55 protein-coding genes (2 of these 55 running past the window's edge) are annotated in these 54,680 nt (G+C 72.7%); 32 read left to right on the top strand and 23 right to left on the bottom strand.

Annotated elements, in window-relative coordinates; translation table 11 throughout:
- The 5 genes from kdpA to ACZ6ZI_RS29090 all read left to right on the top strand — a co-directional run.
- Positions 1–1,519, top strand: the 3' portion of a protein-coding gene (gene kdpA, locus ACZ6ZI_RS29110; protein WP_469525638.1) for a potassium-transporting ATPase subunit KdpA. The gene continues 146 nt to the left of window position 1, outside the view; 1,519 of the gene's 1,665 nt are visible here — the last part of the coding sequence; the start codon falls outside the window, past its left edge; its stop codon occupies positions 1,517–1,519.
- The gene (gene kdpB / locus ACZ6ZI_RS29105) at positions 1,516–3,618 is read left to right on the top strand and encodes a potassium-transporting ATPase subunit KdpB (protein WP_469525635.1); all 2,103 of its coding nucleotides are present in this window, start codon (positions 1,516–1,518) and stop codon (positions 3,616–3,618) included. Before kdpA ends, kdpB begins: the two co-directional genes overlap by 4 nt.
- Before the next feature lie 6 nt (positions 3,619–3,624).
- Positions 3,625–4,341 carry a potassium-transporting ATPase subunit C gene (locus ACZ6ZI_RS29100; protein ID WP_469525633.1) on the top strand — a complete coding sequence of 239 codons (717 nt, stop codon included), beginning with the start codon at positions 3,625–3,627 and terminating at the stop codon, positions 4,339–4,341.
- A 124-nt stretch (positions 4,342–4,465) separates the two neighbouring features.
- A complete protein-coding gene (locus ACZ6ZI_RS29095) occupies positions 4,466–5,155 on the top strand; it encodes a response regulator (protein ID WP_469525630.1) in 690 nt (229 codons plus the stop codon).
- 50 nt (positions 5,156–5,205) lie between these two features.
- Positions 5,206–7,752: a DUF4118 domain-containing protein gene (locus ACZ6ZI_RS29090; protein ID WP_469525627.1), complete on the top strand. Its 2,547-nt coding sequence runs from the start codon at positions 5,206–5,208 to the stop codon at positions 7,750–7,752.
- Positions 7,753–7,835: 83 nt separating this feature from the next.
- On the opposite strand, the gene ACZ6ZI_RS29085 is transcribed toward ACZ6ZI_RS29090, so the two are convergent.
- Both ACZ6ZI_RS29085 and ACZ6ZI_RS29080 read right to left on the bottom strand, forming a co-directional pair.
- A complete protein-coding gene (locus ACZ6ZI_RS29085; RefSeq protein WP_469525624.1) occupies positions 7,836–9,410 on the bottom strand; it encodes an ABC transporter permease in 1,575 nt (524 codons plus the stop codon).
- Positions 9,407–10,306, bottom strand: a complete 900-nt coding sequence (locus ACZ6ZI_RS29080; protein WP_469525622.1) for an ABC transporter ATP-binding protein — start codon at positions 10,304–10,306, stop codon at positions 9,407–9,409. Before ACZ6ZI_RS29080 ends, ACZ6ZI_RS29085 begins: the two co-directional genes overlap by 4 nt.
- A 75-nt stretch (positions 10,307–10,381) precedes the next feature.
- On the opposite strand from ACZ6ZI_RS29080, the gene ACZ6ZI_RS29075 reads away from it, so the two are divergent.
- Positions 10,382–10,879: a GbsR/MarR family transcriptional regulator gene (locus ACZ6ZI_RS29075; RefSeq protein WP_469525620.1), complete on the top strand. Its 498-nt coding sequence runs from the start codon at positions 10,382–10,384 to the stop codon at positions 10,877–10,879.
- A gap of 137 nt (positions 10,880–11,016) precedes the next feature.
- Here the strand turns inward: ACZ6ZI_RS29075 and ACZ6ZI_RS29070 are convergent, their stop codons facing one another.
- On the bottom strand, positions 11,017–11,658 hold the full coding sequence (locus ACZ6ZI_RS29070) for an NADPH-dependent F420 reductase (RefSeq protein ID WP_469525617.1): 642 nt from the start codon (positions 11,656–11,658) through the stop codon (positions 11,017–11,019).
- Positions 11,659–11,779: 121 nt separating this feature from the next.
- On the opposite strand from ACZ6ZI_RS29070, the gene ACZ6ZI_RS29065 reads away from it, so the two are divergent.
- A complete protein-coding gene (locus tag ACZ6ZI_RS29065; RefSeq protein WP_469525614.1) occupies positions 11,780–12,166 on the top strand; it encodes a winged helix-turn-helix transcriptional regulator in 387 nt (128 codons plus the stop codon).
- Positions 12,167–12,218: 52 nt separating this feature from the next.
- Here ACZ6ZI_RS29065 and ACZ6ZI_RS29060 read toward each other — a convergent pair whose 3' ends face one another.
- Entirely contained in the window at positions 12,219–12,758 is a 540-nt protein-coding gene (locus ACZ6ZI_RS29060; RefSeq protein WP_469525612.1) for a hypothetical protein, read from the bottom strand.
- The gene (locus ACZ6ZI_RS29055; protein WP_469525609.1) at positions 12,755–14,149 is read right to left on the bottom strand and encodes a molybdopterin-dependent oxidoreductase; all 1,395 of its coding nucleotides are present in this window, start codon (positions 14,147–14,149) and stop codon (positions 12,755–12,757) included. The genes ACZ6ZI_RS29060 and ACZ6ZI_RS29055 overlap by 4 nt, the downstream gene beginning before the upstream one ends.
- A 225-nt stretch (positions 14,150–14,374) precedes the next feature.
- Here ACZ6ZI_RS29055 and ACZ6ZI_RS29050 point away from each other — a divergent pair, with 225 nt between their 5' ends.
- Positions 14,375–15,439, top strand: a complete 1,065-nt coding sequence (locus ACZ6ZI_RS29050) for an NAD-dependent epimerase/dehydratase family protein (protein ID WP_469525606.1) — start codon at positions 14,375–14,377, stop codon at positions 15,437–15,439.
- A gap of 157 nt (positions 15,440–15,596) precedes the next feature.
- Here ACZ6ZI_RS29050 and ACZ6ZI_RS29045 read toward each other — a convergent pair whose 3' ends face one another.
- Complete coding sequence (locus ACZ6ZI_RS29045) at positions 15,597–16,706, bottom strand: sensor histidine kinase (RefSeq protein ID WP_469525603.1); 1,110 nt, start codon at positions 16,704–16,706, stop codon at positions 15,597–15,599.
- Positions 16,699–17,562, bottom strand: coding sequence for a response regulator transcription factor (locus ACZ6ZI_RS29040; protein ID WP_469525601.1), 864 nt, complete (start codon positions 17,560–17,562; stop codon positions 16,699–16,701). Before ACZ6ZI_RS29040 ends, ACZ6ZI_RS29045 begins: the two co-directional genes overlap by 8 nt.
- A gap of 123 nt (positions 17,563–17,685) precedes the next feature.
- Here ACZ6ZI_RS29040 and ACZ6ZI_RS29035 point away from each other — a divergent pair, with 123 nt between their 5' ends.
- The 3 genes from ACZ6ZI_RS29035 to ACZ6ZI_RS29025 are packed head-to-tail and all read left to right on the top strand — an operon-like array spanning position 17,686 to position 19,672.
- Positions 17,686–18,399 (top strand): glycosyltransferase family 2 protein, encoded by a 714-nt coding sequence (locus ACZ6ZI_RS29035; protein ID WP_469525598.1) that lies wholly within the window; start codon positions 17,686–17,688, stop codon positions 18,397–18,399.
- Positions 18,396–19,016: a TIGR04282 family arsenosugar biosynthesis glycosyltransferase gene (locus ACZ6ZI_RS29030; RefSeq protein ID WP_469525596.1), complete on the top strand. Its 621-nt coding sequence runs from the start codon at positions 18,396–18,398 to the stop codon at positions 19,014–19,016. The genes ACZ6ZI_RS29035 and ACZ6ZI_RS29030 overlap by 4 nt, the downstream gene beginning before the upstream one ends.
- Complete coding sequence (locus ACZ6ZI_RS29025) at positions 19,013–19,672, top strand: class I SAM-dependent methyltransferase (RefSeq protein ID WP_469525594.1); 660 nt, start codon at positions 19,013–19,015, stop codon at positions 19,670–19,672. The genes ACZ6ZI_RS29030 and ACZ6ZI_RS29025 overlap by 4 nt, the downstream gene beginning before the upstream one ends.
- Positions 19,673–19,754: 82 nt before the next feature.
- Here ACZ6ZI_RS29025 and ACZ6ZI_RS29020 read toward each other — a convergent pair whose 3' ends face one another.
- Both ACZ6ZI_RS29020 and ACZ6ZI_RS29015 read right to left on the bottom strand, forming a co-directional pair.
- Positions 19,755–20,162, bottom strand: coding sequence for a hypothetical protein (locus ACZ6ZI_RS29020; RefSeq protein WP_469525593.1), 408 nt, complete (start codon positions 20,160–20,162; stop codon positions 19,755–19,757).
- On the bottom strand, positions 20,159–21,301 hold the full coding sequence (locus ACZ6ZI_RS29015; RefSeq protein WP_469525592.1) for a molybdopterin-dependent oxidoreductase: 1,143 nt from the start codon (positions 21,299–21,301) through the stop codon (positions 20,159–20,161). The genes ACZ6ZI_RS29020 and ACZ6ZI_RS29015 overlap by 4 nt, the downstream gene beginning before the upstream one ends.
- A 113-nt stretch (positions 21,302–21,414) precedes the next feature.
- On the opposite strand from ACZ6ZI_RS29015, the gene ACZ6ZI_RS29010 reads away from it, so the two are divergent.
- From ACZ6ZI_RS29010 to ACZ6ZI_RS28990, 5 genes are all read left to right on the top strand, one after another.
- Positions 21,415–22,854 (top strand): glycosyltransferase 87 family protein, encoded by a 1,440-nt coding sequence (locus ACZ6ZI_RS29010; RefSeq protein WP_469525589.1) that lies wholly within the window; start codon positions 21,415–21,417, stop codon positions 22,852–22,854.
- A 24-nt stretch (positions 22,855–22,878) separates the two neighbouring features.
- Entirely contained in the window at positions 22,879–23,091 is a 213-nt protein-coding gene (locus ACZ6ZI_RS29005) for a hypothetical protein (RefSeq protein ID WP_469525587.1), read from the top strand.
- Positions 23,092–23,184: 93 nt separating this feature from the next.
- Positions 23,185–23,808 (top strand): adenosylcobinamide amidohydrolase, encoded by a 624-nt coding sequence (locus ACZ6ZI_RS29000; RefSeq protein WP_469525585.1) that lies wholly within the window; start codon positions 23,185–23,187, stop codon positions 23,806–23,808.
- Between the two features lie 334 nt (positions 23,809–24,142).
- On the top strand, positions 24,143–24,274 hold the full coding sequence (locus tag ACZ6ZI_RS28995) for a hypothetical protein (protein ID WP_469525582.1): 132 nt from the start codon (positions 24,143–24,145) through the stop codon (positions 24,272–24,274).
- A gap of 153 nt (positions 24,275–24,427) precedes the next feature.
- Positions 24,428–25,933, top strand: coding sequence for an aKG-HExxH-type peptide beta-hydroxylase (locus ACZ6ZI_RS28990; RefSeq protein WP_469525580.1), 1,506 nt, complete (start codon positions 24,428–24,430; stop codon positions 25,931–25,933).
- Between the two features lie 80 nt (positions 25,934–26,013).
- Here the strand turns inward: ACZ6ZI_RS28990 and ACZ6ZI_RS28985 are convergent, their stop codons facing one another.
- From ACZ6ZI_RS28985 to ACZ6ZI_RS28965, 5 genes are all read right to left on the bottom strand, one after another.
- Positions 26,014–26,475, bottom strand: coding sequence for a hypothetical protein (locus ACZ6ZI_RS28985; RefSeq protein ID WP_469525578.1), 462 nt, complete (start codon positions 26,473–26,475; stop codon positions 26,014–26,016).
- Positions 26,476–26,608: 133 nt separating this feature from the next.
- Complete coding sequence (locus tag ACZ6ZI_RS28980; protein WP_469525574.1) at positions 26,609–27,883, bottom strand: chloride channel protein; 1,275 nt, start codon at positions 27,881–27,883, stop codon at positions 26,609–26,611.
- A gap of 419 nt (positions 27,884–28,302) precedes the next feature.
- The gene (locus ACZ6ZI_RS28975) at positions 28,303–29,652 is read right to left on the bottom strand and encodes a hypothetical protein (protein ID WP_469525572.1); all 1,350 of its coding nucleotides are present in this window, start codon (positions 29,650–29,652) and stop codon (positions 28,303–28,305) included.
- Positions 29,653–29,680: 28 nt separating this feature from the next.
- Positions 29,681–30,613, bottom strand: a complete 933-nt coding sequence (locus ACZ6ZI_RS28970; RefSeq protein WP_469525569.1) for a hypothetical protein — start codon at positions 30,611–30,613, stop codon at positions 29,681–29,683.
- Positions 30,610–31,143 (bottom strand): hypothetical protein, encoded by a 534-nt coding sequence (locus ACZ6ZI_RS28965; RefSeq protein WP_469525568.1) that lies wholly within the window; start codon positions 31,141–31,143, stop codon positions 30,610–30,612. Before ACZ6ZI_RS28965 ends, ACZ6ZI_RS28970 begins: the two co-directional genes overlap by 4 nt.
- Positions 31,144–31,610: 467 nt before the next feature.
- On the opposite strand from ACZ6ZI_RS28965, the gene ACZ6ZI_RS28960 reads away from it, so the two are divergent.
- A complete protein-coding gene (locus ACZ6ZI_RS28960; RefSeq protein ID WP_469525566.1) occupies positions 31,611–32,672 on the top strand; it encodes a hypothetical protein in 1,062 nt (353 codons plus the stop codon).
- Positions 32,673–32,810: 138 nt separating this feature from the next.
- Here the strand turns inward: ACZ6ZI_RS28960 and ACZ6ZI_RS28955 are convergent, their stop codons facing one another.
- Together ACZ6ZI_RS28955 and ACZ6ZI_RS28950 are read right to left on the bottom strand one after the other, a co-directional pair.
- The gene (locus ACZ6ZI_RS28955) at positions 32,811–34,241 is read right to left on the bottom strand and encodes a lamin tail domain-containing protein (protein WP_469525565.1); all 1,431 of its coding nucleotides are present in this window, start codon (positions 34,239–34,241) and stop codon (positions 32,811–32,813) included.
- A gap of 232 nt (positions 34,242–34,473) precedes the next feature.
- Positions 34,474–34,965 carry a VOC family protein gene (locus ACZ6ZI_RS28950; RefSeq protein WP_469525564.1) on the bottom strand — a complete coding sequence of 164 codons (492 nt, stop codon included), beginning with the start codon at positions 34,963–34,965 and terminating at the stop codon, positions 34,474–34,476.
- A gap of 264 nt (positions 34,966–35,229) precedes the next feature.
- On the opposite strand from ACZ6ZI_RS28950, the gene ACZ6ZI_RS28945 reads away from it, so the two are divergent.
- Both ACZ6ZI_RS28945 and ACZ6ZI_RS28940 read left to right on the top strand, forming a co-directional pair.
- On the top strand, positions 35,230–36,489 hold the full coding sequence (locus ACZ6ZI_RS28945) for an NAD(P)/FAD-dependent oxidoreductase (RefSeq protein WP_469525561.1): 1,260 nt from the start codon (positions 35,230–35,232) through the stop codon (positions 36,487–36,489).
- A gap of 104 nt (positions 36,490–36,593) precedes the next feature.
- Positions 36,594–37,016 carry a cupin domain-containing protein gene (locus ACZ6ZI_RS28940; protein WP_469525559.1) on the top strand — a complete coding sequence of 141 codons (423 nt, stop codon included), beginning with the start codon at positions 36,594–36,596 and terminating at the stop codon, positions 37,014–37,016.
- Between the two features lie 152 nt (positions 37,017–37,168).
- Here the strand turns inward: ACZ6ZI_RS28940 and ACZ6ZI_RS28935 are convergent, their stop codons facing one another.
- Entirely contained in the window at positions 37,169–38,719 is a 1,551-nt protein-coding gene (locus ACZ6ZI_RS28935) for a multicopper oxidase family protein (RefSeq protein ID WP_469525557.1), read from the bottom strand.
- A 265-nt stretch (positions 38,720–38,984) separates the two neighbouring features.
- Between ACZ6ZI_RS28935 and ACZ6ZI_RS28930 the strand changes: the two genes are divergently transcribed.
- The 3 genes from ACZ6ZI_RS28930 (at position 38,985) to ACZ6ZI_RS28920 (ending at position 41,611) form a co-directional block, all read left to right on the top strand.
- The gene (locus tag ACZ6ZI_RS28930) at positions 38,985–40,223 is read left to right on the top strand and encodes a VWA domain-containing protein (RefSeq protein WP_469525555.1); all 1,239 of its coding nucleotides are present in this window, start codon (positions 38,985–38,987) and stop codon (positions 40,221–40,223) included.
- 162 nt (positions 40,224–40,385) lie between these two features.
- On the top strand, positions 40,386–41,030 hold the full coding sequence (locus ACZ6ZI_RS28925; protein WP_469525553.1) for a LysE family translocator: 645 nt from the start codon (positions 40,386–40,388) through the stop codon (positions 41,028–41,030).
- Between the two features lie 179 nt (positions 41,031–41,209).
- A complete protein-coding gene (locus ACZ6ZI_RS28920) occupies positions 41,210–41,611 on the top strand; it encodes a TIGR03618 family F420-dependent PPOX class oxidoreductase (protein ID WP_469525551.1) in 402 nt (133 codons plus the stop codon).
- Between the two features lie 68 nt (positions 41,612–41,679).
- On the opposite strand, the gene ACZ6ZI_RS28915 is transcribed toward ACZ6ZI_RS28920, so the two are convergent.
- Complete coding sequence (locus ACZ6ZI_RS28915) at positions 41,680–41,826, bottom strand: hypothetical protein (protein ID WP_469525550.1); 147 nt, start codon at positions 41,824–41,826, stop codon at positions 41,680–41,682.
- 206 nt (positions 41,827–42,032) lie between these two features.
- Between ACZ6ZI_RS28915 and ACZ6ZI_RS28910 the strand changes: the two genes are divergently transcribed.
- The 3 genes from ACZ6ZI_RS28910 to ACZ6ZI_RS28900 all read left to right on the top strand — a co-directional run bounded on the left by ACZ6ZI_RS28910 (position 42,033) and on the right by ACZ6ZI_RS28900 (position 43,960).
- Positions 42,033–42,482, top strand: coding sequence for a spore-associated protein (locus tag ACZ6ZI_RS28910; RefSeq protein ID WP_363059197.1), 450 nt, complete (start codon positions 42,033–42,035; stop codon positions 42,480–42,482).
- Positions 42,483–42,734: 252 nt separating this feature from the next.
- Complete coding sequence (locus tag ACZ6ZI_RS28905; protein ID WP_469525549.1) at positions 42,735–43,142, top strand: hypothetical protein; 408 nt, start codon at positions 42,735–42,737, stop codon at positions 43,140–43,142.
- A gap of 119 nt (positions 43,143–43,261) precedes the next feature.
- A complete protein-coding gene (locus tag ACZ6ZI_RS28900) occupies positions 43,262–43,960 on the top strand; it encodes a hypothetical protein (RefSeq protein ID WP_469525546.1) in 699 nt (232 codons plus the stop codon).
- Between the two features lie 103 nt (positions 43,961–44,063).
- On the opposite strand, the gene ACZ6ZI_RS28895 is transcribed toward ACZ6ZI_RS28900, so the two are convergent.
- On the bottom strand, positions 44,064–44,252 hold the full coding sequence (locus tag ACZ6ZI_RS28895; RefSeq protein ID WP_469525544.1) for a hypothetical protein: 189 nt from the start codon (positions 44,250–44,252) through the stop codon (positions 44,064–44,066).
- A gap of 177 nt (positions 44,253–44,429) precedes the next feature.
- Here ACZ6ZI_RS28895 and ACZ6ZI_RS28890 point away from each other — a divergent pair, with 177 nt between their 5' ends.
- Entirely contained in the window at positions 44,430–45,173 is a 744-nt protein-coding gene (locus tag ACZ6ZI_RS28890) for a phosphate/phosphite/phosphonate ABC transporter substrate-binding protein (RefSeq protein ID WP_469525543.1), read from the top strand.
- Between the two features lie 32 nt (positions 45,174–45,205).
- Here ACZ6ZI_RS28890 and ACZ6ZI_RS28885 read toward each other — a convergent pair whose 3' ends face one another.
- From ACZ6ZI_RS28885 to ACZ6ZI_RS28875, 3 genes are all read right to left on the bottom strand, one after another.
- Positions 45,206–46,732 carry a serine/threonine-protein kinase gene (locus tag ACZ6ZI_RS28885; RefSeq protein ID WP_469525541.1) on the bottom strand — a complete coding sequence of 509 codons (1,527 nt, stop codon included), beginning with the start codon at positions 46,730–46,732 and terminating at the stop codon, positions 45,206–45,208.
- A gap of 136 nt (positions 46,733–46,868) precedes the next feature.
- Positions 46,869–47,261, bottom strand: coding sequence for a nuclear transport factor 2 family protein (locus ACZ6ZI_RS28880; RefSeq protein WP_469525538.1), 393 nt, complete (start codon positions 47,259–47,261; stop codon positions 46,869–46,871).
- Positions 47,262–47,313: 52 nt separating this feature from the next.
- Complete coding sequence (locus ACZ6ZI_RS28875; RefSeq protein WP_469525536.1) at positions 47,314–48,546, bottom strand: alpha/beta hydrolase family protein; 1,233 nt, start codon at positions 48,544–48,546, stop codon at positions 47,314–47,316.
- 104 nt (positions 48,547–48,650) lie between these two features.
- On the opposite strand from ACZ6ZI_RS28875, the gene ACZ6ZI_RS28870 reads away from it, so the two are divergent.
- From ACZ6ZI_RS28870 to ACZ6ZI_RS28845, 6 genes are all read left to right on the top strand, one after another.
- Positions 48,651–49,244 (top strand): TetR/AcrR family transcriptional regulator, encoded by a 594-nt coding sequence (locus ACZ6ZI_RS28870; protein ID WP_469525535.1) that lies wholly within the window; start codon positions 48,651–48,653, stop codon positions 49,242–49,244.
- Between the two features lie 147 nt (positions 49,245–49,391).
- On the top strand, positions 49,392–49,916 hold the full coding sequence (locus ACZ6ZI_RS28865) for a hypothetical protein (RefSeq protein ID WP_469525533.1): 525 nt from the start codon (positions 49,392–49,394) through the stop codon (positions 49,914–49,916).
- A gap of 164 nt (positions 49,917–50,080) precedes the next feature.
- Positions 50,081–51,136: a sensor histidine kinase gene (locus tag ACZ6ZI_RS28860; protein ID WP_469525780.1), complete on the top strand. Its 1,056-nt coding sequence runs from the start codon at positions 50,081–50,083 to the stop codon at positions 51,134–51,136.
- Positions 51,133–51,798 carry a response regulator transcription factor gene (locus ACZ6ZI_RS28855; protein ID WP_469525531.1) on the top strand — a complete coding sequence of 222 codons (666 nt, stop codon included), beginning with the start codon at positions 51,133–51,135 and terminating at the stop codon, positions 51,796–51,798. The genes ACZ6ZI_RS28860 and ACZ6ZI_RS28855 overlap by 4 nt, the downstream gene beginning before the upstream one ends.
- Before the next feature lie 147 nt (positions 51,799–51,945).
- Positions 51,946–52,503 carry a DUF4232 domain-containing protein gene (locus tag ACZ6ZI_RS28850; RefSeq protein WP_469525528.1) on the top strand — a complete coding sequence of 186 codons (558 nt, stop codon included), beginning with the start codon at positions 51,946–51,948 and terminating at the stop codon, positions 52,501–52,503.
- Between the two features lie 310 nt (positions 52,504–52,813).
- Complete coding sequence (locus tag ACZ6ZI_RS28845) at positions 52,814–54,034, top strand: alpha/beta hydrolase (protein WP_469525527.1); 1,221 nt, start codon at positions 52,814–52,816, stop codon at positions 54,032–54,034.
- Between the two features lie 61 nt (positions 54,035–54,095).
- Here the strand turns inward: ACZ6ZI_RS28845 and ACZ6ZI_RS28840 are convergent, their stop codons facing one another.
- Positions 54,096–54,680 carry the 3' portion of an AraC family transcriptional regulator gene (locus tag ACZ6ZI_RS28840; RefSeq protein ID WP_469525525.1) on the bottom strand. It continues 285 nt past the right edge of the window, so 585 of the gene's 870 nt are visible here — the last part of the coding sequence; the start codon falls outside the window, past its right edge; its stop codon occupies positions 54,096–54,098.

Below are 54,680 nucleotides of genomic sequence, written 5' to 3'. Positions count from 1 at the left end.
CGGCGCCGACCCGTCGGCCGAGATGCGCTGGCCCGCCTACCTGCGCGGCGTCCTCGCCTTCTCCGCCGTGGGTGTCCTGTTCCTCTACGCGCTCCAGCGCCTCCAGGGCGTCCTGCCCGGCTCGCTCGGCTTCGCTTCGATCAAGCCGGACCAGGCGTTCAACACCGCCGCGTCGTTCGTCGCGAACACCAACTGGCAGTCGTACTACGGCGAGCAGGCCATGGGCCACGTCGTGCAGACCGGCGGCCTGGCGGTGCAGAACTTCGTCTCCGCCGCCGTCGGCATGGCCGTCGCCGTGGCGCTCGTCCGCGGCTTCGCCCGCTCGCGCACCGGTGAGCTCGGCAACTTCTGGGCGGACCTGGTCCGCGGCACCGTCCGCATCCTGCTGCCCATCGCCGTCATCGGCGCCCTCGTCCTGGTCGCCTGTGGCGCGATCCAGAACTTCGCCGGCATCCACGAGGTCGGCCAGTTCATGGGCGGCACGCAGCAGTGGAACGGCGGGGCGGTGGCCTCGCAGGAGGTCATCAAGGAGCTGGGCACGAACGGCGGCGGCTACTTCAACGCCAACTCCGCCCACCCCTTCGAGAACCCGGGCCCGTTCTCCAACCTCTTCGAGATCTTCCTGATCCTGGTGATCCCGTTCGCGATGACCCGCACCTTCGGCCGCATGGTCGGAAGCCTGCGCCAGGGCTACACGATCCTCGCCACCATGGCCACCATCTGGATCGGCTTCACCGCCCTGATGATGTGGACCGAGTTCGCCCACCACGGCCCGGCGCTCCAGGCGGCCGGCGGTGCGATGGAGGGCAAGGAGACCCGCTTCGGGATCGCCGGCTCCGCGATCTTCTCGGTCGCCACCACGCTCACCTCGACCGGTGCCGTCAACTCCTTCCACTCCTCCTACACGGGACTGGGCGGCGGCATCCAGCTGCTGGGCATGCAGCTCGGCGAGATCGCGCCCGGCGGTGTCGGCTCCGGCCTCTACGGCATGCTGATCATGGCCATCATCGCCGTGTTCATCGCCGGCCTGATGGTCGGCCGCACCCCCGAGTACCTGGGCAAGAAGATCGGCACCCGCGAGATCAAGCTCGCCGCCTGCTACATCCTGATCACCCCCGCCCTGGTCCTCGGCTTCACCGCCGCGGCGATGGCCCTGCCGACCCCGCCGAACTCGATGCTGAACTCCGGCGCGCACGGCTTCTCCGAGGTCCTCTACGCCTACACCTCGGGCGCCAACAACAACGGCTCGGCCTTCGCGGGCCTGAACGCCGACACGCAGTGGTTCAACAGCACCATCGGCATCGCGATGCTGCTGGGCCGCTTCCTGCCGATGGTGTTCGTCCTCGCGCTGGCGGGCTCGCTCGCCGAGCAGAAGCCCGTCCCCGAGACGGCGGGCACCCTGCGTACCGACAAGCCGCTCTACACGGGCCTGCTCGTCGGCACGATCCTCATCGTCACCGGTCTGACCTACTTCCCCGCCCTCGCGCTGGGACCGCTCGCCGAAGGGCTCGCATCATGAGCACCGCCACTCCGACCCGTGCCCCGCACGAGGACCTGCCCACCGGGCACAAGCCGACTGCCGGCCGCGTCGGCGGGGGCCTGTTCGACCCCAAGCAACTGCTCAGGTCCTTCCCCGACGCGGTGCGCAAGCTCGACCCCCGTGTCATGATCAAGTCACCGGTCATGTTCGTGGTCCTGATCGGTTCGGTGGTCACCACCGTGCTGGCCCTCACGGACCCCACCGACTGGTTCGGCTGGGCCATCACCGCCTGGCTGTGGCTGACCACCATCTTCGCCAACCTCGCCGAGGCCGTGGCAGAGGGCCGGGGCAAGGCCCAGGCCGACACCCTGCGCAAGGCCAAGACCGACTCCGTCGCCCGCCGCCTGACCAAGGACGGCGGCGAGGAGTCCGTACCGGGCACCGAGCTGAGGATCGGCGACCTCGTGGTGTGCGAGGCGGGCGACACGATCCCCGGCGACGGTGACGTCGTCGAGGGTGTCGCCTCGGTCGACGAGTCCGCCATCACCGGCGAGTCCGCCCCGGTCATCCGCGAGTCCGGCGGCGACCGCAGCGCGGTCACCGGTGGAACGAAGGTCCTCTCCGACCGGATCGTCATCAAGATCACCACCAAGCCCGGCGAGACCTTCATCGACCGGATGATCAACCTGGTCGAGGGCGCGTCCCGGCAGAAGACGCCCAACGAGATCGCGCTCAACATCCTGCTCGCCTCGCTGACCATCGTCTTCCTGTTGGCCGTCGTCACTCTCCAACCCTTCGCGATCTACGCGGGCGCCGAGCAGTCGATGATCGTCCTCGCCGCGCTGCTGGTCTGCCTCATCCCGACCACCATCGGCGCCCTGCTGTCCGCGATCGGCATCGCCGGCATGGACCGCCTGGTCCAGCGCAACGTCCTCGCCATGTCCGGGCGGGCCGTCGAAGCCGCCGGCGACGTCTCGACGCTGCTCCTCGACAAGACCGGCACCATCACCCTCGGCAACCGCCAGGCGTCGGAGTTCGTACCCGTCAAGGGCGTCACCGCCGCCGAGCTGGCCGACGCGGCCCAGCTGTCCTCCCTGGCCGACGAGACCCCCGAGGGCCGCTCGATCGTCGTCCTGGCGAAGGAGAAGTACGGGCTGCGCGAGCGCCACCAGGGCGAGCTCTCGCACGCCGAGTGGATCGCCTTCACCGCCCAGACCCGCATGTCCGGTGTCGACGTCGACGGCAGGCAGACCCGCAAGGGCGCGGCCGGCTCCGTCATCACCTGGGTCCAGGAACAGGGCGGCACGGTCGCCGAGGACGCCGACCTGCTCGCCGACACGATCTCTCAAGCGGGCGGCACGCCGCTCCTGGTCGCCGTCAAGGACGACAGGGGTGCCCGCGTCCTGGGTGTCATCCACCTCAAGGACGTGGTCAAGGAGGGCATGCGCGAGCGGTTCGAGGAACTGCGCCGCATGGGCATCAAGACCGTCATGATCACGGGCGACAACCCGCTGACCGCGAAGGCCATCGCCGAGGAGGCGGGTGTCGACGACTTCCTCGCCGAGGCCACGCCCGAGGACAAGATGGCCCTCATCAAGCGGGAACAGGCCGGCGGGAAGCTCGTCGCGATGACCGGCGACGGCACCAACGACGCGCCGGCGCTCGCGCAGGCGGACGTGGGCGTGGCGATGAACACCGGTACCTCGGCCGCCAAGGAGGCCGGGAACATGGTGGACCTCGACTCCAACCCCACCAAGCTCATCGAGATCGTCGAGATCGGCAAGCAGCTCCTCATCACCCGCGGCGCCCTGACCACCTTCTCCATCGCCAACGACGTCGCCAAGTACTTCGCGATCATCCCCGCGATGTTCGCCGTGGTCTACCCGGGCCTGGACAAGCTCAACATCATGGGCCTGCACTCCCCCGAGTCGGCGATCCTCTCGGCCGTCATCTTCAACGCGCTGATCATCATCGCGCTCGTCCCCCTCGCCCTCAAGGGCGTCCGGTACAAGCCGACCAGCGCCGACAGGATGCTCCGCCGCAACCTGGGACTGTACGGCGTGGGCGGCCTGATCGCCCCGTTCATCGGCATCAAGATCATCGACCTCCTCATCACCCTCATCCCCGGAATCGGCTGAGACGACATGAACAACTCTGTAGGCAACACCGCACGGTTGATCGGAGCCGGACTGCGCGCCCTGCTCGTCCTGACCGTGATCTGCGGGGTCCTCTACCCGCTCGCCGTCACCGGCATCGCCCAAGCCCTGTTCCACGACAAGGCCAACGGCTCCGAGATCAAGGACCAGAGCGGGCGGGTCGTCGGGTCCTCCCTCATCGGGCAGACCTACACCCTCCCGAAGCAGAACCCCGACGACCCCGAAGAGGTCGCGAAGCCGGACCTCAAGTGGTTCCAGCCGCGCCCCTCCAACGGACTGGGCGGCAACAGCGTCAACACCCAGTACTCGCTGATCCTCTCCGGAGCCACCAACCGGTCCGCCGACAACGGCGCGGTCGACGGCCGGTGCACCAAGGACGCCGAGGAAGGCACCCTCTGCGCCCAGGTCGTCGCCGCCAAGGAGGCCGTCATCGCCGACAACTCCACGGCCGCCCGACGGATCAGGCCCGAGGACGTCCCGGCCGACGCCGTCACCTCCTCCGGCTCCGGCCTCGACCCGCACATCTCCCCCGCGTACGCCGAACTCCAGGTACACCGGGTCGCCGAGAGGAACGGCCTGAGCGTCGAGCGGGTCCAGAGGCTCGTCGCCGACCACACCACCGGCCGGACCCTCGGTTTCATGGGCGAGCCCCGCGTCAACGTCCTGGAGCTCAACACCGCCCTCAAGGCACTGACCAAGAGCTGATGCCCGTCATCGCGCGGACCGGGAGCCGGCGGGGTGCGGGACTCCACCGGCCAACGCCGGGAGGGGGCCCGAACACCCCGCCGGCTCCCGGCCGTGCCCGTAACGAAGGAAAGGCTGCACACCGATGACCCGGGTGCTGGTGGTGGAGGACGATCCCCAGCTCGTCCGCGCGCTGCGGATCAACCTGCAAGCGCGCAAGTTCGAGGTCGAGGAGGCCTCCGACGGCAACTCCGCCCTGCGGCTCGCGGCCGCGCGCAGGCCGGACGTCATAGTGCTGGACCTCGGGCTGCCCGACATGGACGGCGTCGACGTGATCAAGAACGTCCGCGGCTGGTCCCGCGTGCCCATCCTGGTCCTCTCCGCCCGACACACCTCGGAGGACAAGATCCGGGCCCTGGACGCCGGAGCGGACGACTACGTGACGAAACCGTTCAGCATGGACGAGCTCCTGGCCCGTCTGCGGGCGGCCGCCCGCAGGAACGAGGCGCCCTCGGCGTCCAGGCCCGACGACGTCGCCGTGGTGACGACCGACGAGTTCAGCGTCGACCTGATCGCACGCAAGGTGCGACGGGGCGAGCGCACCGTACGCCTGACCCCGACGGAGTGGCACCTGCTGGAGATCCTCATCACCCACCCGGGGCGGCTGATCACCCAGGCGCGGCTGCTGCTGGAGGTCTGGGGTCCGACGTACGGGGAGAACACCAACTACCTGCGCGTCTACATGGCCCAGCTCCGGCGCAAGCTGGAAGCGGACCCCTCGCACCCCCGGTACCTGATCACCGAACCGGGCATGGGATACCGCTTCGAACCCTGATCACAGCGCCTCACACCTCCCGAACGTCGACAGAGAAGAAGAATCTGCACATGGGACGCGGCAAGCTCCGCATCTACCTCGGCGCGGCACCGGGCGTCGGCAAGACGTACGCGATGCTGTCCGAGGCGCACCGCCGGGTCGAGCGGGGCACCGACTGCGTCGTCGGCTTCGTCGAACACCACGGCCGGCCGCGCACCGAGGTGATGCTGCACGGCCTCGAACTCGTCGAGCGGCGCGAGCTGGAGTACCGCGGCTCCACCTTCACCGAGATGGACGTGGACGCGATCCTCGCCCGCCGCCCCGCCGTCGCGCTCGTGGACGAGCTCGCGCACACGAACGTGCCCGGTTCGCGCAACGCCAAGCGATGGCAGGACGTCGAGGAGCTCCTCCGGGCCGGCATCGACGTCGTCTCGACCGTGAACATCCAGCACCTGGAATCGCTGGGTGACGTGGTCGAGACGATCACCGGTGTCCGCCAGCGCGAGACCGTCCCCGACGAGGTGGCACGGCGGGCGGACCAGATCGAGCTGGTCGACATGTCCCCGCAGGCGCTGCGCCGACGCATGGCGCACGGCAACGTCTACAAACCGGAGAAGGTCGACGCGGCCCTCTCGAACTACTTCCGCCCGGGCAACCTCACCGCCCTGCGCGAGCTGGCGCTGCTGTGGGTGGCCGACCGGGTCGACGCATACCTCCGGGAGTACCGCGGCGAGCACAACATCCGCACCACCTGGCAGGCCCGCGAGCGGATCGTCGTCGGCCTCACCGGCGGCCCGGAGGGCCGTACGCTCATCCGCCGGGCCGCCCGCCTCGCCGAGAAGGGGTCGGGTGGTGAGGTCCTGGCCGTCTACATCGCCCGCAGCGACGGACTCACCTCCGCCTCCCCCAAGGAACTGACCGTCCAGCGCGCCCTGGTCGAAGGCCTCGGCGGCACCTTCCACCACGTCATAGGCGACGACGTCCCCGACGCGCTGCTGGAGTTCGCGCGCGGCTGCAACGCCACGCAGATCGTCCTCGGCGTCAGTCGTCGCCGGTCCTGGCAGTCCGTCCTCAGCCCCGGGGTCAGCGCCACGGTCGCCCGCGAGTCCGGTCCCGACCTCGACGTCCACATCGTCACCCACGACGAGGCCGCCAGGGGCCGCCGCGGCCTGCCCGTCGCCCACGGCGCGCGCCTGGGACGTTCCCGCCGCATCTGGGGCTGGCTCGCCGGCACCGCCGGCCCCGCACTGCTCACCGTCCTGCTGAACCTGCTCGTACCCGGCCTCGGCCTCGCCAACGACATGCTGCTCTTCCTCGCCTGTACGGTGGCGGCGGCACTCCTCGGCGGGCTCCTGCCCGCCCTCGCGTCGGCGGCCTTCGGGTCCCTGCTGCTCAACTTCTTCTTCACACCGCCGCTGCACCGGTTCACGGTCTCCGACCCGAAGAACATCGTCGCCATCGCGATCTTCATCGGGGTCGCCGTGTCGGTCGCCTCCGTGGTGGACCTCGCGGCCCGGCGCACCCACCAGGCAGCCCGCCTGCGCGCCGAATCCGAGATCCTCTCCTTCCTGGCCGGCAGCGTCCTGCGCGGCGAGGACTCCCTCGACGCCCTCCTGGAACGTCTGCGCGAGACCTTCGCCATGCGGTCGGTCGTCCTCCTGGAACGCGCCGGCGAGGTCGATCCGTGGACCACGGCGGCGTCCGTCGGCACCGGCCCGGTCGACCGGCCCGAGGACGCGGACGTGGACCTGCCCATCGGAGACCACATGGCCCTCGCCCTGACCGGCCGGGTCCTGCCGGCCGAGGACCGCCGCGTCCTGGGTGCCTTCGCGGCCCAGGCCGCGGTGGTGCTGGACCGCCGGCGCCTGGTCGACGAGGCCGAGAAGTCCCGCGAACTCGCCGAGGCCGACCGGATACGCACCGCCCTGCTCGCCGCTGTCAGCCACGACCTGCGGACCCCGCTCGCCGGCATCAAGGCCGCCGTGAGCTCGCTGCGCTCCGGCGACGTCGAATGGTCCGACGAGGACAAGGCCGAGCTGCTGGAAGGGATCGAGGACGGCGCCGACCGCCTCGCGGCCCTCATCGGGAACCTCCTCGACATGTCCCGGCTCAACACCGGCACCGTCGTCCCGCTCATCCGCGAGACCGACCTCGACGAGGTCGTCCCGATGGCCCTCGGCGGCGTACCGGAGGACAGCGTGGAGCTCGACATCCCCGAGACCCTGCCCATGGTCGCCGTGGACCGGGGCCTGCTGGAGCGGGCCGTCGCCAACATCGTCGAGAACGCCGTCAAGTACAGCCCACCCGGACACCCCGTGGGCGTCTCCGCCAGCGCCCTGGCACAGCGGGTCGAGGTCCGCGTCGTCGACCGCGGGCCCGGGGTCCCCGACGAGGCCAAGGAGAGGATCTTCGAACCGTTCCAGCGTCACGGCGACGCCCCGCGCGGAGCGGGCGTGGGCCTCGGGCTCGCGGTCGCCCGCGGCTTCACCGAGGCCATCGGCGGCACCCTGACGGCCGAGGACACTCCAGGCGGGGGCCTCACCATGGTCCTCACCCTGCCCGTCGTGGGGGACGCCACCGCGCCGGCACAGGAGGTCCCGTCGTCCTCGACTGCCTGACCTCGTACGGACCGGCCCCACGCCACCGGCCTCACGCGACCGACCCGACACGTGAGCCGCCCGATCCGGGGGTCGGCCCCGGCTCAGGCGAGCAGGTCGCGGCGGCGGAGGGCGGCGAGGCCGGTCGCGGTGCAGGCGGCCGCCAGGCCGGTCAGGGCCAGTGCGGGACCCCACGCCGCGGACCCGTCGACCGGCAGCCTGGGCAGGTGGGCGAAGGGCGAGAGGTCCATGACGGCCTGCGGGAGTTCCAGGGCGGGGCCCACCCAGCCCAGGGCCAGTGCGGCCCCGGCCACTGCCCAGGCGGCCACGGCGTACCGGGGGGCCGCGCCGTGTAGCAGGGCGGCGAGGGCCCCGATCAGCCACACCGCCGGCAGCTGAGCCAGGCAGGAGGCCACCGTCTCGGGCACGTTGTGGCCGTGCCCGAGGCCGAGTCCGAGTCCGGCCGCCAGGAGGATCAGCGCCGAGCCGCCGAAGGCGACGGCCAGGTGGCCGCCGGCCCAGCGGAGCCTGCCGACGGCGTTCGCGAGGAGCGGTTCGGCACGCCCGGCGGTCTCCTCGCCGGTGAGCCGGAGCACCGCCGAGACGACGTACAGGGCGGCGACCATGCCGAACATGCCGGTCATCGTGGCGAGGAAGGCGTCGGTGAGCCCGCTTTGGCCGCCCATCCGTTCGATGACGCGCCGGGTCTTGTCGTTGTCGCCGACGAGTTCGGCGGCGCCGTCCGTCATCGCGCCGAACACCAGCCCCGCGGTGAGGAAACCGAGGCTCCAGCCGGTCAGGGCGGACCTCTGCAACCTCCACGCCAGGGACCCGGCCGAGCCGAGCCGTCCCCGCGCGGGACCGGGGCGGGCGGGCTGGAAGCTCATGCCGAGGTCGCGCCTCCCCGAGAGCAGACAGGCGGTGGCCACCAGGCCGGCCGTGGCCGCCGCGAACAGCCCGAACACCCACCAGCGCTCGGCCGCGAAGGGCCGTACGTGTTCCAGCCAGCCCAGCGGCGAGATCCAGGTGGGTACCGAGCCGCCGTCCGGGGCGCCCGCGTCTCCGGCGGCGCGCGACACGAAGGCGGCGCCGATCAGGGCCCCGGTGAGCCCCTTGGCGAGGCGGGCGCTCTCGGTGAGTTGCGCCGCCACGGCGGCGAGGCCGGCGAACAGCATGCCGGTGGCCGCGAGGGCGAGTCCGAGCGCGGCGGCGCCGCCCGCGCCGCGTCCGGCCAGTCCGGCACTCACCAGAAGGGCCACGGTCGCGTTGGCGACGAGGGCGGCCAGCAGGGCCGCGGTCAGCGGGGCGCGTCGTCCGACCATGGCGGCGCAGAGCAGTTCCTGACGTCCCGTCTCCTCCTCGTCCCGGGTGTGGCGCACGACGATGACCAGGCTCATCACGGCGGCGAGGACACCGGCGAAGACTCCGCCGCGCCAGGCGGTCAGGGCGCCGACGGAGTCCGCGAACAGCGGTCCGTACAGGGCGCGCAGGGAGCCGTTGGCGCCCATCGTGCGGAGCAGGGAGGCCCGTTCGGCGTCCGTCCCGTAGACCGATTCCAGGGCGCCCGGCAGGCTCAGCACGAGCATCGTCACGACCAGGATCCACACGGGCGCGAGGACGCGATCGCGGCGCAGCGCGAGGCGGAGCAGGATTCCTGTCCCGGCGAATCGGTTCGTCATCGCGCGGACGCCTCTTCCGTCGTGTAGTGGCGCAGGAACAGCTCTTCGAGGGTGGGTGGGGTCGAGGTCAGGGACCGGACGCCGGCGGCGGCGAGGGAGCGCAGGACGGCGTCGAGCTTGTCGGTGTCGGCCTGGAGCGTGACCTTCGCCCCCCGGACCTCGACGTCGTGGACGCCGGGCAGGTGCGCGAGGCCGTCGGGCGGTCCGGCGAGCTCGGCGCGGAGGGACGTGCGGGTGAGGTGGCGCAGGTCGGCGAGGGAGCCGGTTTCGACGGTGCGGCCCTTGCGGATGATGCTGACGCGGTCGCAGAGGACCTCGACCTCGCTGAGGATGTGCGAGCTCAGCAGGATGGTGCGCCCGGCGGCGCGGGCCTCGGTCACACAGGCCCGGAAGACCTCCTCCATCAACGGGTCGAGGCCGGAGGTGGGTTCGTCGAGGACGAGGAGTTCGGCGTCGGAGGCGAAGGCGGCGACGAGGGCGACCTTCTGCCGGTTGCCCTTGGAGTACGTACGCCCCTTCTTGGTGGGGTCGAGTTCGAACCGTTCGGTCAGCTCGGCGCGGCGGGCCTCGTCGAGGCCGCCGCGCAGTCGACCGAGGAGGTCGATGACCTCGCCGCCGGAGAGGTCGCGCCACAGGGTGACGTCGCCCGGGACGTACGCGACGCGGCGGTGCAGGGCCACGGCGTCGACCCACGGGTCGCCGCCGAGGAGCTCGGCGGTGCCGGAGTCGGCGCGCAGCAGGCCCAGCAGGACACGGATGGCGGTGGACTTGCCGGCGCCGTTGGGGCCGAGGAAGCCGTGGACCTCGCCGGTGGCGACCTGGAGGTCGAGGCCGTCCAGTGCGTGGGTGCGGCCGAACGACTTGTGGAGTCCGGCGACGCTGATTGCCTTCATCATGTTTCCGAACGTACGGTAGTTTCACAAATTTGTGAAGATAGGGAATCGCGTAAAGTTCGGAAGGTGGCGGACGAGATGGCACGGCAGACGGCAGGGGTGCGGGACGAGGAAGCGGTCTCCCGTTTCGTGGAGCGGTTCGCCGCGCAACTGACCGAGGCGGGCATGCAGCGCATGGCCTCGCGGGTCTTCGCGCAGCTGCTCGCGAGCGACGAGGGCGCGATGACCTCGGCGGAACTGGGTCGGGCCCTGCGGATCAGCCCGGCGGCGGTGTCGGGAGCGGTGTCCTACCTGACGCAGGTCAGCATGGTCGGCCGCGAGCGCGAGCCGGGGTCGCGACGGGACCGGTACGTCCTGCACAACGAGCTCTGGTACGAGACGTTCACCCGCCGCGATCAGGTTCTGACGCTGTGGGAGAAGACCCTGCGCGAGGGGGTGGCCGGCCTCGGCGCCGACTCGCCCGCCGGGGCCCGGATCGCCGAGACGGCGGCCTTCTTCGAGTTCATGCAGGCCGAGCTGCTGGGGCTGATGGACCGTTGGCGCGCCCACCGCGCGACGCTCGACCTCGACGGATAGTGCCACCGCCCGCGCCCCTCCGCCCCCGCGCAGGGGCGCGGGGGCGCGGGGGCGCGGGGGCGCGGGGGCGCGGGGGCGCGGGGGCGCGGGGGCGCGGGGGCGCGGGGGCGGAGGGGGGGTCTTCGGCCGCAGTGGCCTCAGATGGTCTGGGGTGCCTCCGGGAAGGCGAGGGAGGGCACGCCGCCCGCCCACCACACGCCGATCACGAACGCGGCCGTCGCCTCCAGATACGTCGCCCGGTCCAGCCCGCCGGCCGGCATCGGGCTCCGTCCCGTGGCGGTGATCAGCTCCGTGACGTGCTCGACGGCGCGCGGATCGTCCGCACAGAACGGCACCGCGGGCGCCGTCGCGCCGAAGGCGGCGGCCGGATGCTCCCACATGCTCGCGTGGACCAGGTTGAAGGCCTTCACCACACGCGCCCCCGGCGCCGCCGCACCGATCAGGCCCGCCACGCTCTCCCCGGCACCGGTCGTCAGCATCACCCCGCCGGGCCCGGGAGCGAGCGGGTTCGCGCAGTCCACGACGGTCCGCCCGGCCAACGCCCCGGCATGCTCCCGCGCCAACACCGGCGCCACCGGGGCCGGTACCGCGAGAAGCACCGCCTCCCCACGTCCCGCGGCCCACGCCGTCGTCCCGTGCCCGGCGGCGCCGATCCGTCCCGCGAGGGCTTCGGCGGCGGCCGTGTCCCGCCCACCGACGAACACCTCGTGCCCGGCCCGCGCCCACGCGCCGCCCAGCGCCGCCGCCATGCCCCCCGTACCCAGTACACCGATGCGCATCGCCTTGCTCCCTCTCACTCATCACGTCGCGTCACGTCACGGTTGTCGTGTGCCGCGGAACGACGCTAGGCGGGCCGACGCACACCGTTCGGTGTCCATCGGACGAGGCAGGATGGACGCCATGGAGCAACCGACCGATGAGGCCCCGGGCCTGCCCGACCTCGCGCACACGGCGGACTGTCGGGCACGCGTCGCCTTCGAGGTGCTCGCGAACCGCTGGGACAGCGTCGTCGTCTTCACCCTCGGGCAGGGCGGCCCGATGCGGCCCCGCGCGCTCGTCGCGCGCATCGGCGGGATCAGTCCGAAGGTCCTGAACCAGGCGCTGCGGCGACTGGAGTACAACGGCCTCGTCGAACGCCGCGCCTACGCCGAGGCCCCGCCGCGCGTGGACTACCACCTCACCGAGGCCGGGGCCGCGCTCCTCACGCCCATGCGTGCGATGGGGGCGTGGGCCGCGCGGTACGCCGACGACGTACTCGACGCCCAGGACCGATACGAGAACCGCTGAACCCGCGCGGGAGGGGAGCCGGGTGACCGGCCGGAAACGACGAGGACGTATCTCATCGCGGCGGCTCTCCCTGCCGTGCCCGGCCCCGGGCACGGTTCCCCTCGCGGCGGGACCTGCGGCGCGGCCGGGTCCGTACGAGCAGGACGACGGCCGAGGCGACGAACAGGCCGGCGGTGATCAGGAGCCACCGGGACAGGAACCCGTCGGCGGGCAGGCCGGTGGAGGCGGTGTAGTGGCCGCCCTGTTCGAGGATCAGCGGCCACCAGACGAGGAAGAGGACACCGGAGACGAAGGCGGGAACGCGGACGTGGTCGAAGCCCGTTCGCGACGGCGGCCGGTCCGTCGCGGCCCCCGCCCGCCACAGGCGTCGGGCCGCGCGGTCGGTGACCGAGTAGAGCGGGAGCAGGACCAGGTCGTGCAGGACCGCGGCGCCGACGAACCACATCGCCACGCCCACCGCGTCGCCCCTCAGGAGCCGGATCCCCGCGTACAGGGTGAGGGCGAACGACGCCAGGACGAGGAGGAGATGCAGTGGCGGGGCGCCGTAGCGCCGGCGAAGGGTCGCGGCCGGGCCGCGGGCGTCGCGGCTCACGCCGGTTCTCCGAAGGTGAGGCGGCCCACCCACTTGGTGTTGTGGACGCCGGGTGCGCCCGGGACGATCACCCGGGCCGGGTATCCGTGATCCGCCGACAGGTCCGCGCCGTTGACCCGCAACGCGAGCAGGGATCGCGCGTCGCGGGCCTGGTTGGGGGCGAGGACGACGGAGGAGAAGGACCCGCCCCGCTGGACGGACTCGACCAGGACCCGGGGCGTGTCGCCGCCGAGGCCGACGAGGGCGGCGAGATCGCTCAGGCGTACCCCGGACCACCGCTGGTCCGGGGTCGACCAGCCCTCCACGCAGGCGATGGGCAGGGACGATTCGCTCCGGGGCAGGGCGAGCAGCATCGCGCGGGTCAGCACGACCTGCCGGCCTCCCCCGCGCACGGTCAGCCGCCAGTCGGGCCCGATGTCGCCGGACCGGATGCCGCTCGCCGCCGCGGTCTTGTTGATCTGGAACCCGTTCGGGCCGGTGCCGGGGTCCCGCCCGTGCGGGGCCAGCAGGGCGGTCCGGCGCCACCGGCCTCCGATGCTCTGCCCCGCGGTCACGAGGAACAGTGCGAGCGATCCGGCTCCGACCATGGCGACCGCGCCCCGGCGGGAGATCGTCGGCGGATCCGGGTGCGGCGCCACGAGACCCGCGGCCTCGTCCGTACCGGCTTCGGGCTGGTGGTGCCTGCCCGCCCGCACCGCGCGCACGGCCCGGGGCAGTCGGAGGGCGACGTGGACGACGAAGGCGCCCATCAGGATCCAGGCGGCGTAGAAGTGCAGGACGTAGAAGGAGCCGGGGAAGACGTAGTCCAGCTGGATGTTCAGGATCCCGGTGACGAAGGTGAAGCCGGCGCCGCCGACGAGCAGGAGCAGCGAGATCCGCGCCGGCGCGTGGGCGACGGAGCGCAGGGGCGGCCACGCGAACAGCTTCGGGATCACCGACCACAGCTTCGCCAGCAGGACCGGGACCAGGACCACGCCGAGCACGGTGTGGATGCCCTGCGTCACCCGGTAGAGCCAGTACGGGGACGTGGGCCAGGCGAACAGGTAGAAGCCGAGCAGGCCCTTGTCCGGGGTCTGGTCGTTGCGGGGGTCCAGGTCCGGGTTGTAGGCGGCGTACGAGAGCAGGCCCGTCACGAACAGCACCGGGATCCCGACGAGCAGGACGAGCCCGAAGACGCCCGTCAGCCAGGGGCCCCGGAGCGGGCTGCGCCAGAAGGCGGGACGCGCGGGCCCGGGGGGAGGTCCCGCCGCGAGCGCCGCCCGGGCGCGGCGCGTGAACCGGCGCGGGAGGGCGGCGGCGGCCGGGGTGGCCGGCTTCGGATACGGCTTCGGCTTCGGCTTCGGATCCGCGCGATCCGGTGCGCCCTCGGCCCCACCGTCACTCGCGTCCATCGCGCCCCTCCCCCGTGTGCTCTTCGGACGCCCCGATGGGGCTCGGTAGGGAGAACATCCCCCACCGGGAGACGGACCGGGCCGTGACACGCCACGTACCCCGGGCCGCTTCCGCTCCGGTGGGCGCGGGCCGGGCGGACGCCCCCCGGGCGGGCTGATGACGGAACCCTTACGTCCAGGCGTGGGAGGTCTCCCCGACGCCCCGCGCTGCGTAGCGTCCGGAGCATGCGCGTACTCGTCACCGGAGGAGCCGGGTTCATCGGCTCCCACATCGTCACGGCCCTCGAGGAGCGCGGGCACGAGCCCGTCGTCCTCGACGCCCTGCTGCCCGCCGCCCACCCCGACGCCCCGCCACCGCCCGAAGCGGAGTTCCTGCGCGCCGACGTACGCGACGCCGACGCCGTCCGGGCGGCGCTGCGCGGGGTGGACGCGGTGTGCCACCAGGCGGCGATGGTCGGCCTGGGGAAGGACTTCGCCGACGCCCCGGCGTACGTCGACTGCAACGACCTCGGGACGGCGGTGCTGCTGGCGCAGATGGCGGCCGTCGGGGTCCGCGAGCTCGTGCTCGCCGGCTCGATGGTGGTGTACGGGGAGGGCCGCTACACGTGCGAGCGGCACGGAACCGTACGGCCCGGGCCTCGGCTCGCCGAGGACCTGGAGGCGGGCCGTTTCGAGCCGCGGTGCCCCGACTGCGGTATCGCGCCCGCTCCGGGCCTGGTCGGCGAGGACGCGCCGACCGATCCGCGGAGCGTCTACGCGACGACGAAGCTGGCCCAGGAACACCTGGCCGCCTCCTGGGCCCGCTGCGTGGAAGGCCGTGCGGTATCGCTGCGCTACCACAACGTGTACGGGCCCGGGATGCCGCGCGACACCCCGTACGCCGGGGTGGCCTCCTTCTTCCGGTCGGCCCTGGCCCGGGGCGAGTCCCCCCGGGTCTTCGAGGACGGCGCGCAGCGGCGGGACTTCGTCCACGTGCGGGACGTGGCCTCGGCGAACGTCGTGGCCCTGGAGGCCGTCGGGGGTCGGGCCGCGGGGGTGCTGACCGCGTACAACACCGGCAGCGGGCAGCCGCACACGGTCGGCGAGATGGCGTCGGCGCTCGCCCGCGCGTACGGCGGGCCCGCGCCGGTGGTGACCGGTGAGTTCCGGTTGGGTGACGTGCGGCACGTCACCGCCGACTCCTCCCGGCTGCGCGACGAACTGGGTTGGCGCGCGGAGGTGGCCTTCGCGGACGGCATGACCGAGTTCGCCCGGGCCGGTCAGCGGGCCTCGGCGGGCGCGGGCGGCTGAGGCGCCGGGCGGTCCCGCGCGGCGGTGCGGCGCCGATGGGCGGCCGGCCGGCCCGGGCGGGCGGCGTGCGGCCCCGGGCGGCGGGCGGCCCGACGGGGCGGTGCGGGCCGGCCCGCGCGGCCGGCGCCACCGGCCCCGACGGGTCGGTGCGGGCGGCTCACACGGGGGCGGGCAGCGTCAGTTCGAAGCGGCAGCCGCCGGGCACGTTGTGGACGTCGGCGTGCCCGGCGTGCGCCTCGACGATGCCCCGGACGATGGCCAGCCCGAGCCCCGCGCCCGAGGGCGGGGTGCGCGCCGGTGATCCGCGCCAGCCCGTGTCGAAGACGCGGGGCAGGTCCTCCTCGGGGATGCCGCCGCAGGCGTCGGTGACGGACAGCACCACCGCGTCGTCGCGGCGTTCCGCGGCGACCGCGACGGTTCCGTCCGCCGGGGTGTGGCGAATGGCGTTGACCAGCAGGTTCGACAGGACCCGGCTCATCTCCCTGCCGTCGACCTCCACCGGCAGCGGTTCGACGCCCCCTCCGGCCAGGCGCACCCCGTGCTGCCGGGCCAGGGCGTCGGCGCCGGCCAGGGCGTCGCCCACGAGGTCGTAGAGGGAGATCCGGGTCCGGCTGAGCGAGAGCGCGCCGGCGTGGATGCGGGACAGCTCGAACAGGTCGGTGACCATGGAGTTGAGGCGCTCCACCTCCGCGCGCATCTGCCGGTGGTAGCGCTGCGGATCGCTCACCACACCGTCCTCCAGCGCCTCCGACATGGCGCGCAGCCCGGCCAGCGGGGTACGCAGGTCGTGCGAGATCCAGGCGACCAGTTCGCGCCTGGAGGTCTCCAGGGCGCGTTCGCGGGCGCGCGAGGCGGCCAGTCGCTCGCTGGTGAGGGCCAGTTCACGGCTCAGCGCCGCGAGTTCGGCGGGGGCCTGGGCCACGGGAGCGGTGAAGGTGCCTTCCTCGCCGAAGTTCCGTGCGGCGGTGAGCAGTTCCCGACAGCGCAGCACGACCTGGCGGCCCAGCAGCAAGGCGGTGGCGAGCGACACGGCGGCCGCCATCGCGACGACGGTGGTCACCACGGTGAGGTCGTGGGAGGAGAGGAACATGGCCCAGGCGACAGAGAGGGTGCCGGCGAGCATCGCGGCCACGGCGACCGCCGCGACGACCCCCAGGGACACGGCGACGCTCCGGCGGCGCAGTATCCGCAGCGCGACGGCGCCGAGCGCTCCGGCCGCCGCCGCGCCGAGGAAGGCGTACAGGGCGATGAGGAGCAGGTCACGCACGGTCGGCCCCCGCCCCGGTCGCCGCCCCGGCTTCCGTCCCGGCTTCCGTCTCGGTGTCGCTCTCGGCACGGTCCCGGTCGGACGGGTGCGGACCCGCCTCGAAGCGGTATCCCGCGCCCCACACCGTCCTGATCAGCCGCGGATCGGCGGGATCGCGCTCGATCTTCGCCCGGAGCCTGCGGACGTGCACGGTGACGGTGGACAGGTCGCCGAAGTCCCAGCCCCAGACGTCACGCATCAGCCGCTCCCGGTCGCAGACCTGCCCGGCATGCCGCAAGAAGTAGGTGAGCAGGTCGAACTCCCTGAGGGTGAGCGCGAGTTCGGCGCCGTCCTTCGTCGCCCGCCGGGCGGCCGGGTCCACGGTGAGTCCGGCCGCGGCGAGCACGGGCTCCTCCTCGGCGACGGCGGCGGACGCGCGGCGCAGCACCGACCTCACCCGCAGGACCAGTTCACGCGGGCTGAAGGGCTTCGTCACGTAGTCGTCCGCGCCGACCTCCAGGCCCAGGATCCGGTCCTCCTCGTCGCCACGCGCGGTGAGCATGACCACGGGCAGGGTGCGCCGCCCGTCGCCGTCCGCGCGCAGCCGGCGGCAGACCTCCAGGCCGTCCATGCCGGGCAGCATCAGGTCGAGGACCACCAGGTCCGGCCGGTACCGGGCGGCGGCCTCCAGCGCGGCCGGGCCGTCCGCGGCCCGGTGCACCGTGAATCCGGCCCGCTCCAGGTAGCCCGCCACGACCTCCGAGACGGTCGGGTCGTCGTCCACGACCAGGACGCGGCCCGCGACGCCGGCGGGCGGGCCGGAGGCGGGGTCGGGTGCCGGGCCGGGGCCGGGGCCGGTGTCATCGCTGATTGCCATGCCCCCAGGGTGACACCGGGCCGCGCCCGACGGACCCGCGCCCCTGCCCGGAGGGCGCGGTGTCCGCGTTTCGTAAGGTCTCAAGGCCCCTCCCCGGGCCTTCCGGTTCCTACGGTGTGGAGGGTGACTCCTTCCGCTCGTCCGCCCCGCGCGGACCTCGTCCTTCCCTGCCTCGACGAAGCCGAGGCACTGCCCTGGGTGTTGGCCCGGGTGCCGGCCGGCTGGCGGGCCATCGTCGTCGACAACGGCTCCACCGACGGTTCGGCCGACCTCGCCCGCTCCCTCGGGGCCACCGTCGTGCACGAGTCCCGGCGCGGTTTCGGGGCTGCCTGCCACGCCGGGCTGCTCGCCGCCCGCGCCGAACTCGTCTGCTTCTGCGACTGCGACGCCTCCATGGACCCCGCCCTGCTGGCTCCCATGGCCGACCGGGTCGCCGCCGGTGAAGTGGACCTGCTGCTCGGCCGTCGCCGTCCGCGCGGGCGCGGCGCCTGGCCGGCCCACGCGCGCGCCGGGAACATCGTCCTCGCACGGATGCTGCGCCACCGCACCGGACTGCGGCTGCACGACCTCGGCCCGATGCGGGTCGCCCGCCGCGAGGCACTGCTCGGCCTGGGGCTGACCGACCGGCGCAGCGGCTACCCGCTCCAGATGGTCGTACGGGCCGCCGACGCGGGCTGGCGGGTGGCCGAGACGGACGTCCCGTACCTGCCGCGCTCCGGAAAGTCCAAGGTCACCGGGACCTGGCGGGGCACCTGGAACGCCGTGCGCGACATGCGCCGGGTCCTGGCCGAGCCACCGACCGCCCGGCCCGCACGGAACGAGGGGATCTCCGCGTGAGCACCCTGCTCGTCATCGCCAAGGCCCCCGTACCGGGGCGGGTGAAAACGCGCCTGACCGCCCGGTTCACCCCACAGCAGGCAGCGGACCTGGCGCGCGCCGCCCTGGAGGACACCCTCGCGGCGGTCCTGGCCACGCCGGCCCGGCGGCGCGTCCTGGTCCTCGACGGGCGGCCGGGGTCCTGGGTCCCGGCCGGCATCGAGGTGGTCCCCCAGAGCGCGGGCGGCCTGGACGTCCGACTGGCCGCCGCCTTCGCCCTCGCCGACGGGCCCGCCCTGCTGATCGGCATGGACACCCCGCAGGTCACCCCCGACCTCCTCGCGCCCGGGCTCGACTTCACCGGGGCGGACGCGTGGTTCGGGCCCGCCGACGACGGCGGGTTCTGGGCCCTCGGCCTGGCCGAGCCCGACGCGGACCTGCTGCTCGGCGTGCCCATGTCCGCCGCGCACACCGGCCGCGTCCAGCGACACCGCCTGACCGACGCGGGCCTGACCGTCCGGAACCTGCCCGAACTGTGCGACGTGGACACCCCCGCCGACGCGCGACGCGTCGCCGCGACCGCGCCGTGGACCCGCTTCGCCGCCCTGCACACCGGCCTGTGCGCGGTGACGCGATGACCGCCCGGCTGGGCGAGCCGGCCCTGCGGGCCTGGCGGGCCGACCCGTACGCCGACGCCCTGCGCGCCGGGCGGGGCCCGCTCTACCTCCGGCGCCACGACGGTTGGCTGCTCCCCCTCGAAGTCGAACGGTGGTGCGCCGGGCCCGACGCGGCCGACGACACCGTCCTGGACCGATGTACCGGCCCCGTCCTCGACATCGGCTGCGGGCCGGGCCGCCTGGTCGCCGCGCTCGCCGCACTCGGGCACACCGCGCTCGGGGTGGACGTCACCCCCGAGGCGGTGGCCAGAACCGTCCGGGCCGGGGGCAGCGCCCTGTGCCGGTCCGTCTTCGACCCGCTCCCCCGCGAGGGCGGTTGGGGCACGGCCCTGCTCATCGACGGCAACATCGGCATCGGCGGTGACCCGGCCGCCCTGCTGCGCCGGGTCGCCGCACTGACCGCGCCCGGCGGGTCCGCCCTCGTCGAAGTGGCGGCGGCCGACGTCGACGAGCGCGTCGAGGTCCGCGTCGAGGACGGCGCCGGCGGCCGGGGGGCCCGCTTCCGGTGGGCCCGGCTGGGCACCCGCGCGCTGTGCGCCCAGGCGCGGGGCGCGGGTTGGACCCCGTACGACACCTGGCGGGTGGGGGGACGGCACTTCGTGCGGCTGACCCGCTGAACGGCGCTCCGCCGGGAGCCGCCGGGGCGGGGTCGCGACGGCGCGGACCCCACCCCGGCCGCTGCCGGCGCGGGCCGGGGTCTCAGGTCCGACGGCCGGCCCGGCGCCTCAGGGCCCGCAAGGCGGCGTACACGGCGGTGGACAGGGCGAGGGCCGCCATGGCGAGCAGCCAGTCGCGCGGGTAGTCCAGTGGCAGCACCGTCGGGTTGGCCACGGGTCCGGGGCGCAGGAGCGGGGGCAGCGCGATCAGCGTGAGGGAGCCCGCGACGATCAGGGCCGCACGCGGTACACCGCGCGGGCGCGCGCCCGCGGCGGCGGCGAGGGCGCCGACCACGAGCACCAGCGGCGCGACGAGCCCGTCGTGCACCACGACCGCTCCCCCGAGCCACGCGGCGATCCGCCACGGCTCGGGCTGCCGCGCGAGCAGCCATCCGCCCCAGGCCACGCACAGCAGGCCGCACGCGCCGGTCAGGTGTCGAAGGCCCCTCACACGACCTCCAGCCGGCCGACCCACTTGGTCTGCAGTACGCCGGGCCGGTTCGGGGCGATGATCCGCGCCGGATGGCCGTGGTCCAGGGACAGCACCTCGCCGCCCAGGCGCAGCGCCAGCAAGGTGAGCGGGTCCTGTGCGTAGCGGCGGCCCATGTCCGTCACCCGGTAGGCGCCCGTCGCCTCGAGGGAGACCACCCGGGCCCCCGCGCGCGGGCCGCCGCCGGCGCGCTCCAGGAGGTCCCGTACCCGTACGCCCGTCCAGCGCGCGGACTTGCTCCAGCCCTCGACGCAGGCGAGGGGCAGGGTCACCTCGTGCTGCGGCATCGCGCGCAGCTCGGCCAACGTCAGCGTGTACGGGCGCGGCCCGACCACGGTCAGCCTCCAGTCGAGCAGCGCCTCGCGGGTGACGCCCGCCGCCGCGGCCGTCCGGTTCACGGGAAGCCCCTGGGGGCCGTGGGCGGGGCTGCGGGGGCCGAACAGCTCCAGGGGGCCGAGGGCGGTGACGGACTGTCCGACCGTGGTCAGTGTCACGGCTGTGACCGCGGCGCCCACGCCGAAGAGGAGTTCTCGCCGGTCCGGCCCGTCGGCCGCCGGCAGGGCCAGGGTCGCGGGGGAACGGCGGGTGAAGTGGTCCCGGATCCGGGGCCACCGCACGGCCACGTGCAGGAGCAGGGACCCGAACAGGAGCCAGCCGACCGCGTGGTGCACGGGAACGAAGGCGAAGGGCCACGGATACCACTGAAAGGTGTTGAGCAATCCGGTGAACAGCTCGAACAGCGCGGCGGCGACGAGGACGGCCACGGAGATCCGCTCCAGGGCGTGCCGCGCGGACCGCACCGGCGGCCACGCGAACAGCCGTGGGTAGACCGCCCACAGCTTGGCGGCCAGCAACGGGACGGCCGCGATGCCGGACGCCACGTGCAGGCCCTGGGTGAGCCGGTAGCCCCAGTACGGGCGGCTCGGCAGCCGGTCCACCAGCAGGCCCGGCGGGTGTTGGAGGACGTGGCTCAGCAGGCCGGTCGCGAAGCAGAGGACCACGGCGGGGCCGAGCAGGCGGCCGATCACGGTCGCGGTGCGGGCATCGTGCAGGGGCGCCGTGAAGACGACGGGCCGCCCGGGTCGGGGGATGAGGCGCATGGCTCCATCACACCCCCGGCGGGGCCCGCGGGGGCGGCCGGAACACCTTACGAATCGCGGACACCGAGGTGGCGGGGCCCACGCGGGGGCCGATTCCTGGAACGCTTCCGCAGGTGACCCCGCCCACCACTCCCCGCATCACCGCGCCCGCCGGCCCACGCACCGGCCCCGTCCCGCGCGCCGCACTCACGACGATCGCCCTCGCCCTCGCCGCCCTGACGGCGGGACTCGCCCTCACCGTCACGTACGGGAACCGTTTCGGCGGCCCCGTCGGGCTCTTCGGGTGGTACGCGCTGTGCTGGGCGCTGTTCGTCGTCGCCCTGCTCGCGCTGCGCCGGGTTCCATCCCGCCTCGTCATGTGGCCGCTCGTCGCGGGGGCCCTGGCCGTCACGGTGACCGGGCTGTTGGGGCCGCCCCGGACCAGCACCGACTCCTACCGCTACGCCTGGGACGGCCGCGTCCAGTCCGCCGGCGTCTCCCCGTACGACCACGCCCCGCAGGACCCGGCCCTCGCCCGGCTGCGCGACCCCTGGCTGTTCCCCACCGGAGCCGTGTGCGCCGGGGCGGACCTCGCGCCCCTCCCGCCGGTCGAGGGGACGCCCCGCTGCACGCGCGTCAACAGGCCCGCCGTGCACACGATCTACCCGCCCGTGGCCGAGGCGTACTTCCTGGCCGTCGACCGGCTGTCCCCCGCGGGCGCCCGGCACAAGCCACTCCAGATCGGTGCCGCCCTGGTCTGTCTCGGTGTCACGGGCGTGCTGCTGCTGATCCCGCGGCGGCGCGGCGAGGACCCGCGGCGGGCGGCGTACTGGGCCTGGTGCCCGGCCGTACCCCTGGAGGCGGTCAACAACGCGCACGTCGACGTGCTCGGCGTGCTCCTCGCCGTCGCCGGACTCGGCCTCGTCGCCTCCCGGGCCCTGACGCGGCGGGCGGCGGGCGGCCTGCTGATCGGCGCGGCCATCGCCACCAAGCTGATGCCGGCCGTCGTCCTGCCCGGCGCGCTGTCCGGGGTCCGCCGCGCCCGCGACGCGGCCGTCGTGCTCCTGCCCGCGGCGGCCTTCGTCGCGCTGTCCTACCTCCCGTACGTCCTCCTCTCGCGCGGCTCCGTCTTCGGCTACCTCGGCGGGTACGTCGAGGAGGAGGGCTACGACGACCCCTCGGCGGGATCCCGCTACTCGCTCCTGCGTCTGGTCCTGCCCGACAGCTGGGCGCTGCCCGTCCTGGTCTGCGCCGTCGCGGCCGTGGCGGTGCACGTCATGCGGCGCGGCGATCCGCGCCGACCCTGGAGCGGCGCCCTCCTGGTCACCGGCTGTTCCTTCCTCCTCCTCACACCCGGCTACTCGTGGTACGCCCTGCTCCTGATCGCCCTCGTCGCCCTGGACGGGCGTGGGGAGTGGCTGGGCGTCCCCCTCGCGGGCGCCGCCGTCTACGTACTCGGCCCCACGCTCCACTTCCGGCCGTGGCTGAGCGACACGGCGTACGGGGCCGCGCTCGCCCTCGTGCTGGTGACGGGCCTGGTCCGGCGCGGGAGGGGGGCGGGCGAAGCGCCCTGAGGAGCCGACGGCCCGGCGGCGCGCATGTCGCCCCGGACCGCCTTCCGGCTGCTCCGGCCCGTCGACGCACAGCCGGCCCTGGGTGACCCGGACGCCGCCGCACACGGCCTCCGTCAGACCGTCCCCCTCACCGGAACGCTGCCGGACGGTCTGATCCGCCAGTACCGGCGCGGATGCGCCGCCCACAGCCGCCACCGGCTCCTCGGACCGCTGTGGTCGTTCCTCGCCGGCGACTGACACGTAGGATCAGCCGGTTCACGCCCCGGCACGGAGGTCCCCCTGGTGAGCGCGCTGTTCGATACCCACACCCGTCACGGTGGTCTGTTGCCGATGCGGCTTCATTCCCGGGTCGAGGACGGTGAGGAGTTGCACGCGCTCGTGTGGTCCCCGGGGCCCGGCATGCGGATGATCAGCAGCGCGGTACTCGGCGGAGGCATCGGGGAACGCGCCTGGGTCCTGAACGCACAGGTGGCCCACGGGTACCGGCGCATCGATCCGCAACGGCATCTGGCCGACCTGGCGCACCGGTTCGGCGCGGAAGGCGAGGGGGTGGGACTGATGACGGCCGCGGACGTCCGGGCGTACGGCCGGGGCGGTGATCGCGGGGTCGACGCGGTGGTCACCGCGGGTCTCGGGGTACGCGGATGGGCCGCGTCCCACGCCGATTCCGAGCCGGCGCCGATGCCCGGGACGATCAACATCGTCGTCGCGCTCCCGGTGGCCTTGACCGACGCCGCCCTGGTCAACGCGGTCGCCACGGCCACCGAGGCCAAGGTGCAGGCGCTGGTGGAGGCGGGCTACGACTGCTCCGGCACACCGACCGACGCGGTGTGCGTCGCGGCGCGGACGCCGGTGGAAGGCGCGGACGTCCACGCCTTCGCAGGGCCCCGTTCTCCGTGGGGCGCACGTCTGGCGCGCGCGGTGCACGCCGCCGTCCTCGCCGCCGCCCCCTGACCCTCCCCTGCCCGTCCCCGGGCCTCCCCCCGGGCCTCGCCCCGTGCTCCGGCCGGGGCGCCCTCGCCCGGACCGGACACGGCCCACCGAAACGATCACCGACTGTCACGGGCCGGTCCCGTGGCGAACTCGTGGCGTCCCCACCCTCTCGCGAGCCCGCCGCTCTCGCGGGCCGTGTCGTACGAACGGACGACCGGCGGGACGACAGCGCGGGCGGGGCGGCGGCCGGGGCCTCGTCCTGCCCTACCGTCGATCGGATGACCCGGGCTCCGCGGCCCCGTCCCTAGCGTGGGCACACGGCGGCGAACCGCGCCGCCCGATGGAAGGACGTCCCATGCCCACGTCACACGTCGCACCGCCCCGTCTGATCATGCCCGGCCACTCCTCCGCCGAGGTGAGCGCCGACCTGGCCGAGGAGCGCGACTGGATCCCGCCGCTCGTCGCCCCGGCCGCCGCCTCCCACTGAACCGCCGGGCCGTGGCGGGGGGGCGCGGGGCCCCCCCGCCGCGGGCCCCCCCCCCCCCCCCCCCCCCCCCCCCCGGGGGGGGGGGGGGGGGGGGCCGCCCCCCCCCCCCCCCCCACGCTCCTCCCCCTCCCCCACCCCTGCGAGGTGAATCGCATGCAGCGCACCTGCGCCGAGATCGACCGGCTCCTCGGCACCGACCCCCGGTTCGGCTCCGCCGACGCCATCGCGGAGCGCAACACGGCCCGGTTCCGCGTCGGTCTACGGCTCCTCGGCCGCCACCACGCGTCCCAAGCCGCCGTGTTCCGCCGCCTCGAACGCCTCCCGGACGACGCCCTGCGCCGCGTGCTGTACGACCCGGTGCTCCGCAACGCCTTCGAGCGGGACCTGAACCTGCTCTCCGTCCGGCCGGAGGATCCCAGCACGCTCGCCCTGATGCTGCGCCAGAGTCGGACGAAGAAGGACGGGTTGGGCCCCTGCGAGGCCCTCATGGACGTCCACCACCAGCCCTGGGCCGACCTCGGGCCCGCCTGGACGTGGACCTCCACCATGCCCGAGGACGTCCATCCGCTCCTGACCGCGCTCGGTCGACGGCGCGACGACGTCTTCAACGAGATGGGCGCCGACCGCAGGGTGGTACCCGACGTCGAGACCCTGGAGGCCCTGGCCCGGGGCGCCCGGCTGCTGGCCGAGCTGCTCCCGCACAGCGGCGCCGGCGCCCTGCGCCACGTCTCGCTCGTCGGCTTCGCGGAAGGCGAGGACGAGGACGGCAGCGTGCACTCGTTCGCGTGCGGCGACCGGCTGCCGTCGGCGCTGTTCCTCTCCCCCCAGGCGCTGAGCGACCCGTGGAAGGTGGCCGAGCTGCTGTTCCACGAGTCGCTGCACCTCAAGATGTTCGACATCATGCGCACCGGTGCGTTGGTGTCCGACATCGGCCGGATGACCGGCGTCCCGCCCTGGCGGGTGGTCGACTGGAACCTGCGCCGGGTGTACAGCTCACTGCACGTCTACGGCCACATGGTGCTGTTCTTCGCGGCGGCCGCCGAGGCCCCGGCCGACCTGCGCCGCCGCTACGGCGAACCGCCCGCGGCGGATTCCGTCGGCATGGTCACCCCCGGCAGTGCGGCCTCCGTCGACGGGACGTACTCCTCCAGCGAGGAGCGCACCCGTTATCTGGCCCGCCAGGCGCTGGAGGCCCACGCCGACGCCCTGACCCCCGACGGACGCGCCCTGGTGACCTGGATGCTGGAGGCGCTGGAGCCCCTGCTGCCCGGCACGGCCCGGCAGGCGGCCCCCGCGCCCTCGGCTCCCCCCGCGGAGGCGGTCGTGCCGGAGCCCGACTCCCCCGTCGCCGGATACCGCCAGTGCGGCCCCGTCACGGCGCTCCCGCTCCCCGAGCAGGGCATGCTGCTGGCCGCCGCGCCGGGCACCCACCGGATGCACTGGCTCAACTCCCGCGCCTGGCTGGTCTTCTCGCTGTGCGACGGCCGGGACCCGGCCGGGCTGGAGCGGGAGTACCGCAAGGTCGTCCCCGACGACGCGGCCGGCCTCGCCGAGGCCCTGACGGCCCTCCGGAGGGTCGGCCTGATCGACGCCGTCCCCGGGCCCGCGGCCGAGCGTGGGGAAGCGGTCCCGGAAGGGGCCCTGGCGCAACCCGCCTGAACCGTCGCGGCGGAGGCGGCCGCCGCGCCCTTGCGGCCGGATGCGTCGAAGTCGTGCCCGGGCGGTTCCCGCGCCGCGCCTCACGCCCGGACGACCTCGACGGGGAGTCCCGCGGCGCGTGCGGCGGTGACGGTGGCCGCCGTCCCGCCCGGGCCGCCCGGCAGGCCGTTCCACACCGCGACCAGCAGGTCGGCGCGGCCCAGGAGTACGCGGTTGGCCGCGCTGTAGGCGCGTACGGAGGCCTGCCGGAACGGCATGACCGTCACGCGGGCCGCGGCGTCGCGCAGGCGGTCGAAGTCGGCGGCGTAGTGCGGGGCCACCATCCGCGCGCGGTAGTCGTGCGACGGGAGGACGACCTCCAGTCGTCCCCCGGCCTCCAGGACGAGGTCGGCGAACAGGGCGTCGGCCCCCTGGGCCAGGCAGGAGATCCCGGTCAGCCCGCCCGGGGACGAGCGTGCGAGGACGGCGCGGAGGTCGTCGGCGATCGCGGCCGACCTCGCCGGATCGATGCGCGTGTGCCCGGTGACGGCGACCGTCGCCATGTCCCCTCCCTCCGCCGAGGAGCCCGTACCGGACGGCCGGCCCGCTCGTGCACGGCGAACGATAGTCCGGGCCGCGGACATCGGCAGGACCGGGGCGGTGGGCCCGCCCGTGCGCCGCCCGCCGGACCGGCGGCTACCGATCGTCTTCGCTCCCGGTCCCGGCCGGGCGGTCGACGAGGTCGCGCAGGAGTGCGGCCGTCGCCGTCGCGCCGGCGACCGCGATCAGGAGCGGGATGATCACCTCCTGCTGGAGGCCGGTGAACTCCAGGGCGAGTACGGAGGCCGTCACGGGCATCCGCTGTGCGACGGCCAGGAACGCTCCGGCGGCCACGACCGCGTACGACCCCGGCACCGCACCCGGCCACACCGACTCCCAGAGCGTGCCGGCGACGATGCCGAGCAGGGCTCCGTTGGCGAACGAGGGGGTCAGCAGCCCTCCGTACGCACCGGCCCGCAGGCACAGCGCGACGACCGCCGTCCGGAGCAGCAGGAGGACTGCGGCCAGTGCGAGCGAGGGGTGCGCGGTGAAGGCGATGTCCGCGGGTCCCTTGCCGTTGCCCAGCAGTTGCGGGAAGGGCACGGCGAGCAGGCCGACGCACACGAACGCGAGGGGGGCGGTCACCAGCAGGGCGTTGCCGCGCGGGGCCCGGCGGCTCGCCGCCGCCGTGAGCCGGGCGAAGCCGTACGCGCAGGCACCCACCACGGGGCCCACGACCATCGACCACGCGATCAGCGAGCCACTGAAGGGCAGTTCCGGGAGGATGTAGGCGGGTTCGTCCGGCACCACCAGCCGGGCCACCAGGGTGGCCACCGCGGCGATCAGCACCGCCGGCACCACGGAGCGCAGGGCCCAGGTGCCGAGCAGCGCCTCCAGCGTGAACAGCGCACCGCCCAGCGGTACGTCGTAGACCGCCGCGAGGCCTCCTCCGGCGGCGCAGGCCACGAGGGTGCGGCTCTGGTCGGGAGTGAGCCCGACCCTCCGGGTGATCCCGGTGGCGAAGAGGGCGGACAGCTCCCGCGGCGCGACCTCCCGGCCCAGCGGTGAGCCCAGCCCGATGGTGACTACCTGGAGCGCGGCGTGCGCGGAGGTGGTCGCCCAGGGCATCCGGGGGCGTTTCATCCGCAGCGCGCGGGCGATGGGGACCAGGGGCGATCCGTAGCGGTGCACCAGCCACCACCCCAGCCCGGCGACCACTCCGGCGAGGGCCATCGCCACCACACGGCGCGACGGCGGGGCCGCCTCGACCCCGTCGAGGAACGAGCCCTGGCTGTAGCCGTACGCGGCGTGCTGGACGGTGTGCAGGAGCAGTGCCAGCGCGGCGCCCGCCGCCCCTGCGGCCAGGCCGACGGCGAGGGCCGCGGCGGCGAACCGGAGCCGCCGCGCGACGGGGGTGTGATCGACCGGCATGGTGGCACCCTAGGCCGTCTCTTCCGGATCTTGCCTGACCCGCGCCGCCCGGCACCGCGCCTCGCCGCGTTGTCGAGGCACCCGAGTACGTCCGGTAATCGGGAGCCTCTCCGCCTTGCGATACTTCCCCTCGGCCCTGCGGGCCTGGGGAGACCCCATGGCACCGAACGACGCGGGCTTGACCGGCAAGATCCGAAAGAGGCGGCCCAGCCGCGGCGCGAGGGCGGAACGCGACGACGCTCGGGGGCGGACACGGCGGTCTCGTTCGTTTCCCGAGCGCGGCCGTCCACCCCGACGACGCACCCGGCCGGGAAGGCTCAGCGGTACACGCGGCTCCGGGGCCCTCGTGCCGGCGCCGGTGGTGCCGAGTGTGCCGCCGGCGACGGCGCCGCGGTCGCGGTGCTGTCGCCGGTGGGGCGTCAGCGTTCGGCGCCGGCGGGGGTGGTGGCCCCGACGGGGGTGGGTGCGTTGGGGCGGGTGGACTGGCAGCGCTGCTTCTCCGACTCGGTCAGGGGGCCGGTGCGCTGGTAGATCCGGTCGGAGAGGGTCGTGGAGGGGTGGTCGACGACGGTGTGCAGGCGCCAGTCGTAGTTGGGGTCGGTGGCCTTGGTGGTCGCGTGGAACCATCCCTCGGTGCGTCGGCGCGAGCCCTGCGTCTCGATCCAGGAGGCCTCGGCCGGCTGGACGACCTCGTTGACGGTGTGGGTCTGCGTCGTGTTCCAGGCGGGGCTCAGGCCGGTGCCCTGGGTGTACTGCTGGGCCATGTTGGTCGGGGTTCCGGTGCCGCTGCCGGGCAGGCCGGCGGCTGCGGGGAGGTCACCGTGGGAGCGGTTGGCGGTGGAGACCGGGCGAGTGCGGTTCAGGGTGTTGCGGGTGCAGTTGAGGTAGGTTTCCGCGGCGACGCGGGCGGGGGCGTAGTAGCTGAACGAATAGTCGTCCTCGGCGGTGAAGGTGCAGCGGTTCACGGCGCCGTTGCAGTAGGCGACGGCGTCCGACACGGCGCGGCGGTCGTTGCCGTAGAACGCCTCGGAGGCGGGCAGGGCTCCGGCGGGGACGGTCTTGTCGACCGGCGGGGGTTCCTGGGTGACGCGGACGTTGGTGACGAGGGGGCCGCAGGCTCCGGAGGCGTTCTGGGCGGCGGGGACGGTGGAGACGAAGGTGAGCAGCGGCTCGTTGGCTCCGGCGGTGAAGGCGAGGGTGACGCCGGTGCGCCAAGCCGGCTTCCAGTAGGTGCCGTTCTTCTCGGTGGTGGGCTGGGTCGTCCGGTCGGTCAGGGGCCCGCCCTCGCCCTGGACGGTGTAGGTCTGGCCGTTCTCGAGTGCGGCGGCGGTGCACGAGTTGGAGACGCTCGGGCTCTCGTCGTAGGTGACGGTGACCTTCGCTCCGGCGCGCACTCCGCGCAACCGTTGCTTGAGGCCCCAGGAGGCCTCGTCGGGGAGGCGGAGCATCGCGGCGACCAGGCCGTCGGGGTGGCCGCCGGAGGCCGCGTCCCAGCGCCAGACGCCGCCCGCCGTGCCGGTTCCCGAGGTGGAGCCGACCGACCACGCGTGGGGGTTGGCGCCGGTGTTGACGCCGGTGAAGGACGGTTGGGCGAAGTCGCCGTTGAGGACGGTGACCGGTACGGGGGCGGCGGCCCGGGTGGGCGATACGGATACGGAGGCCTCGGCGGTCGTGCCGGCGAGCAGGCCGAGACACAGGCTCAGGCCGACGACCGGTGCGGTACGGGTCAGCGGGCGGACGGGGCCGACGGGGCGGGGGCGGGATGCCATGGGGTTCTCCACAACGTTCGGCGGGTGGTCAGGACGTGCCGGGGGTGAGCACGTCGCGGTCCTTGAACCGGGAGCCCTCGGGCAGGTGCGCGGGAGTCAGGCCGCGGGACGGGGTCGTCGGCGTGCCGGTGTCCTCGGTCCCGGTCTTGCCCTCCGGGCGCAGGCGGTCGCAGGTGTTGCCGGGGACGGTGAAGGTGTCCGCGACGAAGGTGCTGGTGTTGACGGTGGAGGGTCCGTCGACGACGACCTTGCGGATGCCGAGGCCGCTGCCCGTGGTGATCTCTCCGGCGATGCGCTGCATGGCGGAGCTGGCGCCGAAGACGAGGGCGTCGCCGGGGCGGACGGTGGTGTTGTAGGTGGTCTTCTCGATCTGTTCGGTGGTCCAGCTGCGCTGGTAGGCGAGTTTGAAGGCGCCCTCGAAGGCCCCCTTGACGCCCAGCGAGCCGGCGATCTTGCCGCTGCCCGAGGCTCCGGCCTCGGCGCCGACGGTGGCCGTCGGCCCCTTCGACTTGTCCGGGGTGGAGAACTCCCCCTTGGCCTTCGCGTCGACGCCGGCGGTGACCTCGCCGGAGGTGCTGATGGTGCCTTCGATGGCGATCTTGCCGGTGATCTCACCGCCGAGGTTGTCGGTGCTCGATGTGCGCAGGGTGATCTCCCGGGCGACCGTGATGGCGTCCTTGGTGCAGTTCACGACGGCGTTGCCCAGGGACTTGACGGCGCTGTAGTACTCGCCGGACGTGGCGCGGTTGATCTCGAACCGGCAGGCGCCGGGGTGGGAGGCGCAGTACTCGGTGACCTTCCGCGTCGAGGCGAGCTCGGTCTGTCCCTCGTAGGCGACCGGGGTCGGGACCTCGGGCGGCGCGGCGGCGTGGGAGGAGCCGGTGGTGCAGGTCAGTACGAGCAGGGCCGCGGTGGCGGCGAGGGCCGCGCGCCGGCCCGGGAGGTGCGCGATGGTCTTCACCGGTTCATCTCCCCGCACAGCGAAGTCATTTCGGAGGATCGCGACAGTCCGGCCGGCAGGTCGGCACTGAAGGAGGCACAGGTGCCCGACAGGGCGGAGGCGGCGTTCCCGGACGGCTCGGGCTTCATCGTGGAGAGTTCGCCGCGGGCCTGGGCCATGTCGCTCTCCTGGGCGGCGCCGCCGCCGATCAGGTCGGTCATGCAGGACTTGGACTCGGCCGTGCACTTCTGGGCCGCCTGCTTCGCGGCTCCGATGTCCTGCTTGGCGGCGGCGGTGTCCTGCTTGGCGGCGTCGCGGTCCTTGTCCACGGCGCCGCGCTCTTCGGGCGAGGCCGAGCAGGGTTTGGCCTCGCCTCCGGGGCACGGTTCCTCGTCGTCGAGCGGCGCCGCGAGGTGGGTGAACCGGTGGGTGGGGGCGGACGATCCGGGCGGTGAGGTCGCCGCTGCGGCGGACGAGGGCCCGCAGATCAGGGCGAGCGTCGCGAGGGACAGGGCGATGGGTACGCGGATGGTACGGGGGATTTGGCGCATGCCGAAGAGGCCCCTTCCGGGGTGATGCGACGAACGGGAGTTCGCACCCACGCTGAGGTGCGAACGCAACGTAACAGTGCGCTACAGACCGTGACCAGCTTCGTGATCATGGTTCACTCGAATTGCCCGTAACCCGACAACCAGGCCATTGATCACACGAGTTGGGTACGCGTCACCCGCCGGCGATGTCGACCACGATCCGCCGCGCGGGTGAACCCGGCCCGTCTTGTCGCACAACCGAACGTTTCTTCTTGCTGCGGACCTCCAGCCGAAACAGGACCCCGCGTACCGGCGGACACCCCCGGAACCCGCCGACTCCCGACCCCCGAGCCCCTCCCCTGGAAGGAGCAGCCACCGTGAACCCCGCGGCGCGGCTCCGCCCCGGCCAACACGCCCCGAGAAGGCGGGATCCGACCCCGCGGAAGCGGGTTTTGGCCGATCGCTTCCGGATCTGCCAGGGTCGAAGCATGAGCAGACGAGACGACACATGGGAACTGATCCACCTCATCAACCGGAAGATGGAGACCGCCGCGGCTTCCGGCGACTTGCACACCGTCCTGATGTCGGATGATCTTCCCGAAGTGCGGCGACTCGACGCGATACTCGCCGAGGGCGACCCGGACGTCGACGTCGGCATGACGGCCGTCGCGCAGCACCTGCTGGGAAGGCTCCGCTGGCACCGCTCCCGGCTTGCGCCGGCGGATCAGGGACGCGTCGACCACGACGCCGCGCTCGCATTGTTCGAACTACCCTTCATCCTGGGGCTGGACGACATCCCGCCCCCCGTGCTCCCCGCCCTGGCGGAACGGGTGGTGCCCGTGGCCACGTCGTTCCAACAGCGAGCGTCCGCGACCAAGTCCCCCGCCGAGATCGAGAGCGCGCTCGTCCTGTCCCGGCAGATCGTGGCCCACCTCGGTCCCGACCACCCCCACCGGCTCGCGATGACCGCCAATCTGGGCCTCATGCTGCTGCTCCGGTTCGAGAACGGCGGCTCGCCGGAGGATCTCGACCAGGCCGTCGAGGTGCTCGAAGCGGCGCTGACCCACGCCGTCGACCAGCGGGAAGCCGTGCTGTCCACCCTCGTGCAGGCACTGCGACACCGGCTGGCGGCCACGGCCGACCCGGCGGATCTGGACCGGGTGATCGCCTGCTGCGAGGCCGGGATCGCGGTGGCGTCGGCCGATGACGAGGCCGCGGTCAAGTGGCTGACCAGTCTGGGGGACAGCCTCCTCAACCGATTCGAACGCACCGGGGCCGGGGCCGATCTGGACCGCGCGATCGACCTCATGCGGACCGTCGCCGCGGACCGTACGCACCTCCTCGACCCGGTCGCGGTGAAGTACGACCTCGCCTACGCCCTGTCGCGCCGCTTCGACCGCACGCGGTCGACGGCGGATCTCGCCGAAGCGATCGACGTCGCGGGGGCCGCCATCGAGGCCGCCGACGCCGACCACGTCTTCCGCGCCCCGACGCGGAGCCTGCTGGACGCCATGCTGAGGGCGGACGCAGCACTCCGCGCCCGCTCCTGACGCACGGCACCACGACCGAGCCGCCGGGGGCGCGGGAGCGCCACGTTGGGCCCGGCGGCTACCGCGCGGGGGAGCCCCGGACCGTGTGGTCCGGGGCTCCCCGCGTTCCTCGGCGCCGACACCGACACCGAGGGACGGTCAGCAGGTGATGGTGCCCCTGCGAAGGGCGTGGCCGCCGTCGTTGCTGTCGTCGGACCAGTAGACGGGCTTGGAGCCGGCCACGCACTCGTCGGAACCGGCGAGGGAGAATCCCTCGTTGTTGTGGTTGGGCATGCCGGTGGGGCGGTCGTAGACGGCGGTCGTGGCGAACGAACCGGTGGCGTCGATCTTCAGGGTGCGGTGTCGGCCGTCGCAGGTGTCGTCGCAGACCGCCCACAGGCGCGCGGCCTGCGGCTCCCACTGCAGTTCCATCACGCCGGTCATGCCGCTGCTGAAGGAGGCGACGCGGGTGTGGCCGCCGGAGTCGGCCAGGACGTAGCCGTGGACCATGCCGGTGCCCTCGACGCCGACGAAGAACACGCCGCCGCTGTGTGCGCCGTAGCGGGCCGGGTCATAGGCCGCCCCGGTGGAGGTGTCCTTGAGGCCCGCGCCGGTGAGGTAGGTGTCGGGGACCCAGGTGATCCCCTCCAGGCCCAGGTTGGAGCCTGTCGCGGGCAGATCGGAGGTGAGGTTCCATTCCTTGGACGCGGTCAGCGACGATCCGGACGCGGTGATGTCGTACTTGAGCACCGACAGGCGGCTGGTGGCGGAGGCGCTGCCGTCGCGTTCACTGGCGACGAACACCCCGCCGGCCGAGCCGGAGCCGGCCAGGGTGACGCCCTCGCTGTCGGGGCTGCCGGAGCCGCCGGTGAAGCGCAGGGTCTTGCCGGAGGACCATCCGTTGCCCGTGTCAGGCTTCCAACCTGCGGAGCCGTCACGCACCAGGCGCCACAGCCTGCCGTTGTTCTGCGCGCCCCACAGTACGTCGCCCTCCTGGTAGAGGCCGCTCAGGTCCTGGCCGAACACGTTGGAGGCGTCCGCGGTCGCCACGCCGCTTCCGCCCGGCCACGCCACCGGGTCGGTGGAACCCCCACCGCCGGGAGTGCCGCAGCTGTTCGGGGCACCCAGGGTGACGGCCGTCGCCTGCCTGAAGGTTCCGGTGCCGTCCGGGCAGCGCGACCAGGACGGCTCGGAGTGCTCGGTCCAGGAGAACCCGTCGACCAGCGTCTTGCCGTCGGCGAGGTAGAGACGGGCCTGGTCGTCGGAGCCCAGGCCGAACTTGCCGCTGACGTCGAACGACCGGTAGCCGCCCGCCGCCAGAGTGGTCCCGGCGGCGATCTTGAAGGTGTGGCTCTTGTCGTTGTCCCTGAGGATCCAGCCCGAGACGTCGATCGCGGCGGTGCCCTTGTTGAACAGCTCGATGGAGTCGTTGACGCCGCCGGTGGTCACCACCTCGTTGACGCGGATGTCGTCGGCGACGGCGGCGTGTGCCGCCGGCGCGCCGCTCAGCGCGCCCGCGGCGAGCAGCGGGCCGGCGACGAGGAAACGGGCAAGAGCGCGACGCCCACGACGGGCGATCGATCGGTTCACGGAAATTCCGTCCTGACATGGTCACGGGAGGGACGGCCCGATGTTCCCGACCCGGACCCAACAGTCCGCCTCCATCAGGAGGACAGCCCGTAAACGGCAGACGCACGGCCCTGGCGGGGAAGGTCAGACGGAGTTGGACTGCGTGTAGCGCAGGCCCGGCAGGAGGTCCTGGGCCGCCGTGGTCGGCAGCGTGCCGCATACGACGTTCTCCACCTTCGCCAGTCGCGACCGGTCACCCGGCCGTGGCCAGGCGGCGGCGGAGCTCGTCATCCGGAACGTCTTCCACGTGGGTCAGAAACACCCAGATGTGACCCGACGGGTCCTTGAGGATGACGGTGCGATCACCGTGGAACATGTCTTTCGGCGGCTGGAGGATCTCGGCGCCGGCCGCCTCCGCGCGCTCCGCCAGACTGTCGACGTCCGGCACGAAGACGTGCAGCGCGACGGACGTTCCCCCGCCGAGCGAGGTCGGCGCGGTGAAGGAGCCGGCCTCGGCCTCGTCGACGCTCGCGTCGCCCAGCATCAGCGCCGACCGTCCGATGGTGATCTCGGCGTGCAGGATCCCGCCGCCGGGAGCGTCGATCCTGACGTCCTCACGGGCGCCGAAGGCCCGCCGGTAGAAGTCGATCGCGGCCGCCGCGTCGTCGACCATGATGTGCGGGATCACGGCATAGCGGTAACGGTCGGGAATCTCGGTCTCGACGTGGGCTGCGCTCGCGGCCATGGCGAACCTCCGGGGAACGACACCGCGGGTCGGTTCCCGCGGCTCTGAGACGAACCTAGAAGCTCGAGTTTGATTGAGGTCAAGCGGCCACGGCCGCCGCGCGTGCGTACGTCCGCGATCTCGGCGTCTCGCTCGGAAGTCTCCGCCGGACGGGCGGTGGTCGGGCCGCGCGGGGTGTCGCATCCGAGTCCGCGCCGTTCGCGGAAGACAGTGGACGAGCGGCCCGGCCGCAACGAAGCGGCACGCGAGGAGAGGTGTGGTCGTATGGCGTCCCCCGGTCTGGACATCACGGACGTGCTGGTCGTCGGGGCCGGAGTCGCCGGGCTGGCGTGCGCCCGGGACCTGGCCGCGGCCGGGGTCGACGTACGGGTGGTGGAGGCGAGCGACGCCGTCGGGGGCCGCATCCGTTCGGACCGCGTCGAGGGGTTCGTCGTGGACCGCGGTTTCCAGGTGTTCAACACCGCCTATCCCCAGGTCCGGCGCAGGTTCGACCTGAAGGGACTGCGGCTGCGCCCCTTCACTGCGGGGTTCGCCGTCCACACACCGGCCGGCAGGCTCGGCTTCACCGACCCCACCCGGCGTCCGGGCGCGCTGCCCGAGCTGCTGTCGGGTCGCCTGGCCGGACCACGGGACCTGGCGGCGCTCGCCCTGTTGTCGGCCCGCGACATGCTGTTGCCTCCCGGCCGGCGCAAGCGACGCCCGGACACCACCGTCCGCGCCGCGCTCGCCGAGGCCGGGGTCTCCGAGGAGTTCGTCGAGAGGTTCTTCCGACCCTTCGTCGCGGGGGTCTTCCTGGAGGACGAACTGGAAACGTCCGCCCGGGTGTTCCACCTGGTGTGGCGCAGCATGCTGCGCGGAACCATCTGCCTGCCCACCGAGGGCATCGGGGCGGTCCCGCTCGCCCTCGCGGCCGGTCTGCCCGAGGGCACCGTACGGCTGGAGACCCCGGCGGGGGGCCTCACGGACGACGGGGTGCTGACCGCCTCGGGAGGGGAGGTCCCCGCCCGCGCCGTCGTGGTCGCCACCGACCCGCAGACCGCGGCGACCCTGCTGCCCGAGGTCACCCTGCCGGACTACCGGACCGTGACGACCTACTACCACGTCGCCCCGCACTCCCCCATGGGCGAGCCCACCCTGCTCGTGGACACCGGCCGCCGCTTCCTCAACACCTGCGTCCTCACCGACGTCGTGCCCTCCTACGGCCCGCCCGGCCACTCCCTCGTCGCCACATCGGTCCTCGGCCGGGACGTCCCGGGCCGGGACGGGCAGGACCGCGAGCGCGCACTCCGGGCCGCGCTGGCGGAGGCGTACGGCACCGACACGGGCGGCTGGAACCTCCTGACCGCCCGGACCGTCGAGGGCGCGCTGCCGGCCATGCCGCCCCCGCACCCGCTGAGCCGCACCTCGCGGGTGACACCGGGCCGGTACGTGTGCGGCGACCACCGTGCGACCGGTTCCGTACAGGGCGCGCTCGCCTCGGGCGCGCGGGCCGCCCGCGAAGTCCTGCGCGACCTCGGTCGCTGATCGGCGCCCCGGTGTTGCCGTATCGGCAACAACCTTTGCCACCGCGCGCACGGGCGCCGCACCCTGACTCCGGCATGACCGCCGAACACGAGAGGGGTTGCACGATGACCATCCGCGAAGGTGACCGCACCCTGCCGAACAACCGTGTGCACCACGTTCGATCGGGCGAGTTGGACGGGAACACCGCGATCAGCGGCGGCACGGTGGGTTCGAAGAGGCTCTGGATGGGTCTGGTGGAGAACCCGCCGTCGAGCGCGACGGACAACCACCACCACGGCGATTCGGAGGCGGGGATCTACGTCGTCAGCGGCCACCCCGTGTTCGTCTTCCACGACGGCACCGGTGAGGTACGGCTGACGGCCGGGCCCGGGGACTTCCTCCTCGTCCCCCCGAACGTCCCCCACCGGGAGGAGAACCCGGACCCGAACGAGCCCGTGGTCGTCGTCATCGCGCGGACCACGCAGGAACCCATCAAGGTCTCCGTGCCCGAGCTGTACCGACTGGGCGACGAGGCTGACACCCTCTAGCACCCTCCAGGGGAGGGAACCGGAAGGACTTCGCCCGCCCCCCAAGGGGTAGGGGGCGCGGGTGGAGGCGTTGGTGACGGGTTCTCCCGCGCCCGCTCCCGAGGGGTGGGCGTGGGAGAACCCGTCGGCGGCGCCGTGCGCGCCGCGTCATCTCACGCGCCGTGGCCGGAATGCCCGCTCTGGCCCTTGTGGCCCCCGTGACCTCCGTGGCCGCCGTGACCCCCGTGACCGCCGGATCCGTTCGGGGTGCCCGCCGGGACGCCCTTGGGGAGGATGTCCAGCACGGACATCATCCCCGCGTTCTCGTGGTTCAGGATGTGGCAGTGCAGCACCGTCCTGCCCGTGTAGTCGAGGAACCGGGTGCGGACCACGATCGACCCTCGGACGGGCACGGTCACGGTGTCGTACCAGCCGTGCGCGGGGTCCGTCGGCACTCCGTTGGTGCTCATCAGCTGGAACTGGTTGGTGTGGACGTGGAAGGAGTGCTGCTCGTCGGTGTCGTTCCGCACCGTCCATTCCTCGACCGTGTTCAGGTGCGAGGTGAAGTCGATCCGGTCCGGGTCGTACGTCTTGCCGTTGATGAAGAACTCGGTCCCGTCCGCGTTCTCCGTGTAGGTGATCGTCTTGCGTCCGGCGACCTTCGCGTGCGACAGGTCCTCGTACGGTCCGAACGTGGACGGGATCGCGGCGCGCTCCACCGGCTTCCCCCCGGTCACCACGGTGGCGAGGTTCGCCTGCGGGAACTGGTTTCCCGCCGACCCCGTGTTGTACGGCAGCGTCTCCAACTGCGCGGTGCCGGGGCGTTCGGGAGCCTGCACGAGGACGTCGTAGCGGGCGCCGGCGGCGAGGACGAGGCTGTCCGCCGCGTAGACGCGATGCACGGGATGACCGTCCTGGGCGATCACGTGGAACCTGAAGCCGGCGAGGTGGAGCTTGTAGTAGATGTTGGCGCCGATGTTGGCCAGCCGCCACAGCTGCGTCTCGCCCGGACGGATCGGGATGACGGGGTTCTGCTGCCCGTTGACGGTCCGGTTGGTGGGTGCCCCCATGCTCAGCGGGGAGGTCTTGATGGCGTCGCCGTCGACCTGATCGTCCTTCAGGGCGATGGTGTGCTCGGTGATGTGCCTCAGGTCCGGCGGCAGGTACCGCTTGAGGTCGTCGACGATGAGGACGCCCGACTCGCCTCCCGCGACCTGCGCGGCCGAGAATCCGTGGGCGTGCGAGTGGTACCAGTACGTGCCCGGCGCCAGGCTCTTGGGCAGCGTGTACGTGTAGTCGTACGTCTCCCCGTACTTGATGGCGATGAAGATGTCGTCGGCCGGCGGGCGGGGCGACACGTGGATGCCGTGCAGGTGGAGGTTGGTGTCCTGGTCCACTTTGTTGGTCATCTTGAGCCGGACGACGTCGCCCGGACGCACGCGGAGCGTGGGCGGCATGTACCGGCCGTTGTAGGTGAGCGCGTACAGCATCTGGTTGCCGACGAGGACCTTCTTGCGCTCCACCGTGATCGACGCCCGCAGGACGCCGTTGTGGCTCTTGTACTCGGGGGGATCCTCCAGGCGCGGGCCGAGAGGAGAGGACGGATCGAGGTCCGCCCGCACTCCGGCGTCGACGAACGACGCGCCGGCGGGGTGGGCCTGGGCCGCCGTGAAGGCGGCGGCGAGGGCGACCGTCCCCCAGAGCACTTTCAGTCGAGGCCGCATGACGGTGACTCCTCAGCAGATCGGATCCATGTTCCAGGCCTCTGATATCACTTCACTCTGGATGAAATCCCCCCTGATACGCCCATGCATCATGATTTCGCCCGCCCGGACGCGCCCTACCGGCCTGCGGACGACAGCGCGCCGGGGGCCTGTGCGGTGCCCGGCACCGCAGCGTGGGGGTCACGGTCTTCTCGCGGATTCCGCTGACGGACGGATATCGGGCGGGGAGAATGACGGCTCGGAACGCTTCCGGAGGAGTCGCCTCATGACCGTCACCGCCCTGTCCTCCGGCGGGAACGCCCCGCTGGCAAGTGAGCGGGCCCGTGCCCGTGTCGTGGCCTCCGGAACGCCCGTGGACGTGTCCGCGGTGCTCCTGACGGAGGAGGGCAAGGTTCGCGACGATCACGACCTCGTCTTCTTCAATCACACCGCGCAGGACGGTGTCACGCTGAGCGAGTCGCTGATCGACATCGATTTCACGCGTGTCCCCGAAGACGTCCACTGCGTGAAGATCGTGGCGAGTGTGGACGTCGACCGGCCGGACACCGTCTTCGACGCCGCCGGCACTCCGAAGGTGACCATCGACAGCGGGAGCCTGCGGTTCTCATTCGACCCGCCGCCTCTGCGGCACCGGGAGACCGTCGTCCTGCTGGCCGAGTTCTACCGGCGAGCCGGTAGTTGGAAAGTCCGCGCCCTGGGCCAGGGTTACGCCGATGGACTCGCCGGCCTGGCGAAGGACTTCGGCATCGACGTCGACGATCCCGAACCGGATCCGGTACCCACGCGGGACCCGGCCGCCCCCGCACCCGCCGTCAGCCTGGAGAAGGTCCAACGTGCCGCGCCCGGCCTGGTCGACCTCTACAAGACGGCGCACCTCTCGCTGAGGAAGAAGGGACTCGGTGGCCGACGCGTCGCGGTGTACCTCGTCATGGATCATTCGGCGAGCATGGTCTGGTTCTATGAAACCGGGGTGATGCAGCGCCTGGCGGAGCAGGTCCTGGGCCTCGCGGCCAACCTCGACGACGACGGTGTCGTTCCGTTGGTCTTCTTCTCCCACGACGTGGACCTGGTCTCCACCGTGTCCCTCGACGACTACTCCGGACGGATCAAAGCCCTGCACGAGAAGCTGGACTGGGGAGGCACCGCCTTCGCCCCCGCCATGGAGGCGGTCGTCGCGCACTACCGCGGCAGCGGCGCCACCGACCCGGCGTTCGTCGTCTTCCAGACGGACGGCGACCCGTCGGACCGGGAGGAGACGCGCCGGCTGCTGCGGCGAACCAGCGGCCTGCCGATCTTCTGGCAGTTCGTGGGCTTCGGCCGCAGCCAGGACCTGCGGTTTCTTCGCAGTCTGGACACACTCACGGGAAGGGTCGTGGACAACGCGGGATACTTCGGGGCCGGACAGGACCCGGCGCGACGCAGTGACGCCGACCTGTACGACCGTCTGATGAAGGAATTTCCCGAGTGGCTCGCCGTCGCGCGTACCGCGGGCATCGTGCGCTGACCCCCGGCGTCACAGTGCACGAACACGGCGAACGGTAGGTTCGTATCCTGGGGCGGGCGACGCGGGTGTGGCCGATGCGTCGCAGCCGTCCGCGGTCGTCGGGCGTCGGTCGTCGGTCGCCCGCGCCGCGTCGTACCGGATCGAACAAGGGGGAGTTCAACAGTGATCAGTCTGGCTGCAGTGGGAGGGGTGGCCCTCATCGAGTTGGGCATGGCGCTGACTCCGGGACCGAACATGATCCACCTCACGTCCCGCGCGATCACCCAGGGCCGCAGGGCGGGCCTGGTGAGTCTGAGCGGGACCGCCGTGGGATTCGTGTGCTACCTGCTGGCCGCGGCCGCGGGGATGTCCGCGCTGTTCGCCGCCGTGCCGGCGGCCTTCACGGCGGTCAAGCTCGCCGGGGCGGCCTACCTGGCCTATCTCGCCTGGGGCATGCTCAGGCCCGGTGGGCGCTCACCCTTCGCTCCGGCGCAGGACCTTCCTCGCGTCTCCGACGCGCGACTGTTCTCGATGGGCCTGCTGACCAACCTGCTCAACCCCAAGATCGCTCTCATGTACGCCGCTCTGCTGCCCCAGTTCATGGAGCCGCAGGCGGGCCCGGCGTGGGCACAGCTGCTCCAGCTCGGTGGCGTGCAGATCGTCGTGGGACTCGCCGTGAACGCCCTGATCATGTTGGGCGCGGCGCGGGTGTCGGGCTTTCTGGTGGCCCGCCCTCGTGTGATGACCGCTCAGCGGTTCGCCGCGGGCGGACTGCTCGGCTTCTTCGCGGTGCGCACGGCCCTGTCCCGTACACCCGCCTCGGCCTGATTCACCCGGCGCGAGGTCTCCGAGATCGGGGCGACCGCCTCCGCGTCGAGCGTCGGTCGCTCGGCCGACCGGCTGACGCGGCGCGCCGCGGGGAGGCGGCAACCCGGCCGGCGCGGCCGAGAGGGCTACGGTGGCCGGGGTGGCGACGGCGACCGTTCGGCAATCTCTTGGAGATCCTCGTGGCCGTACCTCTCGGTGAGGACGTCGAGGCGCTGCTGCGTCGCCCCAGTACCTGTTACATCGCGACGACGATGCCCGACGGCTCGCCTCAACTCACCCAGACCTGGGTCGACACCGACGGTGTCCACGTACTGATCAACAGCGTCGAGTCCCACCAGAAGACGCGGAACATCGCACGCGACCCGCGGGTGGCCGTGGCGGTGTCCGATCCCGCGGATCCGGCGTCCTACGTCCAGATCCGCGGTCGGGTGACGCGGGTGACGCGCGAGGGCGCGGTCGCCCACATCGAGGCGCTCGCGCGGAAGTACCTCGGCCGCCCCTATCCCTGGTACGGCGGCACCGACCAGGTCCGTGTGATCTACGTGATCCTGCCCGAACGCGTCAGCCGTCCCGTCAACTGAACGGGAGCGGCCCGTCATCGGCTGCCCACCGGCGCGTCAGCCGAGCGGGTGCGCCCGGGGGGCCGGTGTCAGCGCTTGGCCCGAAGGCGCCTGAGGATTCCGCCGGCCTGTTCCCGCTTGCGCGGGTCGGAAGCCGCGCGCCGCACCGAGGCGATCGTCCGCTGTCCCTGCGGACTGCGGCTGAACTGCTTGATCTTCGTGAAGAGTCCGGACATGTGCCCTCCCGGCGTGGACCGCTCTGACGCTACGTCGTGTGCCCCGGAACTCCTGCTCCATGCGCGTCCAACCGGTCGTCCATCGGCCGGCCGGGGAATTGTTGAGATGACGTCAGATCTTTTTTCGAGGAGGCGCAACCGTTTCGCCGTCCCGCATGTCCCAGCATGCAGGAGCGACCGACTCCAACGACCGCCCAGGGGGAAGCATGAAACTCACCCGTTCCGTCGTCACCACCACCGCGTTCGCCGCCCTGGCCCTGGGGGCCACGACCGCGCTGGCGGCGCCCGCCACCGCCGCGCCCAACACCACGCCGCAGAAGGTCTGCGGAAGTGCCTACAAGACCGTGAACTCGGCCGCCATCGGCTCGCTGGGCACCGTCTACCTGACGTACAACGCCTCGAACGGCAAGAACTGCGTCGCGACCATCCGCAACAACCCGGGTGCGGCCGTGGACATGGCCCTCTGGATCGAAGTTCCCGCGACCTGGGAGCGGGGCGAGGACTTCGGCCGGTACACGTCGTACGCGGGCCCGGCCTACGTGTACGGCAAGGGCCACTGCGTCGACTGGGGCGGGGGCATCAGCAACGTGCACGTGCAGGTGTACAACTCCAACTGTGGCGCGCGCAAGGAGCACCGGGTCACCGAAGTGCGCTGACCCGAGCGCCTCCTGACCGCGACGTTCCGTGCGGTCGTCGTGGTCGTGTGGTCGTCGGGGGCAGGATCCACGGGACCTCCACACCCCGACGACGGCACGGAAACCGTCGTGGTCCGGCTCGCCCCGGCAGACTCGCCCCGCGGAACCCGGCGAGCCTGCCGGGGCGAGGGCGCGTTCGCCCTCCCCCCTCGGGTCCGCGGCCGTCCGCCTGTCGTAGGGTCGCTTGATCCTTACCGATCGAGGGAGTTGACGATGGGACGTGGATTACGGCGGGGTGCCCGGGCGGCGCTGACGGCGGTGGCGGGAGCCGCGCTGCTGGTGGGCTGTACGGACGAACCCCCAGAGCGGGTCATGCCCGGTCCGGCCGCCACGGCCACGGCCGCTCCCCCGGAGGCCGCGGCCCTGGCCGAGCGCTACCGGGCGGGCGGCGGGGATCCGGACGTGTACGGGATACAGGTCGAGGAGGGTCCGGAAGGCGTGCCCCGGGTGATCGTCCGGACGCGGAACGCGGACCCCGAGGACGCGACCTTCCGCCGGCAGAACACCTCGGTCACCGCCCACCTGATGACGAAGGAGGGGGCTTCCTTCAAGAAGGGCTACTTCATCGACGTCTTCGGCCCCGACGGCAGGCTCGTCCACCGCATGGACGCCCGCCCCTAGGGAATCTTCGCCGGGGCGTGGGCCGCCGGCCGCCGACCGCTCCCCCGACGCTGTTCTACGATCACGGTTCGGCGCTCGTGCGGGACGCCGTACGAGGACCGGATGGACTGGGGACGGGAATGGCGATCAACAGGCCTGGCCTGCCGGAGGACCTGCCGGCGGCCGACGTGTTGTGGGCGCGGTGGGCACTGGCCGCCGTACTGGAGTCCACGGCGAAGGCGGAGTCCCGGGGTGCGCGCCGCGGCGGCACGTGGATCGACGGCCGGGGACTGCACCTCGACGACCGGGGCTGCACCTGGTGGACGCTCCAGCAGGTGCGGGAGGGCCGCTATCTGCTCTACGGCGAGGACGAGTCCAGTGCCGTCAAATGGCACGAGCCGGCGATCGACATGCTGGCGCAGGCGCCGGACTGGCTCCCGTACGAGCGCCTGCGGGCGCTGTCGGAGGGCTGGGAGCTGGGCTGCGTGTACTGGTACGAGGACGGCGCCTGGGCCCGCGCGCCCTACCCGGATGACCTGGACGACGACGGCCTCGACTGCGGAATGAGCCGTTTCGCGGTCCGTGAGGAAGCGCTGCGCGACCTGATCGCCTCCGAGCGTGGCCTCCCCCGGCTGCGGGCGGACCACCTGTTGGCCGCGGCCGAGGCGCGCGGCCTCACGGCCGCCGAGGTCCGGGAGCTGCTGGACGCCGCCGCCGCGGCGGCGGAGTACGTACCGGCGGACCGGGAGGCGCTGCTGAGGTCCCTGGAGCTCGCGGCCCTGACGGCCCCCGATTCCGTGACCGCGACCCCGTCGGACCGCCCGGCCGACACCCGGTAGCCCCTCCGCGGGCCGACCGGGCCAGGGCTCCCCGCCCCTCGGGACGGGGAGGTTGCGACCTGCTCCGGAGCCCGCCTCTCGCGGGCCCACGGCCTCCCGGAAGTCACCGGGTCGGTGATCCGACCTTCCTGTGCGGCGACCGCGAGCGATGGGCCACGGCGATACACAGGGTGCAGAAGGCGCAACCGCGCTTCGACGAGCCCGGCACGCTTTCCCGCGTGTCGAGCAACTCCCGGAACATGTAGGACGGTCGGGGCAGCGTGGCCTCCGACGCCGAGACGCTGGTCTTCATGAGGTGTCCTCCCGACGATGAGCCGAATGGGTTCACCCAGCCTCACCGCGCACGGGATGTCCGGCCGTCCTACGAACGGACGACCCCGCAGGGCCAACGCGAACCGGCAGCCTCGGTCGCCCGCTTCTTCGCGAGGGGCAAGACTGGAAGGTGGCTGTCGTACGCACGGGAGGATCGATGAATGCGACGTTCTTGCACGACGCGAATCTGAGGCTCGAAGTCGGTTCACCGGAATGGTCCGCGTTCACCGCGTCACACGGGATTCACGTCACGGGATATCACGGCGACATGGGCCCGCTGACCGAGCAGCTCGAAAAACACGCGGCGACCTTTTCGTACCTTCCCGTTCTGAACTATTTCCATCTGCGCGACGATCCCGCCTACACGCCGATCGCAAGCGCCCTCTACGCGGCGGACGGCACCACCGGGATCCCGAGCCTGCTCATCGTCCCCGTGGCCGGTGACGCCACCGATGTCGGCGACCTGCGCGGCAAGCGGCTCGCGATAGCGCACCGCTTCTGCACGACGAGCTTCCTCGCACCGATGCTGGCGGTTCACGACCTGGGATTCCGGATCGACGACTTCTTCGGTGAACTCGTGATCACGCCGCCCTACGAGGGCCAGGTGGAGGCGGTCGTGAACGGCGCGGCGGACGCGACCTTCATCCAGGAGGACGTGTGGCTGAAAGACCCGGCCAATGCGAAAACCACGCGCGTGATCGCCCGGAGGGACCACCTTCCGACGCCCCTTTTCATCGCCGGTACGGAGGCTTCGCCCCGGCTGCGGTCGGCCGTCCTGCGCTTTCTGCTGACCTACCGGCCACAAATGAACGGGGCCACCCTTTTCTCCGGATTCGCCCCCTACGATTCCGTGGCCGTCGAGGAGATTTTCCGCATCACCGCGGAAGCCGTCGCCCGCTGAACTCCACACGGCGGCGCCGGCGGCGCAAGGGATCAGGAACGGGGAGCGAGCGGCTTGCGGATCGCCTGACGGATGTGATGCGCTCGGGATGCGGCTTCGTCCAGGCTGGGATTCTCGGGAAAGGCAACGACGGCGACGGTGTTGGAGTCGCCCCAGCCGCACACGGTCCTGGCAGGGTGGGGGGCGGAGACCACGCTCTGGCAGCTGATGTCGACGTCGGATCCCGGTACGCGAATCGTGCGCGCCGGATCGAGGACGCGCATGCCGCCCGTCAGGGTCGATGCCTCGATCAACGCGTCACGCTTCGTCCCGGTGAATTTGAAGCGCCCGGACACCGCGGTGACCTCCACCTTCGCTTCGGAGCCCGGCGCCGCGCCGACGAGGAGGTAGTCCGCGGTGAGGTACACCCCCTCCAGCTCGCCGAACCTCGCCTTCTGCGGTACCCGGAGCGACCTGCCCTCCGGATCCTTGACGTAGGCACCGTCCAGCAGGGCCTCGGGGAGCACCACCTCGTACGTGGCCTTCGGAAAGGTGAACGGGGCGTACGCGACCAGCCAGAGCGTCAGCGCGCCGATGCCGACGAGCGCCAGGCCCGAACCCGTGAGGATCTTCGTACGGCGGCTCCCGCGGCTCCGTACGGAGGCTCCGGCGGCTGCCGCGGTTGCCGTCACGGTCCGCGCCCGGTTCGGGGACGGGACCGTCACCGGCACGTCCACGGCGGTCCGGGAGGCGCCGGGCACCGGCTCGCCACGAGGATCGGCCCGCCCGGGAACGGCCTCGGGCGAGGTGAGCAGGTCGAGGATCCGCTCGGGCGAGGGCCGCGCGCCCGGGTCCTTCGCCAGACAGTCGGCCACCACGGTGCGCAGTGCCGGGGGAAGGGCACTGAGGTCGGCCGGTTCGTGCACGGCCCGGTACATGAGCGTCATCGACGTCCCGTCCCCGAACGGGTCGCCTCCCGCGGCCGTGACGAGGATCGCCCCGAGGGCGAAGACGTCGGCGGCGGGTCCGACCTCCCGCCCCTGCGCCTGCTCGGGCGCGAGGAACCCCGGGGTGCCGAACGCGGCACCGGTGGAGGTCAGCCGTGTCGACTCCAGGGCTCGGGCGATCCCGAAGTCCAGCACGCGTGGACCGTCCTCGGCCATGATGATGTTGCCCGGCTTCAGGTCCCGGTGGACCAGCCCGCACGCGTGCACGGCCTGGAGCGCCTCCGCCAACGCCGCGCCCAACCGCCGCAGGCCCGTCTCGTCCATCGGCCCGCGCTCGGCGAGCAGGCGGGACAGGGTCGGTCCGGGTACGTAGGCGGTCGCAAGCCAGGGCGCCGGGGCTTCGGGATCGGCGTCGACCACCTGGGCCGTGTGGAATCCGCCGACCTTGCGCGCCGCGTCGACCTCGGCCCGGAACCGGGCGCGGAAGTGCGGATCGGCGGCCAACTCGGGCCGGGCCACCTTCACCGCCACCGGCCGACCGCCCCGGGAACGGGCCAGATACACCGTCCCCATCCCCCCGGCCCCGAGTTCGCCCTCCACGACGTACGCGCCCACGCGCACCGGCAACACCACGATCCCCCCGCCCCCTCGGGTCCCTCGACACCGTCAGTCCTTCGCGGATCAGTATGAACAACCGCCGGGACCTCGTCACCGCCCGGCTGTCCGTGCTCGTGACCGGGAGCGCGCCGCTTTGGCGGGGTGGGGGTGGTCAGCGGGCGCTGCCGAGGTTGCGGTCGGCCTCGGACCCCTCGAGCATCAGGGTGGTCTCCTCGATGCGTCGGAAGCGGCCGTCGGGGGCGAGGTCGGCGAACACGTAGACCTCCATGCTCACGGTCGTCCCGTCCTTCTTGGTGAGGTGGCAGGTGTGCCGGTCGGCGTACCGGTCGCCGTCGTGGAGCTCCTCGTGGACCTCGATCTCGCCGGCCGCGACGAGGGTCCGCAGATGGGCGACGTGGTCGAGGAACCGGGAGCGGTCGGCCCACTCCCCGTCGGTGCGCTGGCGGTAGTCGGGGGTGAAGTGCCGGTCGGCGGCTTCGGTGAGGGTGATCCCGTCGTTGAGGAGCAGGTCGGTGAGGGCGGCCTTGATGCCGGTGCGGGTCATGTGAGGTCCTTCCAGTGGATGCGGCTGCGGATGCGGTCCGCCGGGGCGGGGGTCAGGCGCGGGTGTCGGTGTGGGTGAGGGTGTCGTCGAGCCAGTCGTAGATGCGGGCGATGGACAGGCGCATGGCGCCGGGGTGGCAGTGGGCGCCGGCGCCTTCCTCGGCGGTGAAGAGCATGAGCGTCTTGGGACAGGTGAGGTGGTCGTAGAGCTGCTCGGGCTGACCCTGGAAGAACATGTCCTCCGCGGCGTCGCAGACGAGGGTGGGGCACTGGATCCGTTCGGCGATGCCGTCGGCGAGGGTGTAGTCGAGGTAGGAGGCGTTGAAGGCGCGGGGGGTGTCGACGCCCATGACGTACATGCCGTGGTGGAGGGCCCAGCGGGCGATGGGGTCCTCGGTCATGATCCGCTCCAGGGCGGCGTCGAGTTCCGGGGCGGAATCCGCGCGCAGGAGGCGTTCGGCCTCCTGCCGGCCGCCGGGGATGTTGCGTACGGAGATCTGGCCGAGGTCGTACAGCCCGTCGACGGCTATCAGCGCGGCCGGCCGGTGGTCGAAGGCGGCGGCCCGGGGGGCGAGCACTCCGCCCATGCTGAGGCCCAGCAGTCCGATGCGGCTGTTGTCGATCTCCGGGACGGTCTCGGCGAAGTCGATCACCGGGGTGATGACGTTCTCCCAGTCGGGGCGGAAGACCAGGCCCTGGTGGTGGCGCGGCCCGGGCATTCCGGGGCCGTCGAAGACCAGCACGGTGTAGCCGCGCTCGACGCCGGCCAACGCGCCGAAGAAGTGCATCTCCTCCGCGGTGCCGTCGAAGCCGTTGTGCATGATCAGCGTCGGTCGGGGGGTGCCCGAGTCGTCGACCCGGTAGAGGTAGCCGGGCAGCGTGGTGTCCTCGTAGGGGATCCGGACCGGCTCGATGAGGGGGCTGGTGTAGAGGGCGGCGGCGGCCTGGAAGCACTCCACCGAACGGTCGTAGGCGTGGTCGTGGCGCGGGTCGCAGTCCTTGCCGTGCAGGAAGAACTCCGACGACCGGTAGTAGTTCGAGGCCCGCAGGAAGCCGTCGCGGGCGCTGACGCGGTGGCCGGCCGCCAGCGCCTTCTCCGCCTCCGACGAGACCCGCTCGGCGGTGGCGAACCATTCGGTGTACCAGCTGTCGTAGTCGCCCTCGGTGATCCGCTCGCCGGTGGAGACGACCTCGCCGAAGTCGGCGCCGCCGTAGGCGATGTGGCTCAGCGAGCGCAGGGTCTCGTACCAGAACTGGGCGTTGTTCGGGAACAGCAGCGGCTTCACGGCAGTCTCCTCCGACCGGATCCGTAAGCACAGATTTGTGCTTACGAGATGGACCATAGACCCTCGCCGACTCAGAAGCAAATATTTGTGCTTACGATGGGGGTGTGACTCAGAAACAACCCGCCTCACGCATCCGCAGGAGCCCCGAGCAGGTCCGCACTGCCGTCCACCAGGCGGTCATCGACCTCCTCTCGGACCCCGAGGGCGAAGGCCTCACCATCCCCGCGATCGCGGGGCGCGCCGGCGTCAACCACACCAGCGTCTACCGGCGCTGGGGCAGCCTGGAGGCACTGCTGGCCGACACGGTCACCACCCGCCTCGAACGCGATGCGCCGCTGAACGACACCGGCAGCCTGCGCGGTGACCTCATCTCCTGGGCCGAGGGAAGCGTCGTGGGCATGGCCACGCCCGAGGGCCGCGCACTGGTGCGCGCCGTCGTCCTGTCCATGCCCAACAGCGCCCAGGCCCAGGACGAGCGCGGCCTGCATTTCCGGCGCCGCATGCGGTCCATCGAGCAGATCCGGGAGCGGGCCGAGGCCCGGGGTGAGGAGCCGCCGCCGGTGGAGCAGATCCTCGACCAGTTGATCGCGCCGTTCTACATCCGGGCGATCTTCGGCATCGACGTGCCGACGACCGGCTACCCGGAACTCCTCGTCGACCGACTCCTCGGCGGCGTGCGGGGGCCGGATCCGGCCTGAGGACCGTGCGGCCGGGGCGCGCCGGCTCCCCCGTCACGACGCCGGCGCCGAATCCGGCTTCGGCGGCCGGCGGCCGGCGGGATCTCCACCCGCTTCTCCACCCCCGGGTCCAGGTGCGGCGGGCGGCGTCACAGCAGTCTGGAGGGCATGACAGCAACCGAGTGGATCACCGACATCGCCCTCCTCCTGGTCGTCTTCCGGCAGCTGCGGGAAGGACGCCTCGACCACAGGACGTTCCTGCTGCCGCTGGGGATCGTGGCCTTCGTGGCGTACTCGTACCTGGACTCCGTCCCCACCGCCGGCAACGACCTCGTGCTGATCGCGACCCTGACGGCCGTGGGCGCCGCTCTGGGCATCGCGGGAGGGATGTACACCCGCATCCGCGCCCTCGACGGGAACCTCCTCATCAAGGCGGGTGCCGTGTCGGCGATCCTGTGGATCGTGGGCATGGGAGCGCGGATGGGGTTCCAGACGTGGGTGCAGCACGGCGGCGGCGCCGACGACGTCGCCCGGTTCAGCCTCGCCCACCACATCACCGGCGAGCAGGCATGGGTGACGGCCTTCGTCCTGATGGCCCTCACCGAGGTCGTCACCCGAGTGGCCACCCTCTTCGTCCGCAGCCGGACGGTACGGGCGGCCACCGCCGTGCCCGTGCTCGGCGGGGTGGCCTGACCGTGCCGTATCTTCGGCGTGTGCCCGCAGAACACAGCGCTCCGCTCCCCGGCGACGACACCGGCCGGGGCGCGGGCGCACGCCCCGTTCCCGGGCACGACCCGCGCGTGCAGTGGGTGGCCTCCCTCGCGGTCGTCGTCGTGGGAGCCCTGACGATCCGGCCCATGGGCACCGAGGGCCGGGGGCTGGTGGTGGCCCTCCTCTTCGTGGTCAACTCCCTGGCGCTGCTGGCCCGCCGCCTTCCCGAACACAGGGTCTCCCCGCGCCTCGCCCTCGTCTGGTTCACGCTCGGGGTGATCGCGGCGGCCGCGCTGATCGGCCTGAGCAGCAGCGGAACGGGCTACCTCTTCGCCTTCTTCCTCTCCGGTCACATCGGATACCGGCTGGCGACCCGGACCGCCCTCGCCCTGGCCGGGTTCTGCAGCCTGCTCTGCGGCGCCGTGCTGTTCCTGCGCCTCGGGCCGGGGCACGAGCTGCTGCCGTGGATGTTCGGCCTCGCCACCGGCGCCCCGGTCGTGATCGGCATCGTCAACCGCAGCCGGCGCCAGGCGGTACGGGCGGCGATCGACGCGGCGGAGTCGGCCGAACGCGCCGCCCGGGCCGAGGCGCGCACCGCCGTCCTGACCGAACGCGGCCGGATCGCCCGGGACGTGCACGACGTCCTGGCCCACTCACTCGCCGGGATCAACATGCAGTTGGAACTGGCGGACGCGCTGATCGAGACGGGCGACCTCGACAAGGTCCGCGAGGCCCACGCCAAGGCGCACGGCCTGGTCAAGGAGAGCCTGAAGCAGGCGCAGTGGACGGTGCACTCCCTGCGCGAGGACGCGCTGCCGCTGCGCGAGACGCTGACCGCGATGCTGGCGTCCTCCGGGCAGCACGACGCCCTCGCCCTCACCGTCACCGGCGACGAGCACGAAGTGCCCGCCCGGACCGTCCAGGACCTGCTGAGGATCGCCCAGGAGGCACTGACCAACGCGGCCCGGCACGCCCCGGGGGGAACCGTCGACATGGAGCTGGCGTTCACCCCGGAGTCCACCGCGCTGAGGATCCGCAACCGACCCGCCACCCGGCGGGCGGCCCCGGGCACGGGCAGCGGAATGGGACTGATCGGCATGCGCGAACGCGTCGCCCTGCTGGGCGGAACGCTGACCGCGGGCCCGGTCACCGAAGGCCCGCACCAGGGCGACTGGCAAGTGGAGGCAGTGATCCCGCGATGACCGGACGAGCAGCGCATCAGCAGGAGTTGAGGGTGGTCGTCGCCGACGACCAGGCCGCCGTCCGCGAGCCCCTCGCCGCGGTCCTCGCCCTGTCCGAGGGCATCGAGGTCGTCGCCGCCGCCGCGAACGGCGCCGAGGTACTGACGGCCGTCGCCGCCGGCCCGGTGGACGTCGTGCTCATGGACCTGAGGATGCCCGTCATGGACGGCATCGAGGCCACCCGCCGCCTGACCGAGGAGCATCCGGAGGTCGCGGTGGTCGTCCTGACCACCTTCGCCGACGACGACTCGATCCTGGGCGCCCTGGGCGCGGGAGCCCGCGGATACCTGACCAAGAACGCCGGACGCCAGGACATCACCCGGGCGATCCGGGCGGCGGCCGCCGGCCAGTCCGTACTCGACCGCGAGGTGCAGGACCGTCTGCTCGCCACCGTCAGGGTCAAGGCGCCCGCCCCGGACCGGGCGCTGCCCGAGGATCTCACCCCGCGCGAGCGCGAGGTGCTGGCGCTGATCGGCCAGGGCCTGCCCAACCGGGGCATCGCCGAGCGGCTGTTCATCAGCGAGGCCACCGTCAAGACGCACATCAACAACCTGTTCGCCAAGGCCGGGATCCGCGACCGCCCGGACGCCGTCCGCCGCGCCATCGCCTCGGGCCTCGCCTGAACCGGGGCCCATCCGGCCCGGGGTGGCGCCGGGTCGGACCGGTGCGGGTGCGGTCGTCCCGCTTGGCGGCGGGCATCGCGGGTAGGCGGGGGGCCTGTCCATCACGTGGGCCGGCTTCCGCGCCGGCTCCGACGATCGGGGTGAGTCATGGTGAGGTTCGCACGCACGGCGGTTCCCGCGCTGCTGTCGGTGGCGGTGGGTGCCGCGCTGGTGTCCGCCGTCCCGGCGGCGGCGGTTCCGGGAGCGGCGGTTCCGGGAGCGGCGGTTCCGGGTGCGGCGGTTCAGGGTGCGGCGGTTCAGGCGCAGGCAGGGACGCCCACCTGCGCCGCCGAGGACCTGGGGGTGTCCGTCGGGACACCGGACGTCGGCGCGGGGCAGCTCTACGTACCGCTCGTCTTCACCAACGTCGGCGGCGGCTCGTGCACCCTCCTCGGGTATCCGGGCGTCAGTGTCCTGGACGCCGACCTGCGACGGATCGGCAACCCCGCCGAGCGGGACGGCCGGGCGGCGGAGCCCGTACGCCTCGCCCCCGGGGCCCGCGCGACGGCCGTCCTGCACACCACGAACGGCCCCATCGGCGGCCCCTGCCTGCCCGAGGGCACGTACCTGTCGGTCTACGCGCCCGCTTCGACGGAGGCGACCGTCGTCGACGCCGCCTTCCGGATCTGCTCGAACCGCTTCACGGTGGGCCCGGTCACCGCCTGAGCACGGACCCCTTGGACGCGGTTCCCCGCCGGCGGGGGCCGCCGTCCCGCGGCTCCGACGGTGCGGCCGCAGCGGGGAGGTCGAGAACGCGGGCGAGGGCGGCGGCGACGGGCCGGAAGTGGCTGGGCAGGTGTCCAGAGGCCCATTCGGCTGCCAGTGCGATTCCCCGCGTACCCCTGGAGAGCTACGTCGCAGGTTGGCTCCTGTGGGGGACGCGGATGACAGGGGCGCGAAGCGAATCTTGTGACGCACGCTCCGGACACACCGTCATCGCGGACGACCCGCTCTCCATACGCCCAAGGAACCGACCATGTCCCTCGCCACGGCCCCGACACCTGCTCCACAGGCCACGCCCGTCCGCATCATCGGGAAGTCGCTGCTTGTCGTTGTCGCCCTGAGCGCCTCGATCATCGCCTTCCTGACAGCCACGATCATGCTGGGCGCGTACTTTCCGGCCGTTCCCAAGGCGGGCGTCATCGGCCCGGTCATCGGCGGCCAGTATCCCTTCCACGTGGCGCTCCTGGCCGGCATAGGCGCGGCGCTGGGTTGCCTCGTATGGCGGCGTGGCCCGGCGCGCTGGGGGCGGGCCCTGACAGCGGTGACCTCTCAGTCGGCCATCGCCGCTCTGGTCATCGGCGGCGTTCAGTTCGCCGCCGCGCGCGACGCCGGCACAAGGGTCTCGTTCGGCCAGGTATTCAGCGGCCTCGGCTCCCGCGACGACGCCGCCCCGGACACGACCCAGGTCTATGCCACCCGGGACGGCGAGCGGCTCGAGGCGGACGTGTACCGGGCGAAGGTGAGCCCCGGTGGCAAGGCGCCCGCCGTCGTGCTCGCCCATGCCGGAGGCTTCCACACCTTCGACAAGAGCGACCTGCGCGGCACCGGCCGATGGCTGGCGGACCACGGTGTGACGGTCCTGGCCGTCGACTACACCCTGGCGACACCCGCACGCCCCACCTGGGACACAGCCCCGTACGACCTGATGGCAGCCCTGGGCTGGGCCCAGGAGCACGCCGATCGCTACGGCATCGACCCCTCCCGCATATCACTGGGCGGTATGTCGGCCGGCGGCACGCTCGCCATGAACACGGCCTACCGCCTCCAGAACGGCACCTTGCGGGCCGCCGACGGCCCCACTCCCAGGCCCCCACACTCGGTTGTCGGCTTCTATCCCGCAACCGATGTCAGGGGCATGTGGGAGGAGGACGTCGCCGGTACCCGTGAGGCCGCGGAACTCTTCATCGGCGGCACACCCGACGACCACCCCGAGCGCTATCGAGAGGTCTCCCCCACCACCGACGTCCGCGAGGGACTCCAGCGCACGCTGCTCGTCGTGGGAGACCGCGACCGAAGTGCCCGTCCCGGGACCGTCAAGGGCTTCGGTGCCTCGCTGCGCGACAAGGGTGTGGACGTCACGGTCAAGGAGCTCCCTTTCGCCGAGCACGCCTTCGATGACGTCTACGGCAGCCTCACCTCCCAGACGAGTCGTCAGATCCTGCTCGACTTCCTCCGTACGGACGCGTCACGCTGATCGCGCTCAGCCCGGCGGACGAGATGCCGGGGCAGCCCGGGTGGGGATGCGGGGCGGGAGCTCACGCCGGTTCGACGGGGAGCCACAGTTCGCAGGTCGCGGTGGTGAAGTCGGGCGCGCGATCGAGCGTGGCGACGATGGAGGGGCCCTGACGCAACCTCCACGGGTTGGAGGGGAACCAGTCGGTGGCGGTCGCCGCCCAGGTCGTCTGCAGGGCCTGCGGATGCGGTCCGCTGGTGCGGAAGACGGCCCAGGTGCCGTCCGGTACCTCGATCGCGTCGAGGTCTGCCGGGAGCGGTGTGTCCCGGTCCATCGCGACTCCGTGGAGGTAGGTCAGTTCGCTGCCCTCCCTCGCGTCCGGGTCGAGCCCGTCGCTCACCTGGAGCAGGCCCGCGGGTTCGCTGTCGCCGAGGGCCTTGAGCCTCAGGTGCTCCTCGGGGGGCAGTGCGGCGATGTGCGCCTGGATGTGCGGGTTGACGCCCTGGTGGATGAGGGGGACCCGGGTGGCATGCCCGACCAGGCGGAACACGGGTCGGACGACGAGGCGGGTTTCCATGGGGATGCTTCCTTCGACGGTCAGGCGGAACCTGAGTTGGGGTTGTGTGCGCAGGGGGCCTCCGTCGCGGCGCACGTCTGCGGGGCCGGC

Source organism: Streptomyces sp. NPDC103540 (genome assembly GCF_055584445.1).
Note: the sequence above shows the minus strand (reverse complement) of the source record. Positions and strands in the feature narration are given on the sequence as shown.

Excerpts from the sequence above, each read along its gene's own strand:
- kdpB (WP_469525635.1), top strand. The coding sequence starts at position 1,516 with ATGAGCACCGCCACTCCGACCCGTGCCCCGCACGAGGACCTGCCCACC.
- ACZ6ZI_RS29100 (WP_469525633.1), top strand. The coding sequence starts at position 3,625 with ATGAACAACTCTGTAGGCAACACCGCACGGTTGATCGGAGCCGGACTG.
- ACZ6ZI_RS29095 (WP_469525630.1), top strand. The coding sequence starts at position 4,466 with ATGACCCGGGTGCTGGTGGTGGAGGACGATCCCCAGCTCGTCCGCGCG.
- ACZ6ZI_RS29090 (WP_469525627.1), top strand. The coding sequence starts at position 5,206 with ATGGGACGCGGCAAGCTCCGCATCTACCTCGGCGCGGCACCGGGCGTC.
- ACZ6ZI_RS29085 (WP_469525624.1), bottom strand. The coding sequence starts at position 9,410 with ATGACGAACCGATTCGCCGGGACAGGAATCCTGCTCCGCCTCGCGCTG.
- ACZ6ZI_RS29080 (WP_469525622.1), bottom strand. The coding sequence starts at position 10,306 with ATGATGAAGGCAATCAGCGTCGCCGGACTCCACAAGTCGTTCGGCCGC.
- ACZ6ZI_RS29075 (WP_469525620.1), top strand. The coding sequence starts at position 10,382 with ATGGCACGGCAGACGGCAGGGGTGCGGGACGAGGAAGCGGTCTCCCGT.
- ACZ6ZI_RS29070 (WP_469525617.1), bottom strand. The coding sequence starts at position 11,658 with ATGCGCATCGGTGTACTGGGTACGGGGGGCATGGCGGCGGCGCTGGGC.
- ACZ6ZI_RS29065 (WP_469525614.1), top strand. The coding sequence starts at position 11,780 with ATGGAGCAACCGACCGATGAGGCCCCGGGCCTGCCCGACCTCGCGCAC.
- ACZ6ZI_RS29055 (WP_469525609.1), bottom strand. The coding sequence starts at position 14,149 with ATGGACGCGAGTGACGGTGGGGCCGAGGGCGCACCGGATCGCGCGGAT.
- ACZ6ZI_RS29050 (WP_469525606.1), top strand. The coding sequence starts at position 14,375 with ATGCGCGTACTCGTCACCGGAGGAGCCGGGTTCATCGGCTCCCACATC.
- ACZ6ZI_RS29040 (WP_469525601.1), bottom strand. The coding sequence starts at position 17,562 with ATGGCAATCAGCGATGACACCGGCCCCGGCCCCGGCCCGGCACCCGAC.
- ACZ6ZI_RS29025 (WP_469525594.1), top strand. The coding sequence starts at position 19,013 with ATGACCGCCCGGCTGGGCGAGCCGGCCCTGCGGGCCTGGCGGGCCGAC.
- ACZ6ZI_RS29015 (WP_469525592.1), bottom strand. The coding sequence starts at position 21,301 with ATGCGCCTCATCCCCCGACCCGGGCGGCCCGTCGTCTTCACGGCGCCC.
- ACZ6ZI_RS29005 (WP_469525587.1), top strand. The coding sequence starts at position 22,879 with ATGTCGCCCCGGACCGCCTTCCGGCTGCTCCGGCCCGTCGACGCACAG.
- ACZ6ZI_RS29000 (WP_469525585.1), top strand. The coding sequence starts at position 23,185 with ATGCGGCTTCATTCCCGGGTCGAGGACGGTGAGGAGTTGCACGCGCTC.
- ACZ6ZI_RS28995 (WP_469525582.1), top strand. The coding sequence starts at position 24,143 with ATGCCCACGTCACACGTCGCACCGCCCCGTCTGATCATGCCCGGCCAC.
- ACZ6ZI_RS28990 (WP_469525580.1), top strand. The coding sequence starts at position 24,428 with ATGCAGCGCACCTGCGCCGAGATCGACCGGCTCCTCGGCACCGACCCC.
- ACZ6ZI_RS28985 (WP_469525578.1), bottom strand. The coding sequence starts at position 26,475 with ATGGCGACGGTCGCCGTCACCGGGCACACGCGCATCGATCCGGCGAGG.
- ACZ6ZI_RS28980 (WP_469525574.1), bottom strand. The coding sequence starts at position 27,883 with ATGCCGGTCGATCACACCCCCGTCGCGCGGCGGCTCCGGTTCGCCGCC.
- ACZ6ZI_RS28975 (WP_469525572.1), bottom strand. The coding sequence starts at position 29,652 with ATGGCATCCCGCCCCCGCCCCGTCGGCCCCGTCCGCCCGCTGACCCGT.
- ACZ6ZI_RS28965 (WP_469525568.1), bottom strand. The coding sequence starts at position 31,143 with ATGCGCCAAATCCCCCGTACCATCCGCGTACCCATCGCCCTGTCCCTC.
- ACZ6ZI_RS28960 (WP_469525566.1), top strand. The coding sequence starts at position 31,611 with ATGAGCAGACGAGACGACACATGGGAACTGATCCACCTCATCAACCGG.
- ACZ6ZI_RS28950 (WP_469525564.1), bottom strand. The coding sequence starts at position 34,965 with ATGGCCGCGAGCGCAGCCCACGTCGAGACCGAGATTCCCGACCGTTAC.
- ACZ6ZI_RS28945 (WP_469525561.1), top strand. The coding sequence starts at position 35,230 with ATGGCGTCCCCCGGTCTGGACATCACGGACGTGCTGGTCGTCGGGGCC.
- ACZ6ZI_RS28940 (WP_469525559.1), top strand. The coding sequence starts at position 36,594 with ATGACCATCCGCGAAGGTGACCGCACCCTGCCGAACAACCGTGTGCAC.
- ACZ6ZI_RS28935 (WP_469525557.1), bottom strand. The coding sequence starts at position 38,719 with ATGCGGCCTCGACTGAAAGTGCTCTGGGGGACGGTCGCCCTCGCCGCC.
- ACZ6ZI_RS28930 (WP_469525555.1), top strand. The coding sequence starts at position 38,985 with ATGACCGTCACCGCCCTGTCCTCCGGCGGGAACGCCCCGCTGGCAAGT.
- ACZ6ZI_RS28915 (WP_469525550.1), bottom strand. The coding sequence starts at position 41,826 with ATGTCCGGACTCTTCACGAAGATCAAGCAGTTCAGCCGCAGTCCGCAG.
- ACZ6ZI_RS28910 (WP_363059197.1), top strand. The coding sequence starts at position 42,033 with ATGAAACTCACCCGTTCCGTCGTCACCACCACCGCGTTCGCCGCCCTG.
- ACZ6ZI_RS28905 (WP_469525549.1), top strand. The coding sequence starts at position 42,735 with ATGGGACGTGGATTACGGCGGGGTGCCCGGGCGGCGCTGACGGCGGTG.
- ACZ6ZI_RS28900 (WP_469525546.1), top strand. The coding sequence starts at position 43,262 with ATGGCGATCAACAGGCCTGGCCTGCCGGAGGACCTGCCGGCGGCCGAC.
- ACZ6ZI_RS28895 (WP_469525544.1), bottom strand. The coding sequence starts at position 44,252 with ATGAAGACCAGCGTCTCGGCGTCGGAGGCCACGCTGCCCCGACCGTCC.
- ACZ6ZI_RS28890 (WP_469525543.1), top strand. The coding sequence starts at position 44,430 with ATGAATGCGACGTTCTTGCACGACGCGAATCTGAGGCTCGAAGTCGGT.
- ACZ6ZI_RS28880 (WP_469525538.1), bottom strand. The coding sequence starts at position 47,261 with ATGACCCGCACCGGCATCAAGGCCGCCCTCACCGACCTGCTCCTCAAC.
- ACZ6ZI_RS28865 (WP_469525533.1), top strand. The coding sequence starts at position 49,392 with ATGACAGCAACCGAGTGGATCACCGACATCGCCCTCCTCCTGGTCGTC.
- ACZ6ZI_RS28860 (WP_469525780.1), top strand. The coding sequence starts at position 50,081 with ATGGGCACCGAGGGCCGGGGGCTGGTGGTGGCCCTCCTCTTCGTGGTC.
- ACZ6ZI_RS28855 (WP_469525531.1), top strand. The coding sequence starts at position 51,133 with ATGACCGGACGAGCAGCGCATCAGCAGGAGTTGAGGGTGGTCGTCGCC.
- ACZ6ZI_RS28850 (WP_469525528.1), top strand. The coding sequence starts at position 51,946 with ATGGTGAGGTTCGCACGCACGGCGGTTCCCGCGCTGCTGTCGGTGGCG.
- ACZ6ZI_RS28845 (WP_469525527.1), top strand. The coding sequence starts at position 52,814 with ATGTCCCTCGCCACGGCCCCGACACCTGCTCCACAGGCCACGCCCGTC.